The organism is Crocinitomix algicola (assembly GCF_001661595.2).
Taxonomy (GTDB): domain Bacteria; phylum Bacteroidota; class Bacteroidia; order Flavobacteriales_D; family Crocinitomicaceae; genus Crocinitomix; species Crocinitomix algicola.
Genome location: NZ_LYPF02000026.1, coordinates 57,672 through 98,670 on the forward strand (window position 1 = coordinate 57,672; position 40,999 = coordinate 98,670).

The window sequence follows — 40,999 nt, forward strand, 5'->3', positions numbered from 1 at the left end:
CGTTCTGAGCAAATCCTGTTGAGGTAATGCAAAGACAAAAAATATAAAAAATGGCTTTTAGACTATTCATTACAAATTGAACTATTTAAATATTCTACCGCTCGTTGAGACCCTAAAAGGAAAGCTTCTTCCCAGTCAGCACAAGCTTGTTCTAAATTTCTTAACATTTCATTGGCAATACCGCGATTAAAATAGGCTTCACTATTTTCAGGCGATAGGTCAATGACTTGATTACATTTTTCTACAGCTTTTTCATACTCCTCCATATCTATGTATAAGGCGCTAAAGTATATTAAACATGAAATATTATCTCGATCTAAATTATACGCTTTCTCATAAGCAGTTTTTGCTTTCTCAAATTCCTTTTTTTCTTGATGATAATAACCTTCTATCAACAACAAATTAATCTGTTCATCCGGTGTTTGACTATTCTCTCCTGCATTTGCTAATAAGTTCGGAATTTTCTCAAAATCCTTTAATGTTACTAATGTGTTGATTAATCTCAGGTTGGAATAATGATGTAGGGAATCAAGTGTGATGGCTTGTTCATAATTTTTTCGAGCAGCAATAAAATCACCTTTGAATTCATTTAAGTTTCCGAGATAATACCAATACTCAATGTTGTTTTTTTGGCGATTAGAAAGGGCATCGAAATAGATTGCGGCTTCATCAAATTGATTGAGTCTTGAATATGCCCGGGCCAGCGCTAATTGATTTTCGTCACTATTATTGCCTAAAGCAATTGATTTTTGAAGATATTCGGCCGCATTTTTATAATCTCCTGTTTCAACAATAGTTTTTCCCATTAACCCCATGGCTTGACCTGAGTTGGGACGATTATTCAGGGCATTTTGACATGCCAACACGGCTTTTTTATAGTCACCTTGTTGGTAACGAATTTGAGCAATACCCATGTTCGCCTCGAAACAAGACGTGTCAAGTGATAAACATTTGTTGAAGTGTTCTAAAGCTTCTTCGTCAGATTTTAATTCGTAGGCTTTAATTCCTAGTTTATATTCTTTTTCAACTTGCTTGCTGTAACTATGATTTTGGCTTTTGACACCAAAAACAGACAACATTATTGTGAATAAAGTAAGTATCGCTTTTGTTTTCATTTAATCCTCGTTGTGAAGTTTAATGTTTTGTCACTGAAAGTCCCAAGACTTTAATAGCTTACGAATTTACGAAAAAAACAGCATGAAATATAAAATCTCACCTTAAAAGGTAGAATAAGACGATGATTTTCATTATTTAATCTACATAAATTAGAATTTGGTCGATTTTTGAAGACCAAGCTCAAGATTTACTACCTTTATAAAATGGGAAAATCAAAATCTATTTTTAATAAAAAGGCAATCAGTTTTTTAACGAGTTATTTGAATAATCCATCGCCAACGGGTTTCGAACAAGAAGGTCAAAAATTGTGGTTAAACTATTTAAAACCATATATCGACGATTATTCAATTGATAACTATGGGACTGTTGTTGGTATAATAAATCCAGAAGCAGACTATAAAGTTGTAATTGAGGCGCATGCGGATGAAATTTCATGGTTTGTTCATTACATTACTGATGATGGCTTTATTTATTTGAGAAGAAATGGTGGTTCAGATCATCAAATTGCACCTTCGAAACGTGTAAATATTCATACAGAAAAGGGTATAGTTAAGGCTGTTTTTGGATGGCCAGCAATTCATACACGAAAAGGAAAAGAAGCGGGTCCTTCTTTGGAGAATATTTTTTTGGATGCAGGTTGTGATACAAAAGAAGAAGTTGAAAGCCTTGGTATTCATGTTGGTTGTGTTATCACTTATGAGGATGAATTTTTAATTTTAAATGAAAATCGTCTAGTTGGAAGAGCATTAGACAATAGAATTGGTGGTTTTATGATTGCCGAAGTAGCTCGATTGTTAAAAGAGAATAAAATTAAGTTGCCATTTGGTTTATACATAACTAATTCTGTTCAAGAAGAAGTTGGTCTGCGTGGCGCGCAAATGATAGCAGAGCATATTAAGCCGAATGTTGCAATCGTTACAGACGTTTGTCATGATACAAATACACCTATGATTAATAAAATTGTTCAAGGTGATTTAAAAAACGGAAAAGGGCCGGTACTGACTTACGGTCCAGCGGTGCAAAATAATCTTTTGAAATTGGTTATGAATGCTGCAGAAGATAAGAATATCCCATTCCAACGTGCTGCGGCTTCTCGGGCAACTGGAACGGATACGGATGCTTTTGCTTATTCCAATGCCGGCGTTCCTTCTGTACTTATATCCACCCCTTTGCGATATATGCATACAACCGTTGAAATGGCCCACAAAGATGATGTTGAAAATGGTGTTAAATTAATTTATGAAAGTCTTCTTAAAATAAAAAACGGGCACGATTTTCGTTATTTTAGTTAATAAAATTCAAACATGAAAAATGTACTGTTGAGCCTGATACTTCTTGTTTCCATTTTTTCGATTAAGGGAAAGAATCAACCGGAAGTGGTCTTGACAACGGGACATAATGATCAAATTAATGCACTGGCTGTCACTAAAGATGGTCAATTGCTTGCGAGCGCATCTAATGATAAGCAGGTTAAAATTTGGGATTTAAGAACAGGAAAAGAGTTTAGAACCCTTCCGTCGACCGATGGAAGGGTTTTGCAATTGGCTTTTTCAAATGATCAGAAAACATTGGCAGGAACGTCTTTTAATGATGAGCTGATTGTTTGGGATGCAATTGAAGGAACTGAAATTTTTCATGCACAAGCTGGAAATGGTAAAGGGATAGGCTTCAATAAGGATGGAACGGTTTTGTTTTATTTTGGTCCTGATAATCGAATTAAGAAACTTGATTTAAAAAGTTTAAAGCAGGAGACCTTGAATGAAATGTCTTTAATTGACTTCGTTTTAGATGAGGAGAAAAACATGCTTTATGGTCTAGATCACCTCGGTAAATTAATTAAGATAGATCTGGTAACGGGCGATTTTATTAAAGAATTTCAACTTTTCAATACATTTATTTTCCCATTTTGTTCATCAAAAATTTCAAAAGACGGTAGGTTTATTATTTATGGGTTTAATGATGATAAGGTACGCGTGTTTGATACTGAATTAGAAGAGTTTATTTATGAATCACCTAAATTTTCGTCCAAAATTATAGCACTTTCTATAGATGCTGAAAATCAGTTAGCTTATATATCGCTTAGTGAAAATAAATTAGTGGTTTTTGACTATCATAAGAAGAAAAAAGTTCAAAATTTTAAATATCCAATCGGCCAGTTTTATATTCAATCCATAGCTGATAACTGGATAAATGACCTTCTTTTTCTAGCTTCTTACGATCGCATCACAATTTTGAATACAAAACATCGAAAGGTGGTAAGGAATTTGAACCGAAGGGTAAATCGAGTAATGAATTTTTCATATGACCCTACCGGAAAATATCTTGCAGTTGCTACTGATAAATTGAATTTGAAAATATGGGATCTAACTTTAAACAAGGTTATTGACAGTATTCCAGGCTTTTTTCCATGTCAGTTTATGCCGGATGGACAGTCAATTCTTGCAATGACTTCACAGTTGAAAATTGGTCAATTCGATATTGAGTCAGGTAAGTTAATTAATGAGTTAGATACTGATTATGAAGTTATTCAATCACTCACGGTTTCTGAGGATGGAAAGTTTATTGCAGCTGCTGGATATCAAAATATTATCAAGGTTTGGGAGGTTGAAACTGGGAAACGAATTGCCGATTTAAAAGGGCATACTGGAGGTGTCTTGAGTTTGGATTTTCATCCTACTAAACCTTTATTGGTATCAGGGAGTTTGGATGAAACTTCTAAAGTCTGGAACTATGTCACACAAGTCTTGGAACAAAATTTTACGGATCAAAGTATTTCTATAAAGGCGGTTAAATTCAGTCCAAATGGAGAGTACCTTGCTAGTGCTTCATGGGGGAAGGATATTAAAGTTCGGAATACAAATAATTGGGAGACCGTCTACACATTAAAGGGACATGAAAATAGTATAAATTCAATTGATTTCTCCTATGACAACGCTTTTTTGATTTCAGGAGCTGGAAATAATTCAGTGGGTCGTGCGGACAACAGTGTTATCTGCTGGTCACTTAAATCGGGTGAAGTAAAATGTAAATTTAATTCTCATAAAGGTGAAGTTATTAAGGTGGTTTCCGACCCTAATTCGCATCGTTTTTTTTCGGCCTCGATTGATGGGGCAATAAATTACTTCGACTTTCAATCCTGCGAATTGGTGGCTACCTATCACGGGGTAGGTGGGAATGAGTTTATGATTTATACGCCCGATAATTATTACTTTGCCTCACGAAAGGCTACTAATGCGGTTGGGTTTAGAGTAGGTGAAAAGGTGGTGCCGTTTGAACAATATGATGTGTTTTTAAATCGACCGGATATTGTTGCGAGTAGAATAGGGAAAAGTCATCCTCAATTAATAAAAGCATATTATTACCTTTTTAAAAAGCGATTACGAAAACTAAATTTGAACGAAGATGAAATTGAACTTAATTACGAGCTTCCTCAACTTGAAAATGAAACAGAGTATGCTTTAGTCACTGATGCTGATTCGCAAGTTGTTTGGATAAAGGCATGGGATAATCATTCTTTTATTCAATCAATTTTGGTCGAGGTAAATGGCGTTCCAATATACGGAAGAGGAGGAATGAAAGTTGACCATCAAATTAAATCGTTTCGTAAAGAATTGACAATTCCATTAGTTGAAGGAGAGAATCGCATACTAATTTCTTGCCGAAATTCTAATGGAGTTGAATCGTTATATGAGCAATTAGATATATACAGAACGAAAACTGAAAAAAAGCATAATCTTTATATTGTATCAATCGGTGTTTCAGAATACGAGGATGATCGTTTTAACTTAAAATATCCAAAAAAAGATGCTACAGATGTTTTAACGACTTTTGCCACAAGTAAGAATCATTTTAACCACATTTATACCAAATTGCTTGTTGATAAGGAGGTTGATGATTCCGTATTTTTTGATTTAGCTTCGTTTTTTGAATCATGTACACATGAAGACATGGTCATTGTGTTTTTGGCTGGGCATGGTGTTTTAAACGCCGATTATGACTATTTTTTTGCTACGCATAAAATGGATTTTGACAGTCCAGAAAAAGAAGGTATTTCGTATCAAATGATTACTGGATTAATGGAAAAAATTAAAGCCTATAAAAAAGTATTAATCATGGACACTTGTCATTCGGGAGAGCTTGATAAAGATGAGCTAGAGGTTGGACCCGCTCCAGAAGTGGAGTCTGGTACCTTAAAATTCCGTTCGTCAGGTGCTGGAGTGCGAATAAAAGAAGGTATAGGCACGCAGTCGCTGGCCAAGTTGACAGAGGACTTATTTGCAGATGTTAGAAAAGGGTCTGGTGCAACCATTATCTCAAGTGCTGGAGGTGCAGAGTACGCTATGGAAAGTGATGAATGGCAAGGAGGACTTTTTACTTATGTGCTCTTGAAAAGACTTCAAAATGCAAAATCAGATCGTGTTTACTTGTCTGAGTTAAGGGAGTATATGTATCGTGAAGTAAGTCGAATTTCTGATGGAAAACAAATTCCAACCGCTAGGGAGGAAAATATTTTAAGGGATTACATTATATTCGGCAAATAATTATGATGACCTACCAAATCATAGCTCCTGTCATTCCTTCTGGTCAAATTTACCAGTTTAATACAGCTTTTGATGTTGACTATGAAGTTCGATTCGGCCGTAAAAAAGAGAATGTACTTCATACAGTAGTGGTCTTTGGGGTGTTAAATGACGAGTATGAAGGTGAGGAGTATAGTCTCACCAATAAAGGCGATGTATTTAAGGTGATGAACACAATTTCAGAAATTATTCGCATGTATATGCATGAGCATCCGAGTATGCGCACGTATGAATTTACTGGTATACTCGGGGAGGATGAAGATGAAAATCAAATGTCCCAGCGTACCAAGTTATATACAAGATACCTGCCTAAAGTGTTTCCTGAAAACCAGTGGGAAACTGAAATATCGGGGAATAAAATAATCGCAAATCGTAAACGCGAGTATTATTAATCTCTTTGGTAGCCAACTTTCTTTTCAATTGCCATAATCATTAAACCTGCAATGTCTTTGCCCGTTGCACCTTCAATTCCCTCTAGGCCTGGAGATGAATTAACTTCTAAAACCATTGGTCCCTTATTCGAACGAATGATATCAACTCCTGCCACAGGAAGATTCAACACTTTAGCAGCTTTAATGGCTAGTTTACGCTCCTCGGGAGTTATTTTAACAATACTTGCTTTTCCTCCCATATGTATGTTAGAGCGAAACTCTCCCTTTTGCGCTTCTCGTTGAATTGACGCAACAACTTTGTTGTTAATTACAAAGCACCGAATATCTTTACCTCCAGCTTCTCGAATAAATTCTTGAACCAAAATATTGGCATGTAAACTTTTAAAGGCGTTAATTACACTCTCCGCAGCTTTATTTGTTTCAGCTAAAACAACTCCTTTACCTTGGGTACTTTCTAATAGTTTTACAATTAAAGGGGCACCATTCACCATGTCAATTAACCCTTTTGTGTCAAGGGGCGATTTTGCAAATCCAGTAATAGGTGTATTAATTCCGTTTTTTGAAAAAATTTGAGAAGAAAATAGCTTGTCTCTCGAGCGCATAATCGCTTCGGCGTCATTTAAACAATAACTATTAATGGATTCGAATTGTCGCACTAAGGCACAACCATAATGCGTGAGGGATGGTCGCAATCTAGGAATTACAGCGTCCAAATCGTCCAAAATTGTACCATCGCGATACCTTATTTCTGGCGACTTAGCATCCATTTTCATAAAACACAATTCGAGATTTAAAAATTTCATATCATGTCCTCGTTCCTCTCCAGCCTCCATAATTCGCTGATTGCTGTATAAGCTTCTATTCGTTGCGAGTACACCTATTTTTAACCCACTAGAAATCTTTTTACTGGCTTTATAAAAACGTTCTAAATCTTCATCGGAATATTCACCTAGTAAATGTTTTACTGCAGGATTCACAATAAATCGATTGTTCATGGCCTCACGTCCAAGTAACATCCGAAATCCCATTGCGTCCCGATTTGCTAAGGTTACCTCAATATCAAAAACATCTTCTCCTATTTTTACTGGAGTCTTAATGACATAGCGACTTTCGCTAATACCTCCCGTGTTTTTAACCTTACGAACGGCAATTATTTTCGCTTCATTTTTAATAATTACACGTGGCGTTTCCGGCAAGGGGTGTATTTCAAATCTTACCCAATCTTCACCGTCTTTCGTAAACCGATGAATATCTGATGCGTGTATGGATGAAGTTTGGGCCCCAGAATCAATTCTTGCGCGAATGGCAGGGGTTTTTAATGCGGGAAAAGCACACCACTCTTGGCTGCCAATTATCGTTAAGTTATTGTCTTTCATTGCTTGTAATAATAAGGAAATTCACACGGCATTCCAAGTAAAGCTTCCCTTTCTTTATTGTCATTTATTCGGTGAACGAAAATAAGGTTAAATTGAAAATTCAACGATTTTATCTTAAAAAAAAATTAAAAACAAGTTAGAAATGCCCTTCACCTTTCAATAGATTAAAATTTAATATCTTTACCCCTTATAAGTTGAGTCATATTAAAAGAAACTATGCCTAAAATTTTAATTATTGATGATGAAAGAAGCATCAGAAGAACGTTAAAAGAAATTCTAGAGTTTGAAAATTACACTGTTGATGTGGTTGAAGACGGAATTACCGGGATAAATGAAGCTAAAGCGAATAATTACGACGTGATTTTCTGCGACATCAAAATGCCACAAATGGATGGTATAGAGGTGTTAACGAAGTTGAAGAATGACGGGTTAGAAACACCTATAATAATGATTTCGGGGCATGGGAACATAGAAACTGCTGTGGAATCTATCAAAAATGGGGCTTACGACTTTATAGAAAAACCGCTTGATTTAAATCGAATCCTTGTCACGATTAAGAATGCTTTAGAGAAAACAGACTTGGTAGAGGAAACTAAAGTACTAAAAAAGCAAATCAAGCGTCATGCTAAGAATTACAATATAATCGGAAATTCTGAGCCACTAGAAAAAATCAGAGAAATGATAGAAAAGGTGGCGCCCTCTGATGCTCGTGTGTTAATAACAGGACCAAATGGTGCGGGAAAAGAACTGGTTGCTCGACAACTGCATGAAAATAGCGGAAGAGTAAAAGAACCGTTTATTGAAGTGAATTGTGCGGCTATTCCTGCCGAATTAATAGAATCAGAACTGTTTGGACATGAGAAAGGTGCGTTTACTTCTGCCGTTAAGCAAAAGAAAGGTAAATTCGAACTGGCCTCAAAAGGTACGTTGTTTTTGGATGAAATTGGCGATATGAGTGCCTCTGCTCAAGCAAAAGTACTTAGAGCTCTTCAGGAAAATAGGATTACACGCGTTGGCGGAGAAAAAGATATTAAAGTGAATCCTCGTGTGGTAGCGGCTACAAATAAAGATTTGAGAAAGATGATTGAAGAAGGGGAATTTAGAGAAGATTTATTTCATCGATTAAGTGTAATTTTAATTGAAGTGCCTTCTTTGAACGAAAGGGTTGATGATATTCCCGTCTTAGCAAATTATTTTATTGAAAAATTATGTGCTGAGCATGGTATGGCGCTTAAAACTTTTTCTGATGATGCTCTAAAGGCTTTACAAGCTGTCAATTGGACAGGAAATATTCGTGAGTTGAGAAATATTGTTGAACGTTTAATCATTCTTTGTGAATCAGAGATAACAGCAAAAGACGTCGAAACATTTGTTGGATTAAAATAAATGATGCGGATGGATTATTTGAAGAAGGATGAAATTCTAAGGATTGTTGATAATGCGCTTGCGGAAGACATAGGAGATGGTGACCATACATCTTTGGCTACAGTTCCAAAATCAGCAAGGGGCAGCGCTAAATTATTGGTCAAAGACACAGGTGTTCTTGCTGGAGTTGAGTTAGCAAAAACAATATTTAACCGCGTTGACCCTGAGTTAAAAATAGATGTTGAGATAAACGATGGTGCCGTAGTAAGCCATGGAGATATTGCTTTTCATGTGGAAGGTGCTTCACAGTCTATTTTGAGTTCAGAACGACTCGTTTTGAACTTTATGCAAAGAATGAGTGGAATTGCAACAAAAACAAATGAATTAGCTAAGATAATCGCCCACCTACCTACTCAGCTGTTAGATACCCGAAAAACTACACCAGGAATTAGATTAATGGAAAAATGGGCGGTGAAAATTGGAGGTGGCGCCAACCATCGTTTTGCCTTGTATGATATGGTCATGATTAAAGATAACCATATTGATTATGCTGGAGGGATTGAAAATGCAATTAGCAGAACGAAAGACTATTTGACAAAAACAGGAAAACACCTAAAGATAGAAATAGAAACTCGTAACCTCGATGAGGTTAAAGAAGTTATTGCTATTGGAGGGGTTAATCGAATTATGTTGGATAATTTTTCACCGAATGAAATTCGAGAAGCCCTAGAACTGATTGATCGCAGCCAATATGAGACGGAAGCTTCGGGGGGAATTACAGCAGATTCAATTTTAGCGTATGCAGAAACTGGAGTTGATTATATTTCATCAGGTGCATTAACTCATTCTTACCAAAGCTTAGATTTGAGTCTTAAGGCTGAGTTTGAAATCTAAGTTTTAGGTCTTAACTATTTGCTTTACTGTTCCGTTAACTTTTAAAAAGTAGATTCCCTTGTTCATGTGTCGTATATCTAACTTATAATTTGAGTTTATAAGCGTGTTAATAAGCAATCGCCCTTTTAAGTCATAGAGTTCAACTTGTATATTTTCTTTTGAATGAGTTGATATATAAATATAATCATTAGTCGGGTTTGGAAAGATTTTTAAATCTAATTCAGTGGGAGTGGGAATTCCAACATCTCCTACAGGTAAATTTTCGTTTAAAATTATGGTATCACATTCATTATATGCCATAAAAGTAACTGAATAAAAACCGTCAGTCGGAAAACTATGTGAAGGATTCTCTTCGAGATAGGTAACACCGTCAATAATCCACTTCACAGTCTCTGCATTTTCTGTTGAGCTGGTAAAGTTATACTCAAATGCTTCATTTGTATAATCGTAGGTAGCGTGCAGATCTGAATGTCCGATTCGCCAAGTTTCTAGTTCACCGAATACTACTTCATCTGCTTTTTCTTGTAAATAAGCTGCCAAATCAGGTTCGATTCCAGCGGTATAGGTATTTCCTGATGAGGGTTTTTGATACATCGTTGCGTACATCACGCAAGCAGCGAGGTATGATCCGTTGATGTTTGGATGACTTTCGTCTCCTGTATATAACTCAATACTTGGGTCATCATTAATTACTGCTCGCCATGCTTCTCCAACTGGTGAAACGGTAGCATTATTCTCTTCTGCCATAAATGTATAGGCAGCCGCTAATTCGTCTTGCATACCCTCGTATGTACAGACAGGTGGATGATCTTCACAAAACGTAGCATCGCCGTATTTTCTCCCCCATGTCATGTAAAAAACAACTTCAGTACAAATTGAGTTTTCTTTAATGCTATCGACTAATACAGCCGCATTTGGTGGTGAATAAAATTCGCCCATTATATCTTCAGGTAACGCTGGTATTTGACTTTGATCTTGTAAGACTACGAAGTCCCAGTTTTTAGAGTTAATTTTTGCCAAAGTTGTTGGATTTGTTTTGTGCATTTCAAATCTCGAACCGCCAGGAGTGTTGGAATCATAAGTTATTGTGTCGGAATTTGCAACAGCAATATTATACACTAAAAGGGGAAGGTTGTTTACTCCAGTATAACTGTTCCCGATATATAGAATTGATTTGTTTTGGGCATGGCCAAATCCAAAGCAAGCTAATGCTACGGCAAAAAGTAATTTTTTCATGGTAATGATTTTGTTCAAAGCAAAGTTTGCTAACGTATTTTCTGTAGAATGAAACGTTTGAAATGTTTATTGGTTGCCGTATATCTTGTCGTATAAATCTTTGTGGTTTGCTAATAAAATCCTTCTTTTCGGCTTTAATGTTGGTGTTAATTCATTTGTTTCTGGTGTCCAAACGTGGTCAACTAGCTCAAATCGTTTTATTTGCTCCCATTTACCAAAACCAGCATTGTATTTTTCGACTTCTTTTTGGATACGCTCATAAACTGCTTTTGATTGTGCTATACTTTTTTCACTTCCATCTCCTAAGTCAATATTCTTAATCTTTGCCCAATTTGTTATAAATTCAAAGGCAGGAACAATAAATGCTGCAGGCATTTTTTGATTTTCACCAATAACCATTATTTGCTCTATAAACCTTGACTCTTTAAATTTGTTTTCCATTACTTGAGGAGCAATGTATTTACCACCAGAAGTTTTGAAGATTTCCTTTTTACGATCAGTTATCTTTAAAAATTTTCCTTCAACAAATTCTCCAATATCCCCTGTATGGAACCAACCTTCCGCATCAATTGCTTCGGCAGTTTTATCTGGCAAGTTATAATATCCCATCATCACATTTGGCCCTTTTACCAAAATTTCTCCATCATCAGCAATTTTAACTTCTACATTGTCTAAAACACGACCAGTAGTTCCAATTCTAACATTATTTCCTTCTTGACAATTGACACTTATTACAGGCGAGGTTTCTGTTAACCCATAGCCCTCCATTACCGGAATGCCTGCAGCTAAAAATACTCTGGCTAATCTTGGCTGCAAGGCCGCGCTCCCAGATGCAATGGCCTGAGCATTTCCTCCTAAAGCCTCTTGCCATTTGCTAAAGATTAATTTTCGCGCAATCTTCAATTTAAAATTATACCACCCGGATGTTCCTTTTACGTCATATTCTTCTCCTACACTTACCGCCCAAAAGAATAGCTTTTTCTTAATGCCCGATAATTCTTCTCCCTTGGCGATAATCCTATCGTAAACTTTCTCTAATAACCTTGGTACTGCCGTAAAAACATTCGGTTTAACTTCACGCAAATTGTCTCCAATAGTTTCCATTGATTCAGCAAAATAAACTGATACACCAGTGTATTGGTACAAATATAAAAGCATCCGTTCGTATACATGACAAACCGGTAAGAAGCTAAGTGCCTTTCCTTCTTGATTAACGGGTAATCTTGGCTTACAGTCAACTACATTGCTAAGCAGGTTTTTGTGAGATAACATAACTCCTTTCGGGTTGCCCGTTGTTCCAGAAGTGTAAATCAATGTAACAAGGTCCTCATAGTTAATTGCAGCTTTTCTTAAAGATATTTCCGCGTCCAATTTTTCATCCGGAGCTACTTTTAATTCTTCCCATGACCGAGCTCCTTCAACATTCTCAAATGCATATACTGCTTGAAGTGACGGAATCTTATCTTGAACGGAATGTACTTTGTCAAATAATTCTTGGTCAGAAACTATACAAAGTTTTATACCAGCATCGTTAAAGATGTACTCATAGATGTCAGCACTAATAGTAGGATAAACAGGGACACCAATGGCTCCAACTTGTTGAATTCCAATATCGCAAATGTTCCAAGCCGTTCGATTGTTCGAGATTAATGCAATTTTATCACCAGGTTGTATTCCCAGTTTAATCAAACCTCGGCTAATTTCATTTGCTTGATCGATATAAGATTGAGTAGATGTCTTAATCCATTTACCGTCTACCTTGTCCGCAAAAGCATCACTTTGAGGGAATTGCTCAAGTTGATTATAAGGTAGGTCAAAAAGTCGTGTTACTTCCATTTATAATAAGTCTGTTAGTTTCTTGTTGTAAGATACTAATTTTCTATTATTAAAGTAACACCTGCCAATTATTTTGTAACTTGGAAAAAAATAATCGTTAAAAACTTTCGAAGGGTGTAACTTTTAGAGTAGTTGGATTGTTTTAACTGTTTGAAAAGGAGCTTAACTTTGTTCAAATTCCTCTATAATTGACTAGAAAAGAATATAATATCGCCGTTAAAGAGTACTCCGGAAGGTTGTACGGATACGCGTTGAAGTATTTAAAAAATACGGAAGACGCCGACGATATTGTTCAAGATGTCTTTGAAAAATTATGGAAGAACCGTAAGAAAGTGATCGCGGAAAAAGCAAAAGCTTGGTTGTTTACGTGTGCACACAACGCGTTAATTAATTTAATCAAGAAGAATAGTCGTATTAAATATCAAGAGGACACCGTATCTCAAGATACATCCGACTGTCATTCGCGAGATTTTGAAATGAAAGAAGTAATCGAGAAGAGCCTTGCATTACTTCCGCCAATTCAAAAATCAATCATTTTGTTACGGGACTTGGAGGGATATAATTACAAAGAAATAGGTGAAATATTAAACTTGACTGAAGCGCAAGTTAAGGTTTACCTCTTTAGAGCTCGAAATAAAGTAAAAAAACAGTTAAAAGATCTAACTATACTCGTATGAATATTCCTGAAAATTTTGACAGGTGGATGTTCGATTATGTGGAGGGAAATTTATCCCACCAAGAAGTTGAAGAGTTGGAGCAATTTTTGCTTCAAAACCCTAACTTTGATCCAGATGCTGAAGCATGGAAAACCGCAACCATTCCAAGTGAAAGTGTCGTTTACCCTAATCAACATAAGCTTGAGCGTAAACCAATTGTAGGTTGGTTTAGCTGGAGTGCGGCAGCACTTCTCCTTCTACTAGTCAGTGCAGGTGGATACCTTGCTTATCAATCCAATAAACAGGTTTCCACATCAACAAAATTTGCAAATGCTGATCTACAGTTTGATTTTTCATCAAATCATAAGCTAGCCTCTTCACAGCATAATTTTTCAGTAGAGGAAATAACCCAAACTGAATCAACAGATCAATTAAAGAATGTGGCAAAAACGAACACTTTTATAAATGCTGGACTAAGTCAAGTTGTTAGACCAAAAAACGAGGTTTCATACCCGTCGGATGAAGATCAATTAGCAGGGGTAATGAGACATGATGAGGATCAGGAAAATTACGATTTTTCTAAAGCTAAGGAGTCCCTAAGTCCTAATTATGAACAGGAAAAGAGTAAGGAAAATGATGCTGCTTATCATGCTCAATATGCAAAGAACCCAGCATTGAAGAATCAAAATTTAGACCTCTCTAAAACTACAACGATTAAATTCGGTTCCTTTTCTTCTCAACTTAAAAAGGCTTACCGAAAAATAGAAAAAATGGTGGGCTATCAAACGGGTATCGTGAATTTAAGAGATCCAGATTTATTGATGCCAGAGAATAGTGTCTTAGCTTCTAATCCAGGATTCGCAGGAGGAATGTTAAAACCTCGAGTTGAATTAAAATATAGAAATCAATGGACAGGCTCGTCTAGTAATGGCCACATTTCTCAAGTAAGTTTCGATAATTATATTCCTGAAATTAGAAGTGGAGTAGGAGTAGCAATAAATTCTGCTATCTACAATGATGGTGCTTTTGCGGATCATTCTATTGCCTTAAACTTTTCACCTAAAATTGTAATAAATAAAGACATCGTCCTTGAGCCTGGGATTAAAGTTAGTTTAGGTACGTTGACGGGTAATTCTTCTCAATTAATAGGACAACCTAATGTTGAATTAAATAGAGGTTTAATTGTAAGAAATGAACTGAATTTTTCAGCAGATGTAATTGATCAAAAATGGTACAAAGATTATGGCCTTGGATTTGTTTTAAATACATCATGGTTCTATGCTGGTTTTAGTGCAGATAACCTCGGTAATCATTACGCAAGCGTTTATAGAAATGAAGGTATGGATGCGCCTGCGAGTACTCCCGTTCTGTATAATGCCATTATAGGATATGACTGGGAAAGAGATAATAAAAAAGCAGCAGTTAGTCCATTTGTATCCTATCGTCAATTTGGCGAGTTGAAAGAAGCGTGGGGTGGACTGACAATTCGATTAAATAAACTCACAATTGGAGGTTCTTACTCGACGGATCAAAACTTTACGGGATCCCTAGGGATCAAACTTCCGAAGTTCAAATTAACCTATCAATACGATGAAACAACGACCTTATTACATGCAGAGCGCATAGCTTCGCATAATATCGGTATGCGTTTTACAATTGACTCTAAAAATAAAGCACGTTTTAAATAATAGATATATGAAGAAAATTTTAACCCTCCTCTTTGCTTGTGCATCCCTCAACGCCATGTCGCAAGATCCGGAATTTACGCAGTTTTATGCTAACCCGATATATTTAAATCCTGCAATGGCAGGAACACACGGATGTCCACGATTAAATATGAATTATCGTAATCAGTGGGCGAATATTTCAGGTGCCTATGTTACAAATAGTATTTCATATGATCAATTTGTAAATGTTTTGCAAGGTGGAGTAGCATTAATGGTAACAAACGATATGGCTGGTAAGAATACGCTGAATTGGACGACAATCAATTTAGCGTATTCTTATCACCTTCAAGTAAGTCGAACATTTACCTTGTTATTCGGAGCTCAAGCTGGCTGGAATCAAAAGTTTTTAGATTGGAGTAAATTAACCTTTGGCGATCAAATAGACCCGAGACGAGGTTTTATTTATCAAACAGGAGATTTACCCAGAGGAAATTTTTGGACTGATGGTAGCAGTTGGGGGACAAAAGGATTTTTTGATTTGTCTGCAGGAGTAGTGGGATATTCAGAGAATTTTTATTTTGGTTTTGCAGCAAAACATTTAAATACACCTGAAGAAAGTCTGATTCTTAACCCGGATGGTGAAAGTCGTTTACCGATGCGTTTTACTGGACACGTCGGAGCGAATATTGAGTTTGGAAAAGGTTCTCAATATCAGAATGTGACTTCTATTTCTCCTAATGTGATTTATACTTATCAGGATGGATTCATGCAATTAAATGTCGGAACGTATATTAAATATGGTGTTTTTACGGCAGGTGCTTGGTGGCGACCTAGAGATGCCTTTATTTTATCAACAGGTATTGATGCCGGATCATTCCGATTTGGATATAGTTATGACATCACAATTTCACCACTGACAAATGCAAGTGGAGGTTCACACGAATTATCATTAGGGTTTAATTTTGCGTGTAAGAAACCTACTAAAAAATTCAGAACGATAAGTTGTCCTTCGTTCTAAATGGTAAAATATTTCTTGGTTTATTCATCATGTTAGAATAGGACAAGAAATATTTGAGATGAAGGGGTGGTTCCCGGATTTGATTTCTTTGTTAGGAAAGAGGGTGGTGCTAACTCAGCATCACCCTCTTCTTGTTTTATTTGTCTTGCAACCAGCTGATTAGCATCCAGTGCTCTTTTTCCAATTCTTTAATATAAGAATTCATTAAATCTACGGTACCGACATCGCCGTTTGCGCTAGCAACATCAGTGGTTTCTACCATGTTTGTAAGAAGATTATCCATGTCTTCAACTAATGTCCTTACCATGAACTCTCCACTTAAATCTGTGGGAGATTCCTTTATACTTGCTTGATCTAAATAGGCCTCCATATTTGAAGTCGGAGTTTTGCCAAATACTCTTACTCTTTCTGCTATTTCATCTATTTTATTAAAGACATCGCGATACATCTTTTCAAATTGTTCATGCAATTCAAAGAAATCACGTCCCTTAATATTCCAATGAAAGTTCTGTAGTTTATGAAAATAAACTTGGTAGTTGGCTAGTAATTGATTCAAATTCATAACAACTTCGGTGCTTTCTAAATTTGTGAATCCTAATTTTCTGTGTGTTTTTTGCTCTAATAATGTTTCCATGTTGTTTGTGTTTTTTTATGAATAATTTATTGCTATTGTATTCCTTTAGTGCTTGACACTAACAATACTGTGTTTGGGTATAAGTTTACCGCCCTTCAATACAACAAAGGCATCTCCTGCCATTAAAATAGGCGCTGTTATGGAGAGTAAACCGTGATATTTGCTTTCAAATGTTATTTTACAAGCGGATTTCAAGTTCATACTTGCTGCCTTTATTAAAGCTTTATTCCGCTGGTTTCTTTTCAATTTAGAAGGCAAAGCATCCGCGTTTTGAAAGGCAATTTTATGTAATTGATTTTCTTGCAAATCAATAGGTTTTGCTTTAGTCATCCTTTTAAGATTTGTGATGTCACTCGTTTAAGGCATGACATCGGTTAAAAATAAGTGTAAGTGTACTTGTTCCGCTGATTCACGGACTCATTTGGCTAGAAGACGTATATGTCATTTATGTTGTACACAACACAAATATACAAAAAAGGTTGAAAATTACCAAATTTCAACCCGAAAATCCTCGTTTTATAATGAAATTGCTTAGTTAAGCGGCGGTGCCTCCTGATTTTCCGCGTTCAATATTTTGAGTAATAAAACAAGACCTTTCTGAACGGTTGCGTATTCATCCTTACTCAATTTGCTAATATTTTTTGCTAGTTTTTCTTGCAATAAAGGCGGTGAATTTTGAAGTAAAGCTAGCCCTTGAGCGGTTAAACAAATCCAAGTTTCGCGTTTATCGCCTGCTGACGGTATTTTAGCAACCAGCCCTTTTACTGCAAGACGCGTGATAATACCGGTGACCGTACTCGAATTAAGGTGTAAATATTTTCTCAGAGCGAGTTGCGAACTTTTAAAATCGTCACATTTACTGAGGTAATTTATCGCTAATAATTGCGGAATACTTAATCCACATTCTTTTTGAATTTTCTTCGATTCTAAATGTACACTTCGAACGATCTTGCGGAGCGGAATTAGTATTGCAGTATAGTCCATATACGAATATAATCAAAATATATGTTCTGTACAACCTAGATGAGATGTTTTGCGGATGAATATCCGCAAGATTTGTTGTTAACGCAGGATGAATATCCTGCGCGTGCTTATTAAGTTTTTAGTTTAGAATCAACATTCCACAAATCGCACACTTTTCGTACCAATTACTTTTGATTGTAGAAACATAGGTGTTTCCAATTTCCCATAAGTCAATTGCTTGGCACAAATTTCAATACATCTGTGCAGGGTATTGATCCTGCGCTAAACCACAATCAAAGTGATACCCATCACCAAAATCCAATTTAATTAAAAACATTATTTTTGATATGTGCTAAAACGATCCGGAATAAAACGTACAATAAAAAAAGAAGCCAGCTATTTTTTAACGCTGACAGTTGTGAATTGGGCTGATGTGTTTACGCGTCCGGTATATAAAGACGCTTTGATTGATTCGATGAAATATTGTATTGCAAATAAAGGGTTGAATATTTTTGCATACGTTATTATGACCAATCACATTCACATGTTGGTCAATACAGAACCCAATTTTAAACTTGAAGAAACGATTCGAGATTTTAAAAGGCATACCAGCAAAACAATTACCAATTTAATTGTCAGTGAGCCGGAAAGTAGGCGAGAATGGTTGTTGGGATTGTTTAGCATGGCTGCTGCAAAAACTGATTACATTGACCAAAACTAAAATCTACATTAATAACAAACCTCAATTAAGTAATTTTTAATCCGAAATAAATATAACTAAAAGACTAGGTGTAAACACTTAAATCATTTAAGATTAAACACTTAATATTTGATTTTTTTACGCAAACTATTTGTTTTTTTGAATAATGAATTATAGATTGTGCACTCAAATTAATTTAAAACAATTAAAAATTACATTATGAAAAAGATGATTTTGAAATTATTGGTTGTACCAGCTCTATTTTTCAGTCTCGGGCTATTGTTCGCATCATGCGAAAAAGAAGAGGTAATGGTCGATTCGCAAGAGTTAGAGATTAACAATGAAGGACCCGCTCATACTTACGAAGTTGGCAACAATAGGGATAAGGTTGCTTGTACGATCAGAGATGGAAATGGTGAAGCAGTTTGTGCTGGTACACGTTGTAAAGCACCAAACGGAGATGAATGTAAGGATGTTGATAACTGTGAGTGTATAGAAACTGATGGCACAAACGGTAGTTACCCAACAGGTATGACTGCTGTCCAGTTTAAACAATTATGGAACACAGAATCGGGTAGACAAAATTTAATGGCACAAGGTTACTATTCGACCGATAACTAAGCTACTCAATGAAGATTTATGTAGTTATAATAATCACAACTCTATGTATTTGTTTTATGTGGAGTTGTGATTTTTCTTCAGAAGAAAACACAAATTCGACTAATGACAAGGGTGTAGATACTTTAAAATACTTAAATTTCTTCACTGATTCACTTGTAGAAATTACCACACCAGAAACTATTAGGTCTATTCAATTTTCTTGTCAACCAATTGAATCTCAACATGTTTATTTTTTAGACCCAACTAACGGTTCTTTTAGTTCTTTCAATACACTGAACTACGAGTTGATAAATCATTGTCAAATCAATAATTTTGATTATGCAGAAAATTTTGTTGTTTCAGAAGAAGATTCAACTTTTTATATTTTCAACGAAGAAATTAGTAATCTAGTTGTTTACAGCTTTACAGGTGAAATCGTGGAATTGATTGAATTACCGGATCTTGGTAATACTGGTGCATTCTACGCATCCTTTAGTTTTAAGCCTTATATAGTGGATAAAAATATTTATATCTTTCGATACCCATTTGTAAAAAACAATAATAAAAACCCAGAATTTTATACCGCTAAATTAGAAGCAAAAGTAGATTTAGTAAACAATACATTGGAATTCCTCGAAATCGAATATCCAGAAAACTATAAATCTAATTTTTACAGTTGGAATTATTTGCCCGAACGTTATATAGACAGTGATTCAACATTTTGTTATACATACCCGTATAATGACACGGTTTTTAGATATAATTTGAATTCGAATAGGGTAAATAAAATATTTTGTGGTAGTAAGAATAAGGATTTGGTATTTCGATACATAGCATTTGATCAACTCGATTCAATAAATGAAATAGCATTTGATGATCTATATAATAAGAATCCATTTTATAGCCAAGTTGAAAAAATGAGTTTTTCAAACAAATATATAAGAAAATTATATCGGAAAGATGTTGAAACCAATAAGATTCAGGAAACCTTGATTCTATTTGATTCAAACCTCCAATATATTGGAGAGTCTCAAGAAGGCTGGAAGTCTCAAATAATAGTAGATTCGCCGCATGGCTTGCTAAATATAAAAGGCGATTTAATGAACAATAGATTATTAATAAGCAAATTAAAATGGAATTAAAGCTATTAACATTTTGTATATTCTTCTTGTTCCTTCAAGGCTGCGAAATAATTAATGAGAACGATGTGGCTTCAACAAAATCAACTAAGGATATACCATTTGAGATTGATCAGTATCATAAACCTGAATTTAACGAAAAAATTTTACAATTTTTAGAAGATGAATTGGAAACGGAATTTAATAAAAACAAAAGATTCACCGCTATTTTTATCCATGCAGAAAAATGTGTGCCATGCATTAATAGTAAATCGACTAATTTAGTTGATTATTTTAATCACGTTAACAATCAATCGGTGTACTTTTTTATAAATGATACTACTTTCGCTAATTCTTCTGTCAACAATCATATAAAATTTATACATCATAACCCAAACTATTATAAGGATCGTGGTGTACACCATAACTCGGTGCATTTATATGAAATTATTAATAATTTAATTGTTGATGATTATGCAATTAATGAAACTTATGTTCAAGAAAATCTATTGAATCCTATAAAAAAACATTCGCCAGAAATGGAAAGCGCATTCTAGGATTCTTGAACTCGAGAAAATCGATTCACAACTTTTTTACTCGACTATCTAGTTAAAGCAAAATTTGTGTCAAAACCAGAAGATTGGATTTATTCATCTGCTAGAAACTATGCCGATATGGAGTCCGTTCTTGAAATACACACTTTGACTCCTAGTTTATCCAAGATTAGGCAGTTTTATTATTATGTTAAATAGAACGGGTTGATTTGTTTGGGGATGAATATCCACACGATTGTCAATAGGCGCAGGATGAATATCCTACGCATGCATATTCATGCACATTAGATTTTTAGTTTTTAAATGACAATCTGTACATAACACATTTTGTGAAACCCTTAATTAATGTATAGAAATACGATGTCATGTAGAACTTTTGACGCGTATGCGCAGGAAATTCATCCTGCGCTAATACTTTGCGCTAACTTCATCATTCACCATCAAAAACCATCACACCATCTAAAAATGTTTTAGCGACGTAGGTGGTTAGAATCTCTTTTGCATCCACCTTCATAATGTCTTTTGTTAAAATCACAAAATCGGCTGCTTTTCCTGGTTCTAAAGAACCGCGCGAATCTTCTTCAAAATTCGATTCGGCTGCCCAAATGGTCATTCCTCGCAATGCATCTGCTCGACTTAAGGTTTGATCAGGGTAAAAGCCACCAATTGGTTGCCCGTCTTTACTTTGTCTGGTAATGGCAGCATAAAAGGTTTCTAATGGATAAATTGCTTCAACAGGAAAATCAGTTCCTAAAACAATTGTGCCAGCTTCTTGTAACAGGCGTTTGTAGGCATAAGCATGTTTTAACCTTTCTGATCCTAGTCGTTCTTGGGCCCATCTCATATCAGAAGTGCAGTGGGTGGGTTGAACAGAAGGAATAACCTTCAAAGCTGTAAATAGACTGAAATCTTGATCTTGAATGACTTGAGCATGCTCAATTTTCCACCGATGATCGGGTTGATCTTGAATGACATCGGCATAAATGTTGAGCATTACTTTATTCGCCGAATCACCAATACAGTGCGTATTCATTTGGTAACCTATTTCTTTTGCTAAATAGGCTATATCTTTTAAGTTACTCGTATCTGATAACATGATTCCATAATTACCTTTATCGTCATGATATGGTTCGATTAAACAGGCTCCTCTGGAACCTAATGCTCCATCTGCAATTATTTTAAACGATCGAATGTGTAAATTCCCTTTTTTATAAGGACCATTTTTTGTAGCGAAACCCATGTTTTCACTGTCGGGAAAGAGCATAGCATAGGATTTTATTTTTAGTTGGTGATTGGAATACCACTCTTCATATAATGCTCTATCAATAGCATTAATGCCTGCATCGTTAATTGAAGTTAAACCAACTTCAAATAGTTTTTGTTCAGCTTTTTTTAATAATTCTAATTTTTGCTCTGCCATTAATTCAGGGATACACTTTGCGACAGAATCATAGGCGTTGTCTAGTAATAGGCCGGTTAGTTTTCCGTTTTCTAATCCAATTATGCCACCTTCAATAAAGGAATTATTATTAATGTTTGCTATTTCAAGAGCTTTTGCATTTGCAATTGCAGCATGCCCATCTACCCGCCTAATGAGTACGGGGCGATTCGGAAATAACTCGTTTAATTTTTCGTTTGTAGGCATTTTTTTATCCTGCCATAAAGTTTGATCCCATCCTCGCCCTAGGAGCCATTCAGATGTCGAATGAATTGCAAATTCCTCCATTCGAGAAACAATTTCATTGAATGATTGTGCTCCTTTTAGGTTGGCTTCACCCAAGGTCTGTGCAAACCCCATAAAATGACAATGTCCATCATAGAAACCAGGATAAATTGGTCTTAATTGAGCATCGATGATTTCGTCACATACATACCCATTCAAAATTTCGCGTTCCGGTCCTAATTGAATGATTTTACCATCTCGAATGGCCATCGCTTCGTAAACATTAAATGCTTCATCGCAACTGTAGATTTTAGCATTATGTATAATTAAATCTGCTTGCTCACCTTGATAACACCCCATTAAGGAAGTTAAAAATACAAGTATCCATAGATTATTTTTTTTCATAATTCAGTTCTTTTAAAGGAATGAAGCATCCAATAATTAATAATAGTTCTGCAGCCATTTTATAACGAACTATCGCACCTAAAATAGGAGTTGTCCACCCGATAATGATAAAAATGACGATTGCGGTATAAATAAAAAAGCGGTTATAGAATTTTTCAGAATTAGATAGCTTTCTTTTGTTGGTTAATGAGAACACCAATAACCCCACTAACATTATGTTACATAAAAAAGAAACGTGTTTAAAATTGCTTCCGTTATCCCATGGGAAAGGGCGAACCATAGTGTTCAAAAAAACGGTTGGTAAGCTTGTTACCATTGCCCATCTATTGTAATTAATCAGCGGGGTTTCGATAAAACTTGTAGAAGGAGGTTGAATCAAATATAGGTCGTATAACCGTTGATCGCTCTTTATTTTAAAAGGGTAAAAATTTGATTCGCCAAACAATTTATATTCTCCCTCACAATCTTCTAAAACCTTAATTTTAGCCTCATCTTGTCGTTCAAAATGATCAAGATACTTATAATCGAAAGCGCAGAAGGCACTATCATTTATGAAAAAAACACCTCCTTTGCCCATATTAGTCAAGTCACGCTGTTTATAGGATATTTTCTCTAATAAATTGATGGGCTGAGGCGCAATGGTTAATGAGTAAGTTACCAACACAAGAATTAAGGGAATGGCCAGCCTTAATGCTTTATTAAAACCGAAATACTTACCCAAAAAGAGGAAGCTACTCATTGCAATTACGATTAGACCAACGTAAGGCTTGTTCAATAATAATATGGCCGTACCAATTAATAACAGCACTATTGAAGAAAGGTTCTTTTTTTTGAGCACGGCAACTAAACCAGAAAAATACAAACCTAAACCAAAAAGTAGGAGGGCTTCTTTAGTGATGCCCGAACCCCAAAAAAGTACAGGTGGAAATAGGAGTATTATATAATAGAATAGTTGCGGGTTTTTTATTAGTGATATAAATGATTGGTGTATCCCAATTAGTCCAACTAAGCCTAAAAAAGACAAGATTAAACCATGCACATATACGTTTTGAAAAGAGATAAAATGTATGATTGAATTAATCCTTATGATTAACCGATTGTCGTTCATTAAGTCGCCATTTTCTCCATAGCTCCATATATTTGTATTAGAAAGTGGAGGAGATTGAAAATAGGATTCATCAATATCAAATCCGATTAGAAGCTTCAAATACTCTAATGGGGCAGTTTTAGCAAATTCATTTAAAAATAAACTATCATTTAGAAAATTTCCGGCATCCCCATAAATTGTTCCGTTACTGTAATAGAAGGAGAAAATAAGAATGAAAATTGCCGATGCAAAAATTTTAAATCCCCACCCAATGTATAAATCTTTTAGTTGAATTGTGGTATAAGGCTGAATTACTCTTAAAGTAAGAAAGCCAAAGACAATTAAAACGCTATATATTATAAATCCCATCTGAGTTGGCTGTAAAATTAAAAAATGATACGATTTGACAACTCGTTTTTATTGTTGAAAAAAAAGCAGAACAAATCCGCAGAAGCGGGGATATAAAGTTTAGAATACTTATTTTTGTGGTCTAAATTTATTTAGCGTTACAAATGGATAAGAATACACAAGTGCTCGCAACAGTCGAAGACGCAATTGAACTCGGATTATTAGCTGAGGAATTTGAGTTGATTAAAGAAGCAATGGGTCGTACACCAAACTTTACCGAATTATCAATTTATTCGGTAATGTGGTCGGAACATTGTTCTTATAAAAACTCAATTAAATGGTTAAAGACTTTACCAAAAGAAGGACCGCATATGCTGGTTCAAGCAGGTGAAGAAAATGCTGGTTTAGTTGACATAGGAGATGGATTGGGTTGCGTTTTTAAAATAGAATCGCATAATCATCCGAGTGCTTTAGAGCCATATCAAGGTGCTGCAACAGGAGTTGGAGGAATAAACCGTGATATTTTTACCATGGGTGCGCGACCAATCGCTCAGTTAAATTCGTTGCGTTTTGGGGAAATTTCAAAAGAGCGAACGAAATGGTTGGTTAAAGGTGTGGTAAAGGGAATTGGAGATTACGGGAATTCTTTCGGTGTGCCAATTATCGGTGGAGAAACCATGTTTGATAAATCTTTCAATACAAATCCATTGGTGAATGCATTTTCTGCTGGTATTTTAGAAGGGAAAATGATTTCTGCAACTTCAGCAGGACCAGGAAACCCGGTTTATATTGTGGGTTCTGCTACTGGTAAAGATGGTATTGCAGGAGCCGCTTTTGCGAGTAAAGATATTACTGAGGAATCTTCTGAGGACCTTCCTTCTGTTCAAGTTGGAGACCCTTTTCAAGAGAAACTATTGTTAGAAGCTACGTTAGAATTAGCTAAAACAGATGCTGTGGTAGGTATGCAAGATATGGGTGCCGCTGGTATTACTTGTTCATCATGTGAAATGAGTGCTGCAGGGGACAATGTAGGAATGGATATTGATTTATCTAAGGTACCTACACGTCAAGAGAACATGAAAGACTGGGAAATTCTTTTGTCTGAATCGCAAGAGCGAATGTTGTGTGTGATTGAAAAGGGGAAAGAAAAAATTGTAGAGGATATTTTTGAAAAATGGGATTTACATGCTGTTCAAATTGGTGTCGTAACTGAAGGTGGAATTATTAACTATTCGATGAATGGAGAAGTGGTTGCTTCGGTGCCTGCGGAATCACTCGTTCTTGGTGGTGGTGCTCCTGTTTATGAAAGAGAATATAAAGAACCTGCGTATTATCAGGAATTTAAAAAGTTTAATATAGACGATGTTGCTCAGCCTGAAGATTTGAAAGAAGTTGCAATGACTTTGTTACAACATCCAAATATAGCATCCAAACGTTGGATCTATGAGCAATATGATTCAATGGTAGGAACTAAAACGATGACTACCAATAGACCGTCAGATGCTGGAATTTCAAATATTAAAGGTTCAAATAGAGCTTTGGCGATGACAGTTGATTGCAACTCGCGTTATGTCAATGCAGATCCGGAAATAGGTACGCAAATAGCGGTTTCTGAGGCGGCAAGAAATATTGTTGTATCGGGAGGTATTCCAAGTGCAGTAACAAATTGTTTGAATTTTGGAAATCCATATAATCCGGAGTGTTACTGGCAGTTTGTTGGAGCAATCAAAGGAATGAGTGCTGCGTGCCGTAAATTTGAAACACCTGTAACGGGAGGAAATGTTTCATTTTATAACCAAACGGTCATGGAAGGGAAAGAAGAACCTGTTTTTCCAACGCCTACGATTGGAATGATTGGTGTTGTTCCTGATAAGTCAAAAATTATGACAATGGATTTTAAATCGAAAGGCGATTTAATTTTTATCATTGGTGAATCAAAAGATGATATTTCGTCTTCAGAATATTTGGTTTCATATCACAAAATTGATGCATCACCAGCGCCTTATTTTGATTTAGATAAAGAATTTGCGCTACAAGAAACCATGAAAGGTTTGATCGATCATCGATTAATTAATGCCGCGCATGATTGTGCAGATGGAGGCTTGTTTGTTGCGTTAACCGAAATGGGAATGCCAAATAAACTCGGGTTTGACATTGTAACAGATGCAGAGATTCGTGAGGATGCTTTCCTTTTTGGAGAAGCTCAAAGTAGAGTGGTTGTAACTATTAATGAGGATCAAGAAGAAGAGTTTATTGAATTTATGATGAACCAAACAGTTCCGTACACTTTATTAGGACATGTAACTAAAGGAAAAATGTGCGTGGATGATGAACATTACGGATATGTTGAAGAAATAAAAGATATTTATGACACAGCGTTAGAAAAAGCTTTATCATAAATTGAATTTGTAATTTTTAAAAAAGGGTCACTTAATTTTATGTTGACCCTTTTTTGTTTTTTTAAGATTATTGAACAACTAAACATATTACAAGGATTCTCTTAGCGTAAATTCATGTTAAATAACTGTTATTTAGTTAGTTTAAAAACTGATGTTTTATACTTTTAATATTCATGAAAAAAATAAACCTTATACTCTGTTTAGTTTTTGGAATTCTTCACAATTGCTATGCAAATGCGAATGAGGGAGCAAAGGTTTATTTTGAAAAAAAAAGTTATCAATTTTATAAGCTAAGTAATAAGATTGTAGGTGGAGAAGAACGAAGGATTTGGTTCCAAAACCAAGGTGATGAACCTTTGATTATTCGTAAAATTGGTAATTCTGCGAAAAATTGGCTTGAGGTTACTCAAAACAATTCTTATGTTTTGCCTGGTAAATGGAGTTTTTTTACGGTAAGGTTTTTGAACTCAGGAATTGAATCCGGTTTCGTTAATAAAAATGCTATTCTCAAGTTTCGTTCAAATGCAAAAAATGCAAGTTTGGTTAACCTTGAGCTGAATTTACATGCCTATGAAAAAAAGATTAGAGTAGTTAGAGATTCGCTTCAGCCAAAATTCGATACGGTTTATGCTCCTGCGGTTATGTTAATAGATAATGAAAAGAATTATTATAGTGTTGATGTACCGAATTTGTATAGTGAATTGTTAATTGTGGATAATCTTGTACATATCAATAATGATAGTCAAACACCTGTTCGTATTAAAGGAAATCCAGAAAGAGGAATTATAGTTGCAAACGGTACGATTAATTGCTCTTTTAGCATAGATAAAAATCTACTCTACACAGATGGCATGTATAGCGATTACTGGTTGTTAACCTTTCGTGAAAAATCTGAAAAAATTGTTTTGGTTACACAAACACTTGTGCAAAGTAGAGGTTTAAATATAGAGCATGAACTTTTAAAATTAGACACAGTAAAGAGAGGAGGAATTATTAAAACAGCTTATAAGGTTAAAAATACAGGCAATTCAGGTGTAGACATAGATCATCAACATTTTAGCGAAAGAAGTTATGAATTCTTCATGCAGCAAGGGGTAAAAACGAATCAACTGTTCCCTATTTATCTTCGAGCTAAGGATTCTATTATGATTCCTTTTGAAATAAACACATCTCAGATGACTGGTGGATATATAAGGGCTTTTAAGTTGTCGGCTGCCAATTTAATTCAACAGCAAAATATAACTTTAAGTTTTAGTGGTTTTGCGCAAAGTGATTCATTTCCAGAAATAACCTTTGACACAACGTTGATTCAGAGAGATATCGTTTATAATGGGAATGGAATTTTTAAATTTGAATATACAAATACCGGTAGTGAACCCTTGATCATAAAAGTTGCAAAAGCGTCAGGGGGAGCTTATGCATCTTATTCAAAGGAGCCCCTTTTACCAGGAGAGAATGGGATTATCGAGGTTCGTTACAACACGAAAAGAATGGGGCCTTATAACCGAGCAATTACATTAACGACAAATGCTTACCCTCATTCGAATGTGGTTTTGCGAATTAAAGGCACAGTTAAGAGACAAGAATGAATTAAATTTCTTGAACGGTTTAAATTTTAATGTATTTCCGCCAGGGATAGCAGCGGCAGCTCCCGCATTTGCGGGACTACAGCGAAAAGCCCGACCTGAAATTTATGAAAGGTGGCGGCCAAACGAACTTAAAGTTCTTCATTCCTTATTTCGAAAGTAACCTCAGAAAAGGACCTAAACATTTCGATAACGCCACAATATTTATTTACGGATAAATCCACGGCTTTTTTGATTTTATCTTCGGGTAAATTTTTGCCTTGAAACGTGTAAACAATATGGGTATTCTTATATGTTTTAGGATGCTCATCCGTTAATTCTGCACTCACCTCAATTGAAACATTGGATACGTCAATTCGCATTTTTTTAAACAACGAACTTATATCCATTCCTGTGCATCCGGCTAAGGAAGTTAACATTAAGGCTTTTGGTCGTAGCCCTTTGTTTTCGCCCCCATGCTCTGGTGAAGCATCTAGGTTTACTTCACCTTCAGGGTTTTGTACTGTATATTGCATGTTTTGGCGCCAATGCGCCGTAACTGAATTCTTCATAAGTTGACTTTGAATAAAGTTAATCAATCCGCGGCTACTTCAAAACATTCCCGAATTAAATTCTTTATTTTTTATAGTGGTTTGGAGGTTGTTCTTTGTAAATCAACTTGTTCCTCTGTTTTTAATGCATGTTTAACCACTAACAGCAGAAATACGGCTATTAATCCTAGTCCACCAATTAGAAACCAAGTCGTGTAAAACCCTAATTTATCGATGAGCTGTAGGCCACCGTTATGACTAAAAATATGGGCAAATGAAAAAGCGATGGTATAAAGTGCCATATACTCTCCTTTGTTTCCCCTGTTTGCCCGATTCATGGCAAATGAATTAGAAAATGGAAAAGCGATGATTTCTCCCATTGTAATCAGCAATACACTTATAACCACGATACCGGACCATGAAGTGAAGTTCAAGAGAACAAAACTAAAGCCAACCATTAATGCACCGATGATCATTAGTCGAATAGTAGATGTTTTTCTATCCTCAAAATACTTAACGAGTGGCATTTCAACCAAGAAAATTAAAAAGCCATTCGCTCCAAAAAGTAATCCAATTTCAAATTCGGTTAACACATGAACATCTTTATAATAGATTGGTATTGTTGAAAAGAATTGCATAAATGCTAATCCAAATACACACATTGCCAAAATAAACAACAGAAAAACGCCATCTTTATATGGAGATGCTGAATGGTTAGGACTCACATCATCCATCGAAGGAGCTCTTTTAGGATTTAATATTTTCAAAATTAATAATCCAGCGAAAATACAAGTTAAACCATCAACCCAAAATAAGCCACCATAACCAATTGCGGTTATAATTAAACCTCCAACCGCTGGACCACCTGCAAAACCTAAGTTTATTGCTAAACGAATCAACGTAATTGACCGGGTTTTATTTTCAGGTTTGCTATAGGCGCTTAATGCGACAAACATGGCTGGTCTGAACATGTCGGCAACTAGCATAACCAGGAAAATACCGATCAATAAAGTATTGAATGTATGAAGAAATTGAACACCAATAAATAAAAAGCCAGAGCCAACTAAGCTTAATATCATTGTTCTATAGCCACCAATGTGGTTAGTGAGTTTACCGCCAATCCATGAACCAACAACTGAACCGAGCCCAAAGGCACTCATTATCCATCCAACTTGAGGTAGTGTAAACTTAAGGTCTTCAGTAAGGTAAAGCGATAAAAATGGAACAACCATTGTTCCTGCCCTATTAATTAAAGTAATCAAGGCTAACCACCATACTTCTGGTGATAGTCCTTTGAAAGAATTGATGTAAAGGTTAAATAAATGTTTCATTTTTGGACATAAAAAAACCCGTTCTGACAAGGTCGGAACGGGTTGAATAATATATTATATTACAAATTATAAATTCAAATAGCTTTTCCGACAGCAATCCCATGGATCACAAACGACTGTGTATTTTGTTTTATAATTTGACATTTTTCTTGTTTTCTAAAGTGCAAATTTAGTTGATTTTATGTTTGCTACTTAATTATTATAAAGTTTTTTTTGAAAATAATATGTTTTTCCGCGTAAATAAGGACCTTTTTCGCCTTTTAATTTTTAGTACAGAGTAGTCATAGAAAAGAATAATACCGAGAAGTACGCAGACAATGTAAAATGCCGCATATCCCACTTTTATGTGAAGAATGCCTGCAGAAATACCGCCAAACATATAGGCCGTTACCACACTTAATAAAATTTGTGCCTTGCGCCTTAACTTTTTGTCTTTTCTATATTTTTTCTTGGTGAACATTGAAAACAGCAAACCAAGATCAGTTGTTAAACCAGTTAAATGGGTAGTTTTTATTGAGAAATTTGTGATACTCGCGGTTAATCCATTTTGGAGCCCCATAGCAAAAAGCATCAAAGCCACTAGAAATTCAGTTTCCCAAAGCGTGTTTAAATAGAATCGCTGTAGGTAAATACTTACCGTTAATAAACATATAATTTCTAGAATTAGTGGAGTTGCGTGAGCTAGATAGGTACTTTTGCCAGGTTTGCTATGTATAATTAACATGTTTGATGTAAAGTTGCCGATTAAAAAGAGACTAATCCAGATAAAAACTATAGCCGCTTGATACCAATTTCCTTTAGCAACTTCTTGCGCAAGAATGGCGTAATGTCCAGTAACGTTACTTGTAAAAGCAAAGAAGAGAATTACTGAAAGGACATTTACCATTCCTGCAGAGCAAGCAGTGAGAATCGCAATCTTTAAATTATCTTGATGTGTTCTGTAGTTGTTAAATTTTCGTAGCATAGAATTATGTGCTAATCGACTTTTGAAAAAGTCATTTTTACGATACCTTTTACTTGTAAATCGAAATTAAAGTGGAGTACAAGTTTGTTTTTAGTTAAATCTTGAATTTGATATATCTCAGTTCCATTATCCTTATGAATCATCTCCAATATGTTACCCCTTCCTCGCAAATTGTAAATCAATTCTTCTTCTTCGTGTCCTCTTTTAACAAGTTGAAGACGGTTATTTTTTTTAAACACCCACGTTTCTGCTTCGTGTATGAACATGTTACTGCAAATTTCTTTCTTAACAAGATTATCAAGAGGGAGGTTGGAATTTTCAGTAGAATTTACTCTTTCATATTCCCAAGAGACTTCATCCCATGACCCTAAAATTAAACTTTCAGGTCCTTTTAAATCGGAGATAATTATGGACGAGCAGACAATCAAAAAGACAAACCCAATAAATGATGTGTAAATGATTTTCATGTTAAATTAAAAAAATATCTACCACGTTATTGTTTGCATAAAGCTGATGTTCTTCCGTGAATTGTAAATCGATTATCGACGTTGGAATATGACTGTTTGTGAGGGCTTCTGAAATATCATAACTGATGTTGAGGTTGAATTTCCAATCGAAACCGTTTAATAAGTATATATGATCAAAATTTCTGTTTTTTAAGTAGTTTTGAATATAACTTTTATTTCTGCTAGTCAATAACTCGTATGATATAGATTTAAATTGTTTTTCATACTTGCTCTTTAGAAATTCTGTAGCATTATTAAAATCTTCTGAAATGAGCTTTTGAAGTATTTTATGTTTTGAATGAAAAAGGAGAGTTGTGAGTGAGTCTGATAAGTGATATCCATGAGCTAAAGTAAATTCAAAAACTTTAGTAGGATTATTATTGATAATTTGTTTAATGGCATGTAAACTCAATACGCTAAAATCAGTTGGTAAGAGTATTTTTAAGACTTGATTATTCATGTTTTCCGTTTAGTTAATTCAAAATTACCTTGTGGGAATTAGAATTGAATAACAACAGAATTAGAATTGAATTAAAACTAAAGTGTAAGGATTAAAATGAAATTAAAAACTGGTAAAGCCCTAGTTTATTGGCAAGTTTATTTGAACAACTGTTCCTTTGTCTTGCTCTGAGCTCACGATTAATTCTCCGTGATGCATTATAACGATGTTTCTGGTTAAAGGTAAACCTATACCATACCCTTTATAGTTGGTAGTATTTGACGCGCGAAAGTAGGGGTCGTAAATGTACTTTATTTCTTTTTCTGGAATGCCGATTCCAGCATCTTTAACAATGATAAAAATATTGCTCAATGAAACCCCCAACGCTATGTGTACTAATTTGCCATCTGAATACTTTAAGGCGTTTATTAGTATGTTGTAAATTGCAAGATGTAATAGTTGCTCGTTACCATGTACAATTAATTTTTCTGGATTGTCTGGAAGCAGACTAAAGTCAAGATTTATTTTTGGATTAGCAATTACTTTCGAAACAGTCGCCTGTACATCAAGAATTAATTGGTCTATCCGTATTTCTGTAAATTTTTGAGACTTACCATTAAAACCAGTTTGAGCCAGCTGTAGTAAAGCGGAAGTTTTCTTCTCAAGTTTTTCAGCTTCAATTAAAATTCGATGTAGTGCAGACTTGTACTCCTCAATATCCCTCGGTCGAGACAATGCCAATTCAGCTTCTCCGATTATTGAGGCAAGCGGGGTGTTTAATTCATGTGAAGCATTTGAAATAAAGTTTTTTTGGGATTCAAACGAAGTTTCTAATCGGTTGAGCATCCTGTTAAATGTTTTAGATAATTGATCAATCGTATCGTTTGTTTTAGTTGTTTTAAGCCGCAAATGAAGGTTTTTTGTTCCAATTTTTTCAACTTCTTGAATGATGTTATTCACTGGGTGTATGAGTGTTCGTGAAACTAATAAAGAGATTAAAAAGATTAGAAAAACGCTGTAGAGAATAGCGGTGGTGAGTAAATTTCCTAAATAGGCGATATGATGGCCGTGAAAATAATTTTCAGCGGTGACAATAACAAGATAACTCTCATTTCTTTTATTGGTATACTCAATTCCCGCCATCAAGGTATTATCTACATTAACTTGACCGTTACCTTTTTCAATTATATCTGAAATAAACTCTTTCGGGAATTTTTTTGAAACGGAGTCCAATGAAAAGCTTTTACCATTTTGCATTGGTATAAAATGAACTGATTGGGAGGGAAGATCTTCTAAAAAATTCAGATTTACATCATTAAAATTATCAAAATCGGAGGTGTTTTCTAAGTATATTTTAGCATTGATTACGGCACGTATCTCCAATCGCTTAAAAAAATCAGTATAATCGTATTTTGAAATGGAATAGTAAATGAAGCCACTAAATAATAAGGTGTAGCTAATAAATACTGAAATTAATATATAAACGACCTTATTGTTTAATTTCATTAATCCTGATTTTTGAGCACATATCCCATTCCAATAACCGTTTGGATTAATCGAGGTAAGTTGTCAAACTCCATCTTTTTGCGAAGATAATTGACATATACATCGACTACATTTGTACCAATGTCGAAATCAATTCCCCAAACGTCTTCTAAAATAGTTGTTCTCGACAACACCTTTCCTTGATTGGCCATGAATTTGGCTAACAGCTTATATTCTGTAGACGTAAGATTAAGTTTAATGCCATTCCGCTCAACTGACTTTTGAGAATCATTTAAAACCAAATCTTCAAAACTAAAAATTTCGTCTTGCATTTTAGCAGCATGTGTTTGATAGTTGGTTCTTCTAAGTAATGTTCTGATTCTGGCTTTTAATTCAATGAGTTTAAAGGGTTTAGGTATGTAATCGTCAGCTCCGTTATCTAAACCTAAAACGACATTTTCGGCACTATTCAGCGCAGTAAGCATGATTACAGGAATATGGATAAATCCTTTTAATCGAATGTTTTTACATACCTCCAATCCATTCATGCCTGGCAATAATATGTCCAGTAGAACTAAATCTACATTATTTGATTGGATATAAGATAGGCCTTTAAGACCATCTTGGGCGTGAATAACATTATAACCTTCTTCAGCTAATCCTTTGACAATAAGACTTGCTAACTGTTCTTCATCTTCAACGAGTAGGATGTTTACCATTTTAAATGTATTGTCACAAAAATAGCGAGAAACCTGTTATATAATTATAAACTGACATTAGAAAGAGATTAAGATTTGGGAGATTGATAAAAAACAAACGCGATTTAAATTTTATATTTGCAATTGAACGAATTTAGTATATGCATTTTTTAGAATTAAATTTACATCATTCACTTCTTAAAGCAATTTCTGAAGCCGGATATACCAGTCCAACACCAATCCAAGAAAAAGTGATTCCATTTGTACTGGAAGATAAAGATGTAATTGGTTCGGCGCAAACAGGTACAGGTAAAACTGCGGCTTTTGCATTGCCTATTTTACAACGGATGTTGGCGAATAATCAAGTGGTGAAAAGAGGGAAAAAGGTTACCGCTCTTGTGCTAAGTCCCACTAGAGAGTTGGCATTACAAATTGATGATAACTTTAAGCAATATGCAAAATACACAAATATAACCTCTACAGCGGTTTATGGTGGTATGTCAATCGAACCGCAAAAAGATAAGCTGAATAAAGGGGTCGATATTTTAATTGCTACTCCTGGTCGGTTGTTAGATTTATATAAACAAGAAGTTTTTAATCCAACTTTTATTGAAACACTTGTTATAGACGAGGCAGATATGATGCTCGATATGGGGTTTATCGATGATGTACAAAAAATTGAGAAAATTTGTCCAGAAGAGAAACAAATTCTATTCTTCTCTGCGACAATGCCAATGAAAGTTGTTGGTTTGTCAAATGAAATTTTAAAATCACCTGAAAAAGTAGATGTCGCTCCGCGTTCATCGGTTGCTAATTCTGTCGACCAGGCCCTGTATTACGTTCCTAAAGCGAAAAAAATGGAATTATGTTTGCATTTACTTCGAAATACGATTAAGGGCAATATTCTTATCTTCAGAAGAACCAAATTCGGCGTTGAAAAGTTGGCCTCTATGCTAAGTCGCAACGGCTATAAAGTCTCAAGCATTCATGGGGATAAAACTCAGTCCAAAAGGCAAGAAGCGTTGGACTTGTTTAAGAAAGGCGAAGTGAATATTTTGATTGGAACCGACGTTGCTTCGAGAGGCATCGATATCGAAGATTTAGATGCGGTAATTAACTTTGACTTGCCAAATATTCCAGAAACCTATGTTCATCGAATCGGTCGAACGGGAAGAGCAGGGGAGAATGGTAGATCATATTCTTTTTGCTCGGCAGATGAGAAAGATTATGTAATCAATATTCAAAAATTGACACATAAAACAATTCCAGTTATTGAGGAGCATCCTTATCCGTTGGATCCAAAAGCAAAACCACAAGTTCACAAAAAGAAAAGCGGCAGTAAACATCGTAAGGGACGCAAATCTGCTGCTTCAAAAAAGAATAAAAAAAGATGGTATTAAAGATTGTTGGCTAATTTATCATGATCCATTTCGGAAAACTGCTTAATTACTAAATTTCTTTTAATCAAAAATCGCGTCATATAAGCTTTTAGAAAAAGGGTGTCAGCTATATTTCCTATTGGTCCAAGGGGTGCACGATACCTAAATATGTCTTTCATAGTTGTGACGTTTCCATGTTGTATAAATTCATGGCGATGTGTGAAGGACTTGAAGATGCCTTTGGTCATTTCATCCACGAAAAAATGGGGAAATTCAATCGCCACCATTTTTGAGGTTAATTTTTGATAAATTCCAAAATGTTTCGCTCGCCATGTCACTTCTTCACCGAGGTCTAATAATCCTGTTTTTTTACCGGCAATGGCTTCTTCATTAGTGTCAGCTGCAGAAAGTTGGTGTAAGTCGATACTTCGTGCAAGATCAAATACAACCTCTTGAGGCGCTATAATTTTAGTTTCTAATTTAATAATAGGCATCTCTATATTCCGCGATTTTAATTGGTCTAATTAATTTACGAAATATTTCGGATATAAATATGTTTAATACTTCGTTTTTCAGTATTTCGAATGTCAATTTCAAAATCACTTTTCAAAGTCTTCATCAAAGGGGTGAGCTTTGGAAAACCATAATTTCTTGCGTCAAAATCTGGTTTCTTTTTCAGGAGTAAAGATCCCACTTCAGCTAAGGAAGCCCATCCATCATCGTCTGAAATGTCATCCACTGTATCTTTAATAAGACCAATTAAGCCAGGACTTACTTTGTCAAACTTTTCCTGAGATGCATTCACTTTATTCGTGGTCCTCTTCTTTGTTTGGTCTTTACTACCTGCAATTATTTCGATGTAAATGAATTTATCACAGGCAACAATAAATGGTTTTGGCGTTTTCTTTTCACCTATTCCAATAACCATGTTTCCCGATTCACGCAATCGTGTGGCCAATCGCGTAAAATCGCTATCGCTGGACACCAAACAAAATCCGTCTACTTTATTGCTGTGCAAGATGTCCATTGCATCAATAATCATGGCTGAATCCGTTGCATTTTTACCAGTCGTATATCCATATTGCTGGATGGGGGTAATGGCGTGCTCGAGTAATGGTTTTTTCCAACCGTTTACCCCTGGTTTTGTCCAATCTCCATAAATACGCTTTATCGTTGGTGTGCCAAGTTTTGCAATTTCATCCAACATTCCTTGTATGTTTGCATAAGGTATATTGTCCGCATCAATTAAAACGGCAAGTTTAATATCACTTTTATCATTCATGATGGTGAAGTTAATTAGAATATTTGAAACGAATGAAAAAGGGAGATTATTCAGAAACGATTTTAAACGTGCGTTTTCTTAGAGTCGCTGATCAATCGATGAATCTCTTTCATTTCTTTAGCCGTAATATCACGATAGGTGCCCACAGGAATATCTAATTTGACATTCATAATTCTTACACGCTTTAGTTTAATCACATCATACCCTAAATATTCACACATTCTCCGTATTTGACGGTTTAAACCTTGGGTTAAAATTATTTTAAATTTAGATTTTCCTAATCGTTCTACTTTACATTTACGAGTAACTGTGTCAAGAATTGGAATTCCATTCCGCATGCGTTTTAAGAACTCTTCATTAATCGGTTTGTTTACTGTGACAATATATTCCTTTTCATGGTTATTTCTTGCCCTGAGGATTTTGTTTACAATATCGCCGTCGTTGGTCATAAATATGAGGCCTTCACTCGGCTTATCAAGCCGTCCGATGGGGAAAATTCTTTTGGGATAATTAATAAAGTCAACAATATTGTCTTTTTCTACTCTTGTATCTGTCGTGCAAACAATTCCAATTGGTTTGTGAAAAGCAAGATAAACAAAATCTTCTTGAGGTGATTCGATTAGTTTTCCGTCAACCTTTACTTCATCTCCAGGCGCAATTTTTGTTCCTAATTCAGGTATTTTGCCATTAATTGTTACTCTATTTTCATCAATTAATTTATCCGCAGCGCGCCTTGAACAATATCCAACCTCACTTAAATACTTATTGATTCGTTTTAACCCTTCTTGACTCATAGTACAGTGTGAAAAAGACAAAAATAATGAATCTTAGTGTCGATTTTGCGAGTTGGATTTTTTCTTAGCTTTATTCTGTGGGCGTCGTCTATTCCAAACATTCTTATTACCGCGCCTACCGGGTGTTTTTTTCTTCTTTTGAGATGGAGCGTCTTGCTTAATATCTTCTTCTTTGCGCTGATCAACGAACAAATGATTTGAAACAACACTTATACTTTGTCCTATTAGTTTTTGGATCGAACGTAAATATGGTCGTTCTTCGATATCACAAAATGAAACAGCAATTCCGCTTGCATCCGCTCTTCCTGTTCTACCAATTCGATGAACATAGGTCTCCGGAACATTTGGGAGATCATAATTTATAACCAAATCCAAGCCTGAGACATCAATTCCTCTTGCGGCAATATCTGTGGCAACTAATACTTTCGTTTTTCCTTCTTTAAAACTATTCAAAGCACGTTGTCTTTGATTCTGAGATTTATTTCCGTGAATGGCCTCTGCACCAATATTAACTTTTTTTAATTTTCTTACAATTTTATCTGCTCCGTGTTTCGTTCGTGAGAACACTAAGATATGTTTGGCGTTTTCATTTTCAACCACCAGATGTTCCAGTAATTTCGGTTTATCCGCCTTACTGACATAGTATAATTGTTGGGTTACTTTTTCGGCCGTCGTTTGCTCCGGTTTTATCGTTATTTTTTTGGGCTGACCAAGTATACGCTTCGACAAGTCTAATATACTTTTAGGCATAGTGGCTGAAAAAAATAAGGATTGTCGTTTTTCAGGAATGAGTTGAATGATTTTCTTGATATCATGGATAAACCCCATGTCCAGCATTTGATCTGCTTCGTCCAAAACAAAATATTCAAGATGCTTCAATGTTATAAACCCTTGGCTAATTAAATCCAACAGCCTACCAGGTGTGGCAATTAATATATCTACTCCTTGTTTTAGAGTTGCTGTTTGCTTTCCTTGTTTTACACCGCCAAATATTACAGCACTGCGTATATCTGTTTCTTTACCATAGGCAACAAAATTGTCTTTAATTTGAATGGCTAGTTCACGAGTAGGGGTCACAATCAATGCTTTAATCTTTTTGTTTCTCGTATCTCGCGACTTGTCATTTAAGAGTTGTTGGATGATAGGTATAGCAAAAGCAGCAGTTTTACCAGTTCCCGTTTGGGCACATCCTAATAGGTCATGGCCTTGTAATAGTAGGGGAATTGCCTGCTTTTGAATTGGAGTAGGAGTTTGATATCCTTTCTGTGTAATTGCTTGAAGTAATGCTGGACTTAATCCTAGATCTTTGAATGTCATGTATTATATATAAGGTGCAAAGGTACATTTAAAATATTGAACCCACTTCTATTTTATTCTTTCGTTCATTCGTCAAACTAATTCTTAATTCTCTTTAAATTTGTTAAAGGATAGTTTTAATACCTGGTCAACTTAAATCGTTAAAAGAGAAAATAAATGTTTTATCAAAAATTCACAGAAGCTTTACCGGCAGATAAAAATGAAAAAAATACGCCTCGTCAAGTTACTGATGCGGCCTATTCTTATGTAAGTCCTCAAAAATTTGAGAATGCTTCGCTTATCCATGTCAATCATACATTATTAAATGAGCTTAAGTTGAATGATATTGAAAAAGACGAACTAGCCTTAATATTTACTGGGCAAAAAACACTAAATAATCAAAAGCCATACGCCATGTGCTATGCCGGACATCAGTTTGGTAACTGGGCAGGACAATTGGGGGACGGTCGTGCTATTAATATTGCAGAGCTAGACATGAACAAGCACCCTATAGTTCTGCAGTTAAAAGGTGCAGGCAAAACACCATACTCAAGAAGCGCAGATGGATTAGCGGTTTTACGTTCTTCTATTCGTGAGTTTTTGATGAGTGAAGCAATGTTTTCTTTAGGTATTCCTACAACAAGAGCTTTGTCAATTGCTCTTTCGGGAGATCAGGTTTTAAGAGATATATTATACAATGGTAATCCCGCCCACGAAAAAGGGGCAATCGTGTGTCGAACCGCACCTTCTTTTATTCGTTTTGGAAATTTTGAAAACTTTGCAGCTCGAGGCAATAAAGTTTTGTTAAAAAAACTCACTGATTATACCATACAAACATTTTATTCTCATTTGGGCGCACCGAGTAAATCGACCTATTTGGTATTTTTTAAAGAAGTTGCAATGAAGTCCCTCGAAATGGTTATGGATTGGCAACGTGTTGGGTTCGTGCATGGGGTTATGAATACAGATAATATGTCTATTCTTGGTTTGACGATTGATTACGGACCATTTGGCTGGTTAGAGAATTATGATCCTGCCTGGACCCCGAATACTACGGATGCGCAGTTTAAACGATACCGGTATGGAAATCAACCGCACATTGTTCTTTGGAATTTAACTCAATTGGCAAATGCGCTCTACCCTCTAATTGAGGAAGCAGCCCCACTTGAACATATATTGGAAGAATATCAGGAGACTTTCCAAAAACGCTATCTCCAAATGATGCTTCAGAAATTAGGGATTGACAATCAGCAACCTGATGATGATAACTTCATCAATCTACTGACAGACTTATTAAGAATTTCCCAAATGGATATGACATTGTTCTTTAGAAAACTTTCAAAATTTGACCCAATTACGTTAAAAGAACATCTACCTATTATTGAAGAGGACTCATACCTAAACCAAAGTCAGTTTAACCCCCACATATATAAATGGGAAAATTGGTTGCAACAATATGCTGCACGATTATTATCATGCAAAGAGTCTAAAAGCAATCGACAAATAAGAATGAATCGCGTCAATCCAAAATATGTATTAAGAAACTATATGGCGCATTTGGCCATACAAGATGCCGAAAAAGGAGATTATAAACTGTTTTTAGAATTATATAATCTACTCAAGAAACCATATGACGAACAACCAGAAAATGAAAAATGGTTTAGAAAAAGACCGGATTGGGCCATTAATAAGGTAGGATCATCAATGTTATCGTGTAGTTCTTAGTCAAAATCTTTAGGGCAAGCCCCTCCACAAGTTCCGGGTCGGGTCATCCATTATAGTCCCGTTAACACGGGCGCTGCCATTTCTACCCCTCTTGCGACAAAAAAAGTTCATTTATAAAAGCTTGAAAATCTGTCCACTCAGAACAATTTTAAAAAAAGATTAAAAAAACTTTAAAATAAATTAGGATAAAGCGAAAAAGAGTAGCTATCTTTGCGCCTCCCAAACGGGGAATGAGAGTTGAAATTTTGAGCGAGAGAGTAGAGCGGACGACGAAAAAAAAAAATAATTTTTTTTCAAAAAAAGTTTGCAAAACAAAAATAAGTGTTAACTTTGCGCTCCCATTTGAGAGCGGGGTTACAGAAGGAGAGAGAGGGAAA

At 35.3% G+C, this 40,999-nt stretch carries 37 protein-coding genes (1 of these 37 running past the window's edge); 16 read left to right on the forward strand and 21 right to left on the reverse strand.

All coding sequences use genetic code 11. The features are described 5' to 3' along the window. Both A8143_RS14640 and A8143_RS14645 read right to left on the reverse strand, forming a co-directional pair. Positions 1–70, reverse strand: the beginning of a protein-coding gene (locus A8143_RS14640; protein ID WP_066759686.1) for an OmpA family protein. Its footprint begins 2,390 nt before the window's first position; the window shows 70 of its 2,460 coding nt (coding positions 1–70); its start codon is at positions 68–70; its stop codon lies beyond the left edge, outside the window. Next, positions 63–1,115 carry a tetratricopeptide repeat protein gene (locus A8143_RS14645; protein ID WP_066759688.1) on the reverse strand — a complete coding sequence of 351 codons (1,053 nt, stop codon included), beginning with the start codon at positions 1,113–1,115 and terminating at the stop codon, positions 63–65. Before A8143_RS14645 ends, A8143_RS14640 begins: the two co-directional genes overlap by 8 nt. A 204-nt stretch (positions 1,116–1,319) precedes the next feature. Here A8143_RS14645 and A8143_RS14650 point away from each other — a divergent pair, with 204 nt between their 5' ends. From A8143_RS14650 to A8143_RS14660, 3 genes are read left to right on the forward strand one after another with little or no spacing between them, the layout of a single operon-like run. After that, positions 1,320–2,408 (forward strand): M42 family metallopeptidase, encoded by a 1,089-nt coding sequence (locus tag A8143_RS14650; protein ID WP_066759690.1) that lies wholly within the window; start codon positions 1,320–1,322, stop codon positions 2,406–2,408. A 12-nt stretch (positions 2,409–2,420) separates the two neighbouring features. Beyond that, entirely contained in the window at positions 2,421–5,657 is a 3,237-nt protein-coding gene (locus A8143_RS14655; protein ID WP_066759692.1) for a caspase family protein, read from the forward strand. A gap of 2 nt (positions 5,658–5,659) precedes the next feature. Continuing rightward, positions 5,660–6,088, forward strand: coding sequence for a hypothetical protein (locus tag A8143_RS14660; RefSeq protein WP_066759693.1), 429 nt, complete (start codon positions 5,660–5,662; stop codon positions 6,086–6,088). On the opposite strand, the gene rimK is transcribed toward A8143_RS14660, so the two are convergent. Then, a complete protein-coding gene (rimK, locus tag A8143_RS14665) occupies positions 6,085–7,464 on the reverse strand; it encodes a 30S ribosomal protein S6--L-glutamate ligase (RefSeq protein ID WP_066759694.1) in 1,380 nt (459 codons plus the stop codon). The two genes, A8143_RS14660 and rimK, sit on opposite strands and share 4 nt — an antisense overlap. Positions 7,465–7,680: 216 nt before the next feature. Between rimK and A8143_RS14670 the strand changes: the two genes are divergently transcribed. Then, entirely contained in the window at positions 7,681–8,850 is a 1,170-nt protein-coding gene (locus tag A8143_RS14670; protein WP_066759696.1) for a sigma-54-dependent transcriptional regulator, read from the forward strand. A 9-nt stretch (positions 8,851–8,859) separates the two neighbouring features. Beyond that, positions 8,860–9,723 carry a carboxylating nicotinate-nucleotide diphosphorylase gene (nadC, locus tag A8143_RS14675; protein ID WP_394332119.1) on the forward strand — a complete coding sequence of 288 codons (864 nt, stop codon included), beginning with the start codon at positions 8,860–8,862 and terminating at the stop codon, positions 9,721–9,723. Positions 9,724–9,726: 3 nt separating this feature from the next. Here the strand turns inward: nadC and A8143_RS14680 are convergent, their stop codons facing one another. Continuing rightward, positions 9,727–10,959, reverse strand: coding sequence for a T9SS type A sorting domain-containing protein (locus tag A8143_RS14680; RefSeq protein ID WP_066759698.1), 1,233 nt, complete (start codon positions 10,957–10,959; stop codon positions 9,727–9,729). 66 nt (positions 10,960–11,025) lie between these two features. Next, complete coding sequence (locus tag A8143_RS14685) at positions 11,026–12,795, reverse strand: AMP-dependent synthetase/ligase (RefSeq protein ID WP_066759700.1); 1,770 nt, start codon at positions 12,793–12,795, stop codon at positions 11,026–11,028. Between the two features lie 188 nt (positions 12,796–12,983). Between A8143_RS14685 and A8143_RS14690 the strand changes: the two genes are divergently transcribed. From A8143_RS14690 to A8143_RS14700, 3 genes are read left to right on the forward strand one after another with little or no spacing between them, the layout of a single operon-like run. Beyond that, positions 12,984–13,472, forward strand: coding sequence for an RNA polymerase sigma factor (locus A8143_RS14690; RefSeq protein ID WP_066759702.1), 489 nt, complete (start codon positions 12,984–12,986; stop codon positions 13,470–13,472). Further along, positions 13,469–15,139, forward strand: coding sequence for a PorP/SprF family type IX secretion system membrane protein (locus A8143_RS14695; RefSeq protein ID WP_066759704.1), 1,671 nt, complete (start codon positions 13,469–13,471; stop codon positions 15,137–15,139). The genes A8143_RS14690 and A8143_RS14695 overlap by 4 nt, the downstream gene beginning before the upstream one ends. A 7-nt stretch (positions 15,140–15,146) precedes the next feature. Then, on the forward strand, positions 15,147–16,136 hold the full coding sequence (locus A8143_RS14700) for a PorP/SprF family type IX secretion system membrane protein (protein ID WP_066759707.1): 990 nt from the start codon (positions 15,147–15,149) through the stop codon (positions 16,134–16,136). Between the two features lie 136 nt (positions 16,137–16,272). On the opposite strand, the gene A8143_RS14705 is transcribed toward A8143_RS14700, so the two are convergent. From A8143_RS14705 to A8143_RS14715, 3 genes are all read right to left on the reverse strand, one after another. Then, positions 16,273–16,770 carry a Dps family protein gene (locus tag A8143_RS14705; protein ID WP_066759709.1) on the reverse strand — a complete coding sequence of 166 codons (498 nt, stop codon included), beginning with the start codon at positions 16,768–16,770 and terminating at the stop codon, positions 16,273–16,275. 45 nt (positions 16,771–16,815) lie between these two features. After that, a complete protein-coding gene (locus A8143_RS14710; RefSeq protein WP_066759711.1) occupies positions 16,816–17,100 on the reverse strand; it encodes a hypothetical protein in 285 nt (94 codons plus the stop codon). A 201-nt stretch (positions 17,101–17,301) separates the two neighbouring features. Beyond that, positions 17,302–17,754: a MarR family winged helix-turn-helix transcriptional regulator gene (locus A8143_RS14715; protein WP_066759713.1), complete on the reverse strand. Its 453-nt coding sequence runs from the start codon at positions 17,752–17,754 to the stop codon at positions 17,302–17,304. Between the two features lie 328 nt (positions 17,755–18,082). On the opposite strand from A8143_RS14715, the gene A8143_RS14720 reads away from it, so the two are divergent. The 4 genes from A8143_RS14720 to A8143_RS14735 all read left to right on the forward strand — a co-directional run bounded on the left by A8143_RS14720 (position 18,083) and on the right by A8143_RS14735 (position 20,708). After that, positions 18,083–18,454 carry a transposase gene (locus A8143_RS14720; RefSeq protein ID WP_066759715.1) on the forward strand — a complete coding sequence of 124 codons (372 nt, stop codon included), beginning with the start codon at positions 18,083–18,085 and terminating at the stop codon, positions 18,452–18,454. A gap of 198 nt (positions 18,455–18,652) precedes the next feature. Continuing rightward, positions 18,653–19,054, forward strand: coding sequence for a hypothetical protein (locus A8143_RS14725; protein ID WP_066759717.1), 402 nt, complete (start codon positions 18,653–18,655; stop codon positions 19,052–19,054). An 8-nt stretch (positions 19,055–19,062) separates the two neighbouring features. After that, the gene (locus tag A8143_RS14730; RefSeq protein WP_139134378.1) at positions 19,063–20,175 is read left to right on the forward strand and encodes a hypothetical protein; all 1,113 of its coding nucleotides are present in this window, start codon (positions 19,063–19,065) and stop codon (positions 20,173–20,175) included. After that, a complete protein-coding gene (locus tag A8143_RS14735; RefSeq protein WP_066759722.1) occupies positions 20,166–20,708 on the forward strand; it encodes a hypothetical protein in 543 nt (180 codons plus the stop codon). Before A8143_RS14730 ends, A8143_RS14735 begins: the two co-directional genes overlap by 10 nt. Before the next feature lie 427 nt (positions 20,709–21,135). Here A8143_RS14735 and A8143_RS14740 read toward each other — a convergent pair whose 3' ends face one another. Both A8143_RS14740 and A8143_RS14745 read right to left on the reverse strand, forming a co-directional pair. Then, positions 21,136–22,773 (reverse strand): amidohydrolase, encoded by a 1,638-nt coding sequence (locus tag A8143_RS14740; RefSeq protein ID WP_066759724.1) that lies wholly within the window; start codon positions 22,771–22,773, stop codon positions 21,136–21,138. Continuing rightward, entirely contained in the window at positions 22,760–24,229 is a 1,470-nt protein-coding gene (locus tag A8143_RS14745; RefSeq protein WP_066759726.1) for a hypothetical protein, read from the reverse strand. The genes A8143_RS14740 and A8143_RS14745 overlap by 14 nt, the downstream gene beginning before the upstream one ends. Before the next feature lie 143 nt (positions 24,230–24,372). Here A8143_RS14745 and purL point away from each other — a divergent pair, with 143 nt between their 5' ends. After that, the gene (gene purL, locus A8143_RS14750) at positions 24,373–26,607 is read left to right on the forward strand and encodes a phosphoribosylformylglycinamidine synthase subunit PurL (RefSeq protein WP_066759728.1); all 2,235 of its coding nucleotides are present in this window, start codon (positions 24,373–24,375) and stop codon (positions 26,605–26,607) included. Between the two features lie 173 nt (positions 26,608–26,780). After that, complete coding sequence (locus A8143_RS16720) at positions 26,781–28,196, forward strand: DUF1573 domain-containing protein (RefSeq protein ID WP_083261410.1); 1,416 nt, start codon at positions 26,781–26,783, stop codon at positions 28,194–28,196. Between the two features lie 128 nt (positions 28,197–28,324). On the opposite strand, the gene A8143_RS14760 is transcribed toward A8143_RS16720, so the two are convergent. The 7 genes from A8143_RS14760 to A8143_RS14790 form a co-directional block, all read right to left on the reverse strand. Continuing rightward, complete coding sequence (locus A8143_RS14760) at positions 28,325–28,744, reverse strand: OsmC family protein (RefSeq protein ID WP_066759730.1); 420 nt, start codon at positions 28,742–28,744, stop codon at positions 28,325–28,327. Between the two features lie 71 nt (positions 28,745–28,815). Continuing rightward, a complete protein-coding gene (locus A8143_RS14765; protein WP_066759733.1) occupies positions 28,816–30,054 on the reverse strand; it encodes an MDR family MFS transporter in 1,239 nt (412 codons plus the stop codon). A gap of 199 nt (positions 30,055–30,253) precedes the next feature. Further along, positions 30,254–31,018, reverse strand: coding sequence for a YoaK family protein (locus A8143_RS14770; RefSeq protein ID WP_066759735.1), 765 nt, complete (start codon positions 31,016–31,018; stop codon positions 30,254–30,256). A gap of 11 nt (positions 31,019–31,029) precedes the next feature. Continuing rightward, complete coding sequence (locus A8143_RS14775) at positions 31,030–31,485, reverse strand: hypothetical protein (RefSeq protein WP_066759737.1); 456 nt, start codon at positions 31,483–31,485, stop codon at positions 31,030–31,032. 1 nt (position 31,486) lies between these two features. Beyond that, complete coding sequence (locus tag A8143_RS14780) at positions 31,487–31,984, reverse strand: hypothetical protein (protein WP_066759739.1); 498 nt, start codon at positions 31,982–31,984, stop codon at positions 31,487–31,489. A gap of 120 nt (positions 31,985–32,104) precedes the next feature. Then, the gene (locus A8143_RS14785) at positions 32,105–33,469 is read right to left on the reverse strand and encodes a sensor histidine kinase (protein ID WP_066759741.1); all 1,365 of its coding nucleotides are present in this window, start codon (positions 33,467–33,469) and stop codon (positions 32,105–32,107) included. Then, positions 33,469–34,167, reverse strand: a complete 699-nt coding sequence (locus tag A8143_RS14790) for a response regulator transcription factor (protein WP_066759743.1) — start codon at positions 34,165–34,167, stop codon at positions 33,469–33,471. The genes A8143_RS14785 and A8143_RS14790 overlap by 1 nt, the downstream gene beginning before the upstream one ends. A 140-nt stretch (positions 34,168–34,307) precedes the next feature. Here A8143_RS14790 and A8143_RS14795 point away from each other — a divergent pair, with 140 nt between their 5' ends. Continuing rightward, on the forward strand, positions 34,308–35,546 hold the full coding sequence (locus A8143_RS14795; protein ID WP_066759744.1) for a DEAD/DEAH box helicase: 1,239 nt from the start codon (positions 34,308–34,310) through the stop codon (positions 35,544–35,546). Here the strand turns inward: A8143_RS14795 and A8143_RS14800 are convergent. The 4 genes from A8143_RS14800 to A8143_RS14815 form a co-directional block, all read right to left on the reverse strand. Next, a complete protein-coding gene (locus tag A8143_RS14800) occupies positions 35,543–36,019 on the reverse strand; it encodes an SRPBCC family protein (RefSeq protein ID WP_066759745.1) in 477 nt (158 codons plus the stop codon). The two genes, A8143_RS14795 and A8143_RS14800, sit on opposite strands and share 4 nt — an antisense overlap. Positions 36,020–36,054: 35 nt before the next feature. Then, on the reverse strand, positions 36,055–36,807 hold the full coding sequence (locus A8143_RS14805; RefSeq protein ID WP_066759746.1) for an NYN domain-containing protein: 753 nt from the start codon (positions 36,805–36,807) through the stop codon (positions 36,055–36,057). Between the two features lie 62 nt (positions 36,808–36,869). Continuing rightward, positions 36,870–37,601: a 23S rRNA pseudouridine(2604) synthase RluF gene (gene rluF / locus A8143_RS14810; protein WP_066759748.1), complete on the reverse strand. Its 732-nt coding sequence runs from the start codon at positions 37,599–37,601 to the stop codon at positions 36,870–36,872. Between the two features lie 33 nt (positions 37,602–37,634). Beyond that, entirely contained in the window at positions 37,635–38,918 is a 1,284-nt protein-coding gene (locus A8143_RS14815; protein ID WP_066759749.1) for a DEAD/DEAH box helicase, read from the reverse strand. A gap of 156 nt (positions 38,919–39,074) precedes the next feature. Between A8143_RS14815 and A8143_RS14820 the strand changes: the two genes are divergently transcribed. Continuing rightward, positions 39,075–40,622 carry a protein adenylyltransferase SelO gene (locus tag A8143_RS14820; RefSeq protein ID WP_066759750.1) on the forward strand — a complete coding sequence of 516 codons (1,548 nt, stop codon included), beginning with the start codon at positions 39,075–39,077 and terminating at the stop codon, positions 40,620–40,622. Positions 40,623–40,999 lie beyond the last annotated feature (377 nt).

Coding starts and splice junctions, on each gene's coding strand:
- A8143_RS14685 (WP_066759700.1), bottom strand. CDS start 12,795: ATGGAAGTAACACGACTTTTTGACCTACCTTATAATCAACTTGAGCAA.
- A8143_RS14815 (WP_066759749.1), bottom strand. CDS start 38,918: ATGACATTCAAAGATCTAGGATTAAGTCCAGCATTACTTCAAGCAATT.
- A8143_RS14795 (WP_066759744.1), top strand. CDS start 34,308: ATGCATTTTTTAGAATTAAATTTACATCATTCACTTCTTAAAGCAATT.
- A8143_RS14785 (WP_066759741.1), bottom strand. CDS start 33,469: ATGAAATTAAACAATAAGGTCGTTTATATATTAATTTCAGTATTTATT.
- A8143_RS14775 (WP_066759737.1), bottom strand. CDS start 31,485: ATGAAAATCATTTACACATCATTTATTGGGTTTGTCTTTTTGATTGTC.
- A8143_RS14765 (WP_066759733.1), bottom strand. CDS start 30,054: ATGAAACATTTATTTAACCTTTACATCAATTCTTTCAAAGGACTATCA.
- purL (WP_066759728.1), top strand. CDS start 24,373: ATGGATAAGAATACACAAGTGCTCGCAACAGTCGAAGACGCAATTGAA.
- A8143_RS14650 (WP_066759690.1), top strand. CDS start 1,320: ATGGGAAAATCAAAATCTATTTTTAATAAAAAGGCAATCAGTTTTTTA.
- A8143_RS14820 (WP_066759750.1), top strand. CDS start 39,075: ATGTTTTATCAAAAATTCACAGAAGCTTTACCGGCAGATAAAAATGAA.
- A8143_RS14745 (WP_066759726.1), bottom strand. CDS start 24,229: ATGGGATTTATAATATATAGCGTTTTAATTGTCTTTGGCTTTCTTACT.
- A8143_RS14670 (WP_066759696.1), top strand. CDS start 7,681: ATGCCTAAAATTTTAATTATTGATGATGAAAGAAGCATCAGAAGAACG.
- A8143_RS14710 (WP_066759711.1), bottom strand. CDS start 17,100: ATGACTAAAGCAAAACCTATTGATTTGCAAGAAAATCAATTACATAAA.
- A8143_RS16720 (WP_083261410.1), top strand. CDS start 26,781: ATGAAAAAAATAAACCTTATACTCTGTTTAGTTTTTGGAATTCTTCAC.
- A8143_RS14715 (WP_066759713.1), bottom strand. CDS start 17,754: ATGGACTATACTGCAATACTAATTCCGCTCCGCAAGATCGTTCGAAGT.
- A8143_RS14730 (WP_139134378.1), top strand. CDS start 19,063: ATGAAGATTTATGTAGTTATAATAATCACAACTCTATGTATTTGTTTT.
- A8143_RS14800 (WP_066759745.1), bottom strand. CDS start 36,019: ATGCCTATTATTAAATTAGAAACTAAAATTATAGCGCCTCAAGAGGTT.
- A8143_RS14645 (WP_066759688.1), bottom strand. CDS start 1,115: ATGAAAACAAAAGCGATACTTACTTTATTCACAATAATGTTGTCTGTT.
- A8143_RS14700 (WP_066759707.1), top strand. CDS start 15,147: ATGAAGAAAATTTTAACCCTCCTCTTTGCTTGTGCATCCCTCAACGCC.
- A8143_RS14655 (WP_066759692.1), top strand. CDS start 2,421: ATGAAAAATGTACTGTTGAGCCTGATACTTCTTGTTTCCATTTTTTCG.
- nadC (WP_394332119.1), top strand. CDS start 8,860: ATGGATTATTTGAAGAAGGATGAAATTCTAAGGATTGTTGATAATGCG.
- rimK (WP_066759694.1), bottom strand. CDS start 7,464: ATGAAAGACAATAACTTAACGATAATTGGCAGCCAAGAGTGGTGTGCT.
- A8143_RS14740 (WP_066759724.1), bottom strand. CDS start 22,773: ATGAAAAAAAATAATCTATGGATACTTGTATTTTTAACTTCCTTAATG.
- A8143_RS14760 (WP_066759730.1), bottom strand. CDS start 28,744: ATGAAGAATTCAGTTACGGCGCATTGGCGCCAAAACATGCAATATACA.
- A8143_RS14805 (WP_066759746.1), bottom strand. CDS start 36,807: ATGAATGATAAAAGTGATATTAAACTTGCCGTTTTAATTGATGCGGAC.
- A8143_RS14735 (WP_066759722.1), top strand. CDS start 20,166: ATGGAATTAAAGCTATTAACATTTTGTATATTCTTCTTGTTCCTTCAA.
- A8143_RS14790 (WP_066759743.1), bottom strand. CDS start 34,167: ATGGTAAACATCCTACTCGTTGAAGATGAAGAACAGTTAGCAAGTCTT.
- A8143_RS14770 (WP_066759735.1), bottom strand. CDS start 31,018: ATGCTACGAAAATTTAACAACTACAGAACACATCAAGATAATTTAAAG.
- A8143_RS14695 (WP_066759704.1), top strand. CDS start 13,469: ATGAATATTCCTGAAAATTTTGACAGGTGGATGTTCGATTATGTGGAG.
- A8143_RS14725 (WP_066759717.1), top strand. CDS start 18,653: ATGAAAAAGATGATTTTGAAATTATTGGTTGTACCAGCTCTATTTTTC.
- A8143_RS14660 (WP_066759693.1), top strand. CDS start 5,660: ATGATGACCTACCAAATCATAGCTCCTGTCATTCCTTCTGGTCAAATT.
- A8143_RS14705 (WP_066759709.1), bottom strand. CDS start 16,770: ATGGAAACATTATTAGAGCAAAAAACACACAGAAAATTAGGATTCACA.
- rluF (WP_066759748.1), bottom strand. CDS start 37,601: ATGAGTCAAGAAGGGTTAAAACGAATCAATAAGTATTTAAGTGAGGTT.
- A8143_RS14680 (WP_066759698.1), bottom strand. CDS start 10,959: ATGAAAAAATTACTTTTTGCCGTAGCATTAGCTTGCTTTGGATTTGGC.
- A8143_RS14780 (WP_066759739.1), bottom strand. CDS start 31,984: ATGAATAATCAAGTCTTAAAAATACTCTTACCAACTGATTTTAGCGTA.